The 57,671-nt window shown below is 39.9% G+C and carries 57 protein-coding genes and 1 pseudogene (1 of these 58 running past the window's edge); 56 read left to right on the top strand and 2 right to left on the bottom strand.

Annotated elements, in window-relative coordinates; all coding sequences use genetic code 11:
* The 14 genes from ileS to pyrE all read left to right on the top strand — a co-directional run.
* A protein-coding gene (ileS, locus tag BDR01S_RS09470) for an isoleucine--tRNA ligase (protein ID WP_066252623.1) crosses the window boundary here: on the top strand, window positions 1–234 show its end. The gene continues 2,532 nt to the left of window position 1, outside the view; the window shows 234 of its 2,766 coding nt (coding positions 2,533–2,766); its start codon lies off the left edge, out of view; its stop codon occupies window positions 232–234.
* Between the two features lie 141 nt (window positions 235–375).
* On the top strand, window positions 376–669 hold the full coding sequence (locus BDR01S_RS09465; protein ID WP_066252625.1) for a hypothetical protein: 294 nt from the start codon (window positions 376–378) through the stop codon (window positions 667–669).
* 107 nt (window positions 670–776) lie between these two features.
* Window positions 777–1,268 carry a signal peptidase II gene (lspA, locus tag BDR01S_RS09460; protein WP_066252627.1) on the top strand — a complete coding sequence of 164 codons (492 nt, stop codon included), beginning with the start codon at window positions 777–779 and terminating at the stop codon, window positions 1,266–1,268.
* Window positions 1,240–2,151: an RluA family pseudouridine synthase gene (locus tag BDR01S_RS09455; RefSeq protein ID WP_066252628.1), complete on the top strand. Its 912-nt coding sequence runs from the start codon at window positions 1,240–1,242 to the stop codon at window positions 2,149–2,151. Before lspA ends, BDR01S_RS09455 begins: the two co-directional genes overlap by 29 nt.
* 185 nt (window positions 2,152–2,336) lie before the next feature.
* Window positions 2,337–2,879 (top strand): bifunctional pyr operon transcriptional regulator/uracil phosphoribosyltransferase PyrR, encoded by a 543-nt coding sequence (gene pyrR / locus BDR01S_RS09450; RefSeq protein ID WP_066252629.1) that lies wholly within the window; start codon window positions 2,337–2,339, stop codon window positions 2,877–2,879.
* Between the two features lie 161 nt (window positions 2,880–3,040).
* Window positions 3,041–4,354, top strand: a complete 1,314-nt coding sequence (locus tag BDR01S_RS09445; RefSeq protein WP_066252631.1) for a solute carrier family 23 protein — start codon at window positions 3,041–3,043, stop codon at window positions 4,352–4,354.
* Between the two features lie 152 nt (window positions 4,355–4,506).
* Window positions 4,507–5,451, top strand: coding sequence for an aspartate carbamoyltransferase catalytic subunit (locus BDR01S_RS09440; protein WP_066252632.1), 945 nt, complete (start codon window positions 4,507–4,509; stop codon window positions 5,449–5,451).
* Window positions 5,411–6,697, top strand: a complete 1,287-nt coding sequence (gene pyrC / locus BDR01S_RS09435) for a dihydroorotase (RefSeq protein ID WP_066252634.1) — start codon at window positions 5,411–5,413, stop codon at window positions 6,695–6,697. The genes BDR01S_RS09440 and pyrC overlap by 41 nt, the downstream gene beginning before the upstream one ends.
* Window positions 6,694–7,785, top strand: coding sequence for a carbamoyl phosphate synthase small subunit (locus BDR01S_RS09430; RefSeq protein ID WP_066252636.1), 1,092 nt, complete (start codon window positions 6,694–6,696; stop codon window positions 7,783–7,785). The genes pyrC and BDR01S_RS09430 overlap by 4 nt, the downstream gene beginning before the upstream one ends.
* Window positions 7,778–10,984 carry a carbamoyl-phosphate synthase large subunit gene (gene carB, locus BDR01S_RS09425; RefSeq protein ID WP_066252637.1) on the top strand — a complete coding sequence of 1,069 codons (3,207 nt, stop codon included), beginning with the start codon at window positions 7,778–7,780 and terminating at the stop codon, window positions 10,982–10,984. Before BDR01S_RS09430 ends, carB begins: the two co-directional genes overlap by 8 nt.
* Window positions 10,981–11,754, top strand: a complete 774-nt coding sequence (locus BDR01S_RS09420; protein ID WP_066252638.1) for a dihydroorotate dehydrogenase electron transfer subunit — start codon at window positions 10,981–10,983, stop codon at window positions 11,752–11,754. The genes carB and BDR01S_RS09420 overlap by 4 nt, the downstream gene beginning before the upstream one ends.
* Complete coding sequence (locus BDR01S_RS09415) at window positions 11,751–12,692, top strand: dihydroorotate dehydrogenase (RefSeq protein WP_066252639.1); 942 nt, start codon at window positions 11,751–11,753, stop codon at window positions 12,690–12,692. Before BDR01S_RS09420 ends, BDR01S_RS09415 begins: the two co-directional genes overlap by 4 nt.
* Window positions 12,664–13,380, top strand: coding sequence for an orotidine-5'-phosphate decarboxylase (gene pyrF, locus BDR01S_RS09410; protein WP_066252641.1), 717 nt, complete (start codon window positions 12,664–12,666; stop codon window positions 13,378–13,380). Before BDR01S_RS09415 ends, pyrF begins: the two co-directional genes overlap by 29 nt.
* Window positions 13,377–14,021: an orotate phosphoribosyltransferase gene (gene pyrE, locus BDR01S_RS09405; protein ID WP_066252643.1), complete on the top strand. Its 645-nt coding sequence runs from the start codon at window positions 13,377–13,379 to the stop codon at window positions 14,019–14,021. The genes pyrF and pyrE overlap by 4 nt, the downstream gene beginning before the upstream one ends.
* A 233-nt stretch (window positions 14,022–14,254) precedes the next feature.
* On the opposite strand, the gene BDR01S_RS09400 is transcribed toward pyrE, so the two are convergent.
* Window positions 14,255–15,967, bottom strand: coding sequence for an Rqc2 family fibronectin-binding protein (locus BDR01S_RS09400; RefSeq protein WP_066252644.1), 1,713 nt, complete (start codon window positions 15,965–15,967; stop codon window positions 14,255–14,257).
* Window positions 15,968–16,147: 180 nt separating this feature from the next.
* Between BDR01S_RS09400 and BDR01S_RS09395 the strand changes: the two genes are divergently transcribed.
* From BDR01S_RS09395 to spoVM, 17 genes are all read left to right on the top strand, one after another.
* Window positions 16,148–18,826 (top strand): calcium-translocating P-type ATPase, SERCA-type, encoded by a 2,679-nt coding sequence (locus BDR01S_RS09395; RefSeq protein WP_066252645.1) that lies wholly within the window; start codon window positions 16,148–16,150, stop codon window positions 18,824–18,826.
* Window positions 18,827–18,932: 106 nt separating this feature from the next.
* Window positions 18,933–19,808, top strand: coding sequence for a YicC/YloC family endoribonuclease (locus tag BDR01S_RS09390; protein ID WP_066252647.1), 876 nt, complete (start codon window positions 18,933–18,935; stop codon window positions 19,806–19,808).
* Between the two features lie 59 nt (window positions 19,809–19,867).
* Window positions 19,868–20,131 (top strand): extracellular matrix/biofilm regulator RemA, encoded by a 264-nt coding sequence (remA, locus tag BDR01S_RS09385; RefSeq protein ID WP_026566410.1) that lies wholly within the window; start codon window positions 19,868–19,870, stop codon window positions 20,129–20,131.
* Window positions 20,132–20,142: 11 nt separating this feature from the next.
* Entirely contained in the window at window positions 20,143–20,760 is a 618-nt protein-coding gene (gene gmk, locus BDR01S_RS09380; protein WP_066252648.1) for a guanylate kinase, read from the top strand.
* On the top strand, window positions 20,760–20,978 hold the full coding sequence (rpoZ, locus tag BDR01S_RS09375) for a DNA-directed RNA polymerase subunit omega (protein ID WP_066252650.1): 219 nt from the start codon (window positions 20,760–20,762) through the stop codon (window positions 20,976–20,978). The genes gmk and rpoZ overlap by 1 nt, the downstream gene beginning before the upstream one ends.
* Before the next feature lie 203 nt (window positions 20,979–21,181).
* Entirely contained in the window at window positions 21,182–22,405 is a 1,224-nt protein-coding gene (gene coaBC, locus BDR01S_RS09370) for a bifunctional phosphopantothenoylcysteine decarboxylase/phosphopantothenate--cysteine ligase CoaBC (RefSeq protein ID WP_066252652.1), read from the top strand.
* The gene (priA, locus tag BDR01S_RS09365; protein ID WP_066252653.1) at window positions 22,392–24,803 is read left to right on the top strand and encodes a primosomal protein N'; all 2,412 of its coding nucleotides are present in this window, start codon (window positions 22,392–22,394) and stop codon (window positions 24,801–24,803) included. The genes coaBC and priA overlap by 14 nt, the downstream gene beginning before the upstream one ends.
* Window positions 24,804–24,928: 125 nt before the next feature.
* Complete coding sequence (gene def / locus BDR01S_RS09360; RefSeq protein WP_066252655.1) at window positions 24,929–25,414, top strand: peptide deformylase; 486 nt, start codon at window positions 24,929–24,931, stop codon at window positions 25,412–25,414.
* Window positions 25,411–26,349, top strand: coding sequence for a methionyl-tRNA formyltransferase (gene fmt / locus BDR01S_RS09355; RefSeq protein WP_066252656.1), 939 nt, complete (start codon window positions 25,411–25,413; stop codon window positions 26,347–26,349). Before def ends, fmt begins: the two co-directional genes overlap by 4 nt.
* A gap of 1 nt (window position 26,350) precedes the next feature.
* Window positions 26,351–27,700 carry a 16S rRNA (cytosine(967)-C(5))-methyltransferase RsmB gene (rsmB, locus tag BDR01S_RS09350; protein WP_066252658.1) on the top strand — a complete coding sequence of 450 codons (1,350 nt, stop codon included), beginning with the start codon at window positions 26,351–26,353 and terminating at the stop codon, window positions 27,698–27,700.
* 3 nt (window positions 27,701–27,703) lie between these two features.
* Window positions 27,704–28,795, top strand: coding sequence for a dual-specificity RNA methyltransferase RlmN (gene rlmN, locus BDR01S_RS09345; protein WP_066252659.1), 1,092 nt, complete (start codon window positions 27,704–27,706; stop codon window positions 28,793–28,795).
* A gap of 5 nt (window positions 28,796–28,800) precedes the next feature.
* Window positions 28,801–29,559 (top strand): Stp1/IreP family PP2C-type Ser/Thr phosphatase, encoded by a 759-nt coding sequence (locus BDR01S_RS09340; RefSeq protein ID WP_066259854.1) that lies wholly within the window; start codon window positions 28,801–28,803, stop codon window positions 29,557–29,559.
* A complete protein-coding gene (gene pknB, locus BDR01S_RS09335) occupies window positions 29,556–31,547 on the top strand; it encodes a Stk1 family PASTA domain-containing Ser/Thr kinase (protein ID WP_066252661.1) in 1,992 nt (663 codons plus the stop codon). The genes BDR01S_RS09340 and pknB overlap by 4 nt, the downstream gene beginning before the upstream one ends.
* 93 nt (window positions 31,548–31,640) lie before the next feature.
* Entirely contained in the window at window positions 31,641–32,522 is an 882-nt protein-coding gene (gene rsgA, locus BDR01S_RS09330) for a ribosome small subunit-dependent GTPase A (protein ID WP_066252662.1), read from the top strand.
* A gap of 2 nt (window positions 32,523–32,524) precedes the next feature.
* Window positions 32,525–33,169, top strand: coding sequence for a ribulose-phosphate 3-epimerase (gene rpe / locus BDR01S_RS09325; protein WP_066252664.1), 645 nt, complete (start codon window positions 32,525–32,527; stop codon window positions 33,167–33,169).
* A 55-nt stretch (window positions 33,170–33,224) separates the two neighbouring features.
* A complete protein-coding gene (locus BDR01S_RS09320; protein ID WP_066252665.1) occupies window positions 33,225–33,872 on the top strand; it encodes a thiamine diphosphokinase in 648 nt (215 codons plus the stop codon).
* A gap of 106 nt (window positions 33,873–33,978) precedes the next feature.
* Window positions 33,979–34,062 carry a stage V sporulation protein SpoVM gene (gene spoVM, locus BDR01S_RS09315; RefSeq protein WP_035445740.1) on the top strand — a complete coding sequence of 28 codons (84 nt, stop codon included), beginning with the start codon at window positions 33,979–33,981 and terminating at the stop codon, window positions 34,060–34,062.
* Between the two features lie 164 nt (window positions 34,063–34,226).
* Here the strand turns inward: spoVM and rpmB are convergent, their stop codons facing one another.
* The gene (rpmB, locus tag BDR01S_RS09310) at window positions 34,227–34,415 is read right to left on the bottom strand and encodes a 50S ribosomal protein L28 (protein ID WP_026566424.1); all 189 of its coding nucleotides are present in this window, start codon (window positions 34,413–34,415) and stop codon (window positions 34,227–34,229) included.
* A gap of 287 nt (window positions 34,416–34,702) precedes the next feature.
* On the opposite strand from rpmB, the gene BDR01S_RS09305 reads away from it, so the two are divergent.
* The 25 genes and pseudogenes from BDR01S_RS09305 to BDR01S_RS09185 all read left to right on the top strand — a co-directional run.
* Complete coding sequence (locus BDR01S_RS09305) at window positions 34,703–35,065, top strand: Asp23/Gls24 family envelope stress response protein (RefSeq protein ID WP_066252667.1); 363 nt, start codon at window positions 34,703–34,705, stop codon at window positions 35,063–35,065.
* A gap of 36 nt (window positions 35,066–35,101) precedes the next feature.
* On the top strand, window positions 35,102–36,784 hold the full coding sequence (locus BDR01S_RS09300) for a DAK2 domain-containing protein (protein ID WP_066252668.1): 1,683 nt from the start codon (window positions 35,102–35,104) through the stop codon (window positions 36,782–36,784).
* Window positions 36,785–36,877: 93 nt separating this feature from the next.
* Complete coding sequence (gene recG, locus BDR01S_RS09295; RefSeq protein ID WP_066252670.1) at window positions 36,878–38,926, top strand: ATP-dependent DNA helicase RecG; 2,049 nt, start codon at window positions 36,878–36,880, stop codon at window positions 38,924–38,926.
* A 143-nt stretch (window positions 38,927–39,069) separates the two neighbouring features.
* A complete protein-coding gene (gene fapR, locus BDR01S_RS09290; protein WP_066252671.1) occupies window positions 39,070–39,636 on the top strand; it encodes a transcription factor FapR in 567 nt (188 codons plus the stop codon).
* 12 nt (window positions 39,637–39,648) lie between these two features.
* The gene (plsX, locus tag BDR01S_RS09285) at window positions 39,649–40,653 is read left to right on the top strand and encodes a phosphate acyltransferase PlsX (protein WP_066252673.1); all 1,005 of its coding nucleotides are present in this window, start codon (window positions 39,649–39,651) and stop codon (window positions 40,651–40,653) included.
* A gap of 12 nt (window positions 40,654–40,665) precedes the next feature.
* Window positions 40,666–41,613, top strand: coding sequence for an ACP S-malonyltransferase (gene fabD / locus BDR01S_RS09280; protein ID WP_066252675.1), 948 nt, complete (start codon window positions 40,666–40,668; stop codon window positions 41,611–41,613).
* Window positions 41,610–42,353 (top strand): 3-oxoacyl-[acyl-carrier-protein] reductase, encoded by a 744-nt coding sequence (gene fabG / locus BDR01S_RS09275; RefSeq protein WP_066252676.1) that lies wholly within the window; start codon window positions 41,610–41,612, stop codon window positions 42,351–42,353. Before fabD ends, fabG begins: the two co-directional genes overlap by 4 nt.
* Window positions 42,354–42,423: 70 nt before the next feature.
* The gene (locus BDR01S_RS09270) at window positions 42,424–42,657 is read left to right on the top strand and encodes an acyl carrier protein (RefSeq protein ID WP_066252678.1); all 234 of its coding nucleotides are present in this window, start codon (window positions 42,424–42,426) and stop codon (window positions 42,655–42,657) included.
* 169 nt (window positions 42,658–42,826) lie between these two features.
* Window positions 42,827–43,567, top strand: coding sequence for a ribonuclease III (rnc, locus tag BDR01S_RS09265; RefSeq protein ID WP_066252680.1), 741 nt, complete (start codon window positions 42,827–42,829; stop codon window positions 43,565–43,567).
* Window positions 43,568–43,621: 54 nt separating this feature from the next.
* Window positions 43,622–47,188 carry a chromosome segregation protein SMC gene (gene smc / locus BDR01S_RS09260; protein WP_066252683.1) on the top strand — a complete coding sequence of 1,189 codons (3,567 nt, stop codon included), beginning with the start codon at window positions 43,622–43,624 and terminating at the stop codon, window positions 47,186–47,188.
* A 205-nt stretch (window positions 47,189–47,393) separates the two neighbouring features.
* Window positions 47,394–48,380 carry a signal recognition particle-docking protein FtsY gene (gene ftsY / locus BDR01S_RS09255; protein ID WP_066252685.1) on the top strand — a complete coding sequence of 329 codons (987 nt, stop codon included), beginning with the start codon at window positions 47,394–47,396 and terminating at the stop codon, window positions 48,378–48,380.
* A 95-nt stretch (window positions 48,381–48,475) separates the two neighbouring features.
* Window positions 48,476–48,808, top strand: coding sequence for a putative DNA-binding protein (locus BDR01S_RS09250; RefSeq protein WP_066252686.1), 333 nt, complete (start codon window positions 48,476–48,478; stop codon window positions 48,806–48,808).
* Window positions 48,809–48,820: 12 nt separating this feature from the next.
* Window positions 48,821–50,173: a signal recognition particle protein gene (ffh, locus tag BDR01S_RS09245; RefSeq protein ID WP_066252688.1), complete on the top strand. Its 1,353-nt coding sequence runs from the start codon at window positions 48,821–48,823 to the stop codon at window positions 50,171–50,173.
* Window positions 50,174–50,282: 109 nt separating this feature from the next.
* A complete protein-coding gene (rpsP, locus tag BDR01S_RS09240) occupies window positions 50,283–50,555 on the top strand; it encodes a 30S ribosomal protein S16 (protein ID WP_066252689.1) in 273 nt (90 codons plus the stop codon).
* A 9-nt stretch (window positions 50,556–50,564) separates the two neighbouring features.
* Window positions 50,565–50,795, top strand: a complete 231-nt coding sequence (locus BDR01S_RS09235; protein WP_066252690.1) for a KH domain-containing protein — start codon at window positions 50,565–50,567, stop codon at window positions 50,793–50,795.
* A gap of 79 nt (window positions 50,796–50,874) precedes the next feature.
* Window positions 50,875–51,261 carry a YlqD family protein gene (locus BDR01S_RS09230; protein ID WP_066252692.1) on the top strand — a complete coding sequence of 129 codons (387 nt, stop codon included), beginning with the start codon at window positions 50,875–50,877 and terminating at the stop codon, window positions 51,259–51,261.
* A gap of 12 nt (window positions 51,262–51,273) precedes the next feature.
* On the top strand, window positions 51,274–51,792 hold the full coding sequence (gene rimM, locus BDR01S_RS09225; protein WP_066252694.1) for a ribosome maturation factor RimM: 519 nt from the start codon (window positions 51,274–51,276) through the stop codon (window positions 51,790–51,792).
* Window positions 51,792–52,532, top strand: coding sequence for a tRNA (guanosine(37)-N1)-methyltransferase TrmD (trmD, locus tag BDR01S_RS09220; protein WP_174523440.1), 741 nt, complete (start codon window positions 51,792–51,794; stop codon window positions 52,530–52,532). The genes rimM and trmD overlap by 1 nt, the downstream gene beginning before the upstream one ends.
* Before the next feature lie 145 nt (window positions 52,533–52,677).
* Complete coding sequence (gene rplS, locus BDR01S_RS09215) at window positions 52,678–53,022, top strand: 50S ribosomal protein L19 (RefSeq protein ID WP_066252697.1); 345 nt, start codon at window positions 52,678–52,680, stop codon at window positions 53,020–53,022.
* A 219-nt stretch (window positions 53,023–53,241) separates the two neighbouring features.
* Window positions 53,242–53,799: a signal peptidase I gene (lepB, locus tag BDR01S_RS09210; protein ID WP_066252698.1), complete on the top strand. Its 558-nt coding sequence runs from the start codon at window positions 53,242–53,244 to the stop codon at window positions 53,797–53,799.
* Window positions 53,800–53,835: 36 nt separating this feature from the next.
* Complete coding sequence (gene ylqF, locus BDR01S_RS09205; RefSeq protein WP_066252701.1) at window positions 53,836–54,699, top strand: ribosome biogenesis GTPase YlqF; 864 nt, start codon at window positions 53,836–53,838, stop codon at window positions 54,697–54,699.
* 245 nt (window positions 54,700–54,944) lie between these two features.
* Complete coding sequence (locus BDR01S_RS09200) at window positions 54,945–55,628, top strand: helix-turn-helix transcriptional regulator (protein ID WP_235846530.1); 684 nt, start codon at window positions 54,945–54,947, stop codon at window positions 55,626–55,628.
* 162 nt (window positions 55,629–55,790) lie between these two features.
* On the top strand, window positions 55,791–56,453 hold the full coding sequence (gene sdaAB / locus BDR01S_RS09195) for an L-serine ammonia-lyase, iron-sulfur-dependent subunit beta (RefSeq protein WP_066252705.1): 663 nt from the start codon (window positions 55,791–55,793) through the stop codon (window positions 56,451–56,453).
* 32 nt (window positions 56,454–56,485) lie between these two features.
* A complete protein-coding gene (gene sdaAA / locus BDR01S_RS09190; RefSeq protein ID WP_066252707.1) occupies window positions 56,486–57,391 on the top strand; it encodes an L-serine ammonia-lyase, iron-sulfur-dependent, subunit alpha in 906 nt (301 codons plus the stop codon).
* Window positions 57,392–57,405: 14 nt separating this feature from the next.
* Window positions 57,406–57,671: pseudogene (locus tag BDR01S_RS09185) on the top strand (ribonuclease HII); the annotation flags it as partial.

The raw sequence follows: 57,671 nt of genomic DNA, 5'->3' as shown, positions 1-57,671 counted from the left end.
GAAAATATGAAGCAACTGTTTATCATCTCAGGTTTCGAAGTAGCAGGTACCTATGAGGAAGCACCTGAAAATGCGTTGAAATTAGAAACTGCAGCGATTGTTATTACAAAAGCTGAAGGTGAAACATGTGAGCGTTGCTGGATTGTTACACCAGATGTTGGTCAAGATTCAGAACATCCAACACTTTGCCCACGTTGTGCCGAAGTAGTGAAAGCTAACTACACCCATAATTAAAATCATAAGCCCTGTGCATTTTGCATAGGGCTTTTAATTTTTTCCTTCTCCGTTAATTGTTGTAGTAGTTGTTAAATGTTTTTCCGTGTTAAGTAATCGGTAACGGAAATAATAAGACAAATGATAACGGAGGTAGCAACTATGAATGCCACTCAGGAAAAGCTGTTCTTGGAACTCCGTCAAATGAAAGAAGAAATCGAAGATTCATTAAAAAATAAACAATCCCAAGAATGGTTAACAACCATTTTGGAGGAAGAATTGTCAGATATTATGACCGCCATTCAAAAATTAGAAAATGGAAATTATGGTCTATGTGAAATTTCCGGTGAATTTTTACCCAATGATTTATTAAAGATGATTCCAACATTAAAATCACAAAACGATTCAGAGTATTTGGAGAGCTACTTCAAAAAAACGATTTACCATTCTTTTTAATCAAGTACCATTTTCGTTTAGCGAAAAAGTATGCTAAAATGCTTAAGAAGTATGAAAAGTAAAAGCGCCTGGAATGGTAAATCTAGGTTATGTGGAGGTATTTCTTAGTGTTTTATTACTTAATCGCTCTTTTTGTTATTTTATTAGATCAAATTACGAAATGGTTAATTGTAAGTAACATGTATCTAGGAGAAAGTATTGCCGTCATTGATAACATTTTCTATATTACTTCACACCGAAATCGTGGAGCAGCATGGGGGATTTTGCAAGGTCAAATGTGGCTGTTTTATGTAATTACTGTGATCGTTATCATCGCAATTATGTATTATCTTTATAAAGCAGTAAAAGGTAAATGGATGCTAGGCGTATCGTTAGCTCTGATGCTTGGAGGTGCAGTTGGCAATTTTATTGATCGGGTGATCCGTAAGGAAGTTGTCGACTTCATTCATACGTATGTTTTTGGTTATAATTTCCCTGTCTTCAATATTGCTGATTCAGCCTTAGTGATCGGTGTTATCATGTTAATGATTCAAATGTTACTTGAAGAGAGAGAATCAAAGGAGAAATCATATGGAGAAAATGGAACACACCATTCTTGAGGAGCAAAAAGGAGATCGGATTGATAAGGTGATCTCTACTCTTGACCCCGAATGGTCCAGAACACAAGTACAGCAATGGATAAAAGAAGGTAATATCCTTGTGAATGGACAGCAGATTAAAACCAATTATAAATGTAGTACAAATGATCAAATTGTGATCACCATTCCAGACCCAGAAGAACTAGATGTCTTGCCGGAAGATCTAAATTTACAAATTTATTATGAAGATAAAGATGTCTTGGTTGTAAATAAGCCAAGGGGGATGGTCGTTCATCCTGCTCCCGGGCATATTTCAGGGACATTAGTTAATGGTTTAATGTACCACTGTAAGGATTTATCGGGTATTAATGGTGTATTAAGACCAGGAATTGTTCACCGGATTGATAAGGATACAACTGGACTTTTGATGGTGGCCAAAAATGATATGGCCCACGAAAGCCTTGTCAATCAATTAGTGGCTAAAACGGTCACCCGTAAATATAAAGCGATTGTTCATGGTGTCATTCCACATGACTTTGGTACAGTGGATGCCCCGCTTGGCCGGGATACAAAAGACCGCCAAAGCATGACAGTAGTTGACCATGGAAAGCATGCGGTAACGCATTTTCATGTGATTGAACGGTTTAAAGATTTTACGTTTGTAGAGTGTCAATTGGAAACCGGACGAACGCATCAAATTCGTGTTCATATGAAATATATTGGCTATCCGCTTGCCGGAGATCCAAAATATGGACCGAAAAAAACGCTGGAAATTGAAGGACAAGCATTACACGCAGGAGTGCTTGGCTTTAACCACCCGAGAACAAACGAATATTTAGAATTTGAAGCTCCACTTCCTGAAGATATTGAAATGCTACTTACACAGCTGCGAAATAATCGTTGACACAGTCGGATATTTAAAGTAAGATAATTTTAGCTTAATAAGCCTTTAAAACAGTCCCGTGAGGCTGAGAAGGAAACGGTTAAGATTATGGATTAATTATGTCCATATCTTTAAATTAACTCGTTAACCTCTCGCCAAAATTGGCTGAGAGGTTTTTTATTTTTACAAAAGAAAGAAGGTGTAATATGAACCAAAAAGCTGTTGTCCTAGATGAACAAGCAATCGGTCGAGCGCTGACTAGAATTGCCCACCAGATTATTGAAAAAAACAAAGGGATCGATGACTGCATACTGGTTGGGATTCGAACAAGAGGAATTTATCTTGCCAATCGACTTGCTGCAAAAATTGAAGAGATTGAGGGAAAGGCGATTGCAGTAGGTGAAATTGATATTACCCTTTATCGCGACGATTTAACTAAGAAGACGGAAAATCAAGAGCCCCTTGTTAAAGGCTCAGATATTCCGGTTGGCATAAATAATAAAAAGGTAATACTCGTTGATGATGTTTTATATACGGGCAGAACAGTCAGGGCAGGACTTGATGCTTTAATCGATATAGGACGCCCTGCAGTGATTCAGCTTGCAGTCTTAGTTGATAGGGGACACAGGGAGCTTCCAATCCGGGCAGATTATGTCGGGAAAAATATCCCGACCTCAAGTGACGAAAAAATTGTTGTCGAACTAACCGAAGTCGATAAGGTCGAGCAAGTAAGTATATTTGAAAAATAAATAGCAGACCCTTTTAAATGTAGTCCTGTGAGGCTGACAAAGGGGAGTATGCCGAAATGAATCTTTTTTTAGGCATATCCATACCCTCTTTGTACCTACTCGGGCATAGAGGGTTTTTTTATGAAAAAAATTAGACAGTATTAAAAATGGGGGAAATCATAATGAACAATAAACCTATCCTAGACGTAAAAGAGATTCCTAAACCCTTTCAATGGATTACCTTAAGCTTACAGCACTTATTCGCCATGTTTGGAGCAACCATTCTTGTCCCTTACCTTGTTGGGTTAAGCCCGTCGATTGCCCTTATCTCAAGCGGACTTGGCACATTGGCATTTCTCTTGATAACAAAATTCCAAGTACCAGCCTACTTGGGCTCATCCTTTGCCTTTATCGGCCCGGTTATTGCTGCAAAAGCAGCAGGAGGACCTGGAGGTGCCATGGTAGGTACCTTCCTTGCGGGACTTGTATATGGAATAGTTGCACTTGTAATCAGCAAGGCAGGTCATCGTTGGATCATGAACCTGCTTCCGCCAATTGTGGTAGGACCAGTAATCATTGTTATTGGATTAGCACTATCAGGAACTGCCGTTAATATGGCGATGAATAATCCTGCAACTGGAAAGTATAGCATGCTTCACTTCTCTATCGCTCTTGTCACCTTAATAGCAACAATAATCTTTTCAATCTACGCAAAAAAAATGTTAAGCATGATTCCAATCTTAGCAGGAATTATTGCTGGATATATCTACGCGTTAGCGGTTGGGGTCGTCGATTTTAAACCAGTTTTAGACGCTAAGTGGTTTGAAATGCCTGAATTTATCATTCCTTTTGTAAGCTATAAAGTAAAATTCTCGTGGGACTTGGCCTTGTTAATGATACCAGTGGCAATCGTAACTTTATCAGAACATATCGGACACCAACTGGTGCTTAGTAAAGTAGTTGGCCGTGATTATATTAAAGAACCAGGCTTGCATAGGTCGATACTAGGGGATGGAACAGCAACAATTATTTCCTCGTTACTTGGGGGTCCACCGAAAACGACGTATGGTGAAAACATCGGTGTCCTTGCCATAACTCGGGTATACAGTGTGTATGTCCTTGCCGGTGCAGCGGTCTTCGCGATTATCTTTGGTTTTATTGGGAAAATTACAGCCTTGATCGGGACAATTCCAACCCCAGTTATGGGCGGTGTTTCGATTCTGCTATTCGGAATAATAGCTTCTTCCGGTTTGCGAATGCTGGTTGATAGCAAAATTGATTTTGGAAACAAACGCAACCTTGTCATTTCTTCCGTCATCCTAGTGATTGGAATAGGCGGTGCTGTGATCAAGGTATCGGAATCTTTACAAATTCAAGGTATGGCTTTGGCAGCCATTTGCGGTGTTATCTTAAATATCATCCTTCCTGGCAAAGAACCAATCGATGAAAATATGCTTGAGGAGAATGAAATCTCTGAAAAGCGAAAAACTGCATAATAAAGTTTCAACTCTTTAAATAAATCCTGTGAGGTTTATAAGGGTGTAAGCTTAGCTCCATGATTTTGAGTCATGGGATAAGTTGTGATTTCTTACACTCTGAACCAATGTTCAGAGTGTTTTTTTATAAAAATTGAGAGGCGGGATGATGGATGGTAAATCACTTACTGACCACAAATGAATTGAAGGTGGAAGAGATTTATGAAATCTTAACAGATGCCAAGCGGTTTGCGGGCGGGATGAAATGGAAACCTGAAAGCCAAATGTTTACTGCTAACTTATTCTTCGAACCAAGCACAAGAACAAAAAGCAGCTTTGAAGTGGCGCAAAGAAGATTAGGTTTAGAGGTTATCCCGTTTGAAGTTCTAACATCAAGTGTCCAAAAAGGGGAGACACTTTACGATACAGTGAAAACATTAGAATCGATTGGCGTAAATAGTATCGTCATTCGTCATGAACAGGATCGCTATTTTGACGAAATAGTTGGCAAGGTAAATATTCCAATCATTAATGGCGGGGATGGCTGCGGACATCATCCCACGCAATCACTTCTGGATTTGATGACCATCCAGCAAGAGTATGGCCAATTTTCAGGTTTAAAAATTGCCATTATCGGCGACATTCGACATAGCCGTGTAGCCCGTTCAAATGCTGATGTTCTGACAAGGCTGGGTGCTGAGGTAATTTTTTCTGGCCCAAAAGAATGGTTTGATACTAGAAGTGTAGATATATCCAGGTATAGGCCTATTGATCAGGCAGTACAAGAGAGTGATGTTGTCATGCTGCTCCGCGTTCAACATGAACGGCACCAAACTAAAAGCAGTTTTACAGCAAATGAGTACCATCAACAATTTGGTCTTACATTAGAGAGAGAAAAAATGATGAAGCCAGAAAGCATCATTATGCATCCTGCTCCGGTTAATAGAAATGTAGAAATAGCTGATAGTCTTGTCGAGTGCAAGCGATCAAGAATTTTCAAGCAAATGGAAAACGGTGTATATGTCAGAATGGCAGCCATTAAAAGGTCAATTGAAAGTCTTGAAGGAGGAAAACAATATGAAACTACTTATACAGAACGCATGTTACATAGCATTTAATGGAGAAACGAACGAGGCTGATATTTTAATAGAAAACGGCATGATAACGAAAATCGAATCAAATATAGATGACATCGTTGATCGTAAAGTGGATGCAACTGGGAAGTTAGTTTCACCAGGATTTATTGATTTACATGTTCATCTTCGCGAACCGGGTGGCGAAAAAAAGGAAACCATCGCTACAGGGACACGTGCCGCAGCCAGGGGCGGGTTCACAACGATAGCAGCGATGCCAAATACCAGACCGGTGCCTGACACCAAGGAACAAATGGAATGGCTGCAACGGCGTATTCAAGATACGGCATCTGTTCGTGTATTGCCGTATGCGTCAATCACAACCAGACAGCTGGGGCAGGATTTAACAGACTTTGAGGCACTAAAAGAAGCTGGAGCGTTTGCTTTTACTGATGATGGTGTTGGTGTTCAGTCGGCAGAAAGGATGCTTGCGGCCATGCGTAAGGCTGCAGCTAACCAAATGGCAATCGTTGCTCACTGCGAAGAAAACACCTTAATAAATAAAGGCTGTGTCCATGAAGGATCATTTTCAGAGAAACATGGACTAAATGGAATTCCTTCCACCTGTGAATCAGTCCAAATTGCCAGAGATGTCCTCCTAGCTGAAGCAGCAGGCTGTCATTATCATGTCTGTCATATTAGTACAAAGGAATCGGTCCGGGTGGTAAGGGATGCAAAACGGGCAGGCATTCATGTCACTGCTGAAGTGACACCGCATCATTTATTATTAACTCAAGATGACATCCCAGGGCTTGATACAAATTTCAAGATGAATCCTCCGCTGCGTGGTGAGGATGACAGAACAGCCCTTATCGAAGGACTTCTTGATGGAACGATTGATTTTATTGCAACCGATCATGCCCCGCATACGGCAGAAGAAAAGAGTGAGGGAATGATTCTCGCCCCATTCGGGATTGTAGGACTAGAGACAGCCTTCCCACTGCTTTACACTCATTTTGTATTAAAAAATATCATCTCACTCGAGCAATTAATTGCATTTTTAACAATAAAGCCAGCAGAGGCGTTTGAGCTGGCCCTTGGAAGAATAGAAGTAGGAGCACCGGCAGATTTAGTAATCTTGAACCTTGATGTTGAAAGTGAAATTAAACCGGAAGAGTTCTTATCAAAAGGAACCAATACTCCATTTGGCGGCTGGAAGTGTAAAGGCTGGCCTGAGATGACCATAGCTGGAGGGCAAATAGCTTGGGAAAAAGGATGTGTACTAGCATGAAAAAACAGCTGATCTTAGAAGACGGTACAATTTTTATCGGTAAAGGATTTGGCAGTGATACTGAAACGATTGGTGAAGTCGTATTTAACACAGGTATGACGGGCTATCAAGAAATTCTATCTGATCCATCCTATTGCGGTCAAATTGTCACGCTTACCTATCCGCTAATTGGGAACTACGGGATAAACCGTGACGACTTTGAATCAATCACCCCGGCCGTAAAGGGCTTCGTGGTTAAAGAAGCAGCTGACTTCCCATCGAATTGGAGAAGTGAATATACGTTAGATGAATACTTTGAAATGAAAAAAATCCCGGGAATTGCCGGGATAGACACGCGGAAATTGACAAGAATCATCCGTCAATATGGAACCTTAAAAGGCGCCATTTGCAGTATCGAAAAAAATCCGACTGAAGTTTTAAATAAATTACGAAAATCGTCGCTCCCAGTCAATCAAGTAAAACAAGTATCAACCAAAAATGCTTATCCAAGTCCGGGGCGCGGGAAAAGAGTTGTCCTTGTTGATTTCGGGATGAAGCACGGTATCTTACGCGAACTAAACCGACGCGATTGTGATGTCATCGTGGTCCCATATCATACAACGGCTGATGAAATTCTTCAATTAAGTCCGGACGGGATTATGCTTTCCAACGGGCCAGGAGATCCAAAGGATGTTCCTGAAGCAATTGATATGTTAAAAGGGGTTTTAGGTCGTGTTCCATTGTTTGGCATTTGTTTAGGTCATCAATTATTTGCGCTTGCATGCGGGGCTAATACAGAGAAAATGAAGTTTGGCCATCGCGGTTCGAATCACCCTGTCAAAGACCTTTCAACAGGGAAAATTGCGATTACCTCACAAAATCATGGCTACACAGTGGAAGCAAATTCTATTAAAGATACAAGATTATCAATTACTCACATTGCTATAAACGATGATACAGTCGAGGGACTAAGTCATTTAGATTATCCGGCTTTTACCGTTCAATACCATCCAGAGGCCTCTCCGGGCCCAGAAGACGCGAACGGTTTATTTGATCAGTTTCTTGCAATGATGGAAGAGAACAAACAGGAGGTTACAGCAAATGCCTAAACGTACAGATATCAACTCCATATTAGTAATTGGTTCAGGACCAATCGTCATTGGGCAGGCAGCAGAATTCGATTATGCCGGAACTCAAGCTTGTATTGCCCTAAAAGAAGAAGGCTATCGGGTCATTCTAGTAAACTCTAATCCCGCAACAATCATGACAGATACAGAAATTGCTGATGCCGTATATATCGAACCATTAACCGTTGAGTTTGTTAGTAGAATTATTCGTAAAGAGCGTCCGGATGCCCTTGTAGCTACTCTTGGCGGGCAAACAGGTCTAAATCTTGCTGTTGACTTGTCTGAATCAGGCGTTTTGGCTGAGTGCGAGGTTGAAATTCTTGGTACGAAACTTTCAGCAATTAAACAAGCAGAGGACCGCGATTTATTCCGCAGCTTAATGAAGGAATTAAATGAACCGGTCCCTGATAGTGAAATTATCCATGAAATAGCTGAAGCGAAAGCTTTTGTAGAAAAGATCGGCTTCCCGGTAATTGTCCGTCCTGCATATACACTTGGTGGAACGGGCGGAGGTATCTGTCATAACCATGCGGAACTTGAGGAAATCGTCACAAGTGGACTAAAGCACAGTCCTGTGAAGCAATGCTTGCTTGAAAAAAGTATCGCCGGGTTCAAAGAGATTGAATATGAAGTGATGCGTGATGGAAACGACAATGCCATCGTTGTTTGTAATATGGAAAATATTGATCCGGTGGGGGTACATACAGGGGACTCCATCGTTGTCGCACCTAGTCAGACTTTAAGTGACCGAGAATATCAACTGCTCCGGAATGTATCACTTAAAATCATACGTGCCTTGGGAATTGAAGGAGGCTGTAACGTTCAGCTGGCTTTAGATCCATATAGCTACAATTACTATATTATCGAAGTAAATCCCCGTGTCAGCCGTTCATCGGCATTAGCCTCTAAAGCAACGGGCTATCCGATTGCAAAGCTTGCAGCAAAAATTGCCGTTGGCTTAACACTGGATGAAATGCTGAATCCTGTTACCGGGAAAACGTACGCAAGCTTTGAACCGGCTCTCGATTATATCGTAACAAAGATCCCGAGATGGCCGTTTGATAAATTTGAATCGGGAAATCGTTCATTAGGAACACAAATGAAAGCAACAGGAGAAATCATGGCAATTGGCCGTACGTTTGAAGAATCTCTCCTGAAAGCCATTCGTTCCCTTGAGGCGGGTGTCTTCCATTTTGAATTAAACGGTGCAGAGGACATCGATAATGAATTGCTTGAAAAGCGGATTCGAAAAGCTGGCGATGAGCGACTCTTCTACATCGCAGAAGCGTTAAAACGTGGATTTACCATTGAAACCTTGCATCACTGGAGTAAAATAGATTTATTTTTCCTGAAGAAAATGGAAGGAATCATCGAGCTGGAAGCTAAGATTGCTGCCAATCCTTTTGAAAAAGAAATCTTAATCGAAGCAAAGCAAAAAGGATTTACCGATAAAAAAATAGCTGAACTTTGGAAGGCTGCAGAAAAAGAGATTGTGAACCTGCGTAAGAGCCACGGCATTATCCCAGTATATAAAATGGTTGATACCTGTGCAGCAGAATTTGAATCAGAAACACCTTATTACTATGGCACGTATGAAGAGGAAAACGAGTCAGTGGTAACGGACAGAAAAAGTGTCATTGTCCTTGGATCGGGACCAATTCGGATTGGTCAAGGAATTGAGTTTGACTATGCAACAGTTCATTCTGTTAAAGCCATAAAGGAAGCAGGCTATGAAGCGATCATTATTAATAATAATCCTGAAACGGTATCCACCGATTTCAGTATTTCCGATAAACTCTACTTCGAACCGCTGACAATTGAGGATGTCATGAGTATCGTTGAGTTAGAAAATCCAATTGGAGTAGTGGTCCAATTTGGCGGGCAGACAGCGATTAACTTAGCCGCAGAGCTTGCTGAAAATGGGGTTAAAATCCTTGGAACAAGCCTTGAGGATTTAGATCGCGCCGAAAATCGAGATAAGTTTGAACATGCGCTTCAACAATTAAATATTCCACAACCGTTAGGGAAAACAGCTTTATCAGTTCAAGAAGCAGCCGTAATTGCCAATGATATCGGATATCCCGTCCTTGTCCGCCCATCTTATGTTCTTGGGGGAAGAGCCATGGAAATTGTCTACCATGAAGAGGAACTGCTGCATTACATGAAAAATGCTGTGAAAATTAATCCGGATCATCCCGTGCTGATTGACCGTTATTTAACAGGTAAAGAAATCGAAGTAGATGCCATCTGTGACGGGAAAAATGTATTAATCCCAGGAATCATGGAACATATCGAGCGTGCGGGGGTCCATTCTGGTGATTCCATCGCTGTCTATCCGCCGCAAACTCTTTCCGAGACCGTAAAACAAACACTAGTAGACTATACAGAGAAATTAGCCAAAGGCTTAAACATTATCGGATTACTAAATATCCAGTATGTTCTGGCAGGCAGCCAAATATATGTTTTAGAAGTCAATCCACGTTCAAGCCGTACCGTACCGTTTTTAAGTAAAATAACAAATATTCCGATGGCGAAAATAGCGACGAAGGCCATTTTAGGAGTATCAATTGTTGATCAGGGATACATTCCAGGTCTAGTCACGGAAAAAGAAGGGGTTTTCGTAAAGGTTCCCGTCTTCTCCTTTGCTAAGCTCAAAAGTGTCGATATAACACTCGGACCAGAAATGAAGTCGACTGGCGAGGTAATGGGTAAGGATGTTACGCTTGAAAAAGCTCTATATAAAGGATTAGTTGCCTCTGGAATGACCATCCAAAAGTTTGGCACAGTCTTGTTTACTGTCGCGGATAAAGATAAGCAGGAAGCCTTAAAACTGGCAAAGCGCTTTTCCGCTAACGGTTATCGTTTAATGGCAACAAGTGGTACAGCGGCAGTCTTAGAAGCAGCTGGACTCAGAGTCAAGGTGGTTGGGAAAATTGGTTCGGAAGGAAAGACACTTCTTGACGTCATTCATCATGGAGAGGCGCAATTCATTATCAATACACTGACCAAAGGGAAACAGCCAGAACGTGATGGCTTTAGAATTCGTCGAGAAGCCGTGGAAAATGGTGTTCCTTGTTTAACCTCATTAGATACAGCAGATGCTATTCTAAAAGTCATAGAATCGATGAACTTCTCGGCCGAAGCGATGGCATCAGTGAAAAAGGAGGCTGTTTTTGCTTGATTAGAAAAGAGTTATGCAAAATTATCAGCCAACAGGAAATAGCGGCAGATATATATGAGCTTACTGTACAAGGAGAATTAGTCGATCAAATTAGTGCTCCGGGTCAATTTGTGCATATACGAGTCTCAAATGGGTGGGATCCGCTTTTAAGAAGGCCCATTAGTATATCTTCCTTCGATAAAAAACAATTGAGCATGACAATGATTTATCGGAAGGAAGGTAAAGGGACATCTATACTTGCAGAATCAGGTCCAGGGGAGCTAATTGACATCCTTGGGCCGCTGGGAAATGGATTTCCTGTCAATGAGGTCAGCTCTGGTGAGACAGCCTTGCTAGTAGGCGGTGGAATCGGTGTTCCTCCCTTGTATGAACTTTCTAATCAATTAGTTGCTAAAGGTGTAAAGGTTATCCATGTCCTCGGCTTTCAAACGGAAGCGGCAGTTTTTTACGAAAAGGAATTTTTAAATAATGGTGAAACCTATGTTACTACTGTAGACGGTTCTTACGCGAGACAAGGGTTTGTCACGGATGTTATGAAAGATTTACAGTTTGATTGTATCTATACATGCGGACCAACCCCTATGTTAAAGGCAATTGAACAAAGCTATTCCAATAAAAAAGTATTCTTATCATTGGAAGAAAGAATGGGCTGCGGAATTGGTGCTTGCTTTGCTTGTGTTTGTAAAAGTGCAGATGATCCTACTGGGGTTTCCTATAAAAAAGTATGCAGTGATGGACCTGTTTTTCGTGCCGGGGAGGTACTAATATGAGCCGATTGAACATTGAATTACCAGGTTTAACACTAAGAAATCCAATTATGCCTGCCTCAGGATGTTTTGGGTTTGGACGGGAGTACAGCAAATTTTATGATTTGAGTGTTCTTGGCGCGATCATGATTAAAGCAACAACCTTAGAACCTAGGTTCGGAAACCCAACACCGCGGGTGGCAGAAACAACAGCAGGAATGCTAAACGCGATTGGATTGCAGAATCCGGGCCTTGAAAAAGTACTAGGTGAGGAGCTGCCCTGGCTTTCACAGTACGATGTCCCGATTATTGCCAATGTGGCTGGGTCTCTCGAAGAAGATTATGTGGAGGTAGCTCGCCGAATTTCCAAAGCTCCAAATGTGCATGCGTTGGAATTGAATATCTCTTGTCCCAATGTAAAAACAGGCGGGATTGCATTTGGTACGATACCAGAAGTAGCGAAGCAATTAACGCGGAAGGTTAAGGAAGTTTCCGAAGTGCCAGTGTACGTGAAGCTGTCACCCAATGTGACAAATATAGTGGAAATGGCGAAAGCGGTGGAAGCCGGAGGTGCGGATGGTCTGACGATGATTAATACACTTGTTGGAATGCGGCTTGATTTAAAAACGGGTAATCCGATTTTAGCCAATCGAACAGGTGGTTTGTCGGGTCCGGCCATTAAGCCTGTTGCAATAAGAATGATTTATGAAGTCAGTCAAGCGGTATCCATTCCGATTATTGGCATGGGTGGAATTGAGTCGGCAGCAGATGTGATTGAGTATTTCTATGCAGGCGCAAGTGCGGTAGCGGTTGGAACTGCGAATTTTGTGGACCCATTCGTTTGCCCGACAATCATTAAGGAACTGCCTGATTTACTAGAAAAATTAGGGTTCGAACACATCAATGAATGTACAGGAAGGAGCTGGAAGAAAGATGGACAACTCGCTTATCATCGCGCTTGACTTTGCCAATGGCAGCGAAGTGAATCGTTTTTTGCAGCCTTTTGCAGGAAAAGAGCTTTTTGTAAAGGTTGGGATGGAGTTATTTTATCAGGAAGGTCCTTCAATCATTCATCAAATAAAAGAAAAAGGTCATCATATTTTTCTAGATTTAAAGCTTCATGATATTCCAAATACGGTGAAAAGTGCGATGAAGGGACTTGCCCGGTTGGAATGCGATCTAGTGAACGTTCATGCTGCTGGGGGAAAAGAGATGATGGCTGCCGCGCTTGAAGGGCTGGAAGCGGGAACCTCATCTGGACGGAAGCGGCCGGCATGTATTGCCGTAACACAGTTGACAAGCACATCGGAAGAGCAAATGAAGAAAGAACAGCTCATTCCTGTTTCATTGGAAGAATCCGTTATGAATTATGCATTGCTTACAAAAGAAGCAGGCCTGGATGGAGTTGTATGTTCGGCTTGGGAAGCTGCTTTTATTAAGGAGAAAGCTGGGCAAGCATTTTTAACGGTGTGCCCAGGAATTCGCATGGAGTCTGATCAGGTTGGGGATCAAAAGCGAGTTGCTACACCGGAATTCGCGAGAAATTCAGGAGTAAGCTCGATTGTGGTCGGGCGTTCAATTACAAGGTCAGTAGACCCGGTAAAAAGCTATGAAAAATGGATGGATGCGTGGAAGGGGATACGACGATGAGACACGGAATTGCTGAAAGATTATTAGATATTAATGCGGTTGCTTTAAAGCCGCAGGAACCATTTACTTGGACATCAGGACTTCGGTCACCAATCTATTGTGATAATCGTCTAACGCTCTCATACCCTGCAGTTAGAAGAGAGATTGCAGCTGGATTGCAAAAACTTATTCAAGAGAATTTCTCAGATGCAGAAGTTATTGCTGGTACGGCGACAGCGGGAATCCCTCACGCAGCATGGGTGAGTGAACTAATGGGTTTACCAATGTGCTATGTTCGTTCCAAAGCAAAAGGACATGGCAAGGGAAATCAGATTGAAGGCAAGGTTGAATCGGGCCAAAAAGTGGTCGTTGTGGAAGATCTAATATCAACAGGCAGCAGTGTGATAACAGCTGTTCAGGCATTAAGGGAAGCAGGTTGTGAAGTACTTGGAGTTGTGTCAATTTTTACATATGGGCTTGAAAAGGGTAAGGAAGCATTCGAACAAGCTGAAATTAAGAGTCTATCACTGACAAACTTTCCTGCATTAGTTAGGGTAGCGATTGAAAAAGGCTATATAACGGAAAAGGATCAAGAGAGTTTGCTAGCCTGGTGTCAGGCACCAGCTGAATGGAGTAAGCAATTTGATGAGGTTTCACTTTAATTTAAAAAACAGTAGATCCATCAATTTAACGATTCGCCAATAGATAGGTACAATCCGCCAATAGACTGGTGGAATTCGCCAATAGATAGGTAAAATTCGCCAATAGAATGATGAAATCCGCCAATAGAACTATAAAAATAGTCAATAGACAGGTAAGTTTCACTAATTGTCGCGTGATTGGACTAGCAAAATACAGAAAGAGGATGTCCTAAAGCTTAGGGCATCCTCTTTTCTTAATTTTTCTTCAATTTAAGCACCAATTCATCATCCGGTGTGACATAAACGGTCTGTTGATTATCATAAATCACAAAACCTGGCTTAGCACCGCTTGGTTTTTTTACAAACCGGACCTTAGTGAAATCAACAGGAACTGAGCTTGAATTCCTCGCCTTACTATAATAAGAAGCCAAAACAGCAGCTTCACGAATCGTTTCTTCAGATGGTTCTTTGCTGCGAATCACCACGTGAGAGCCGGGAATATCCTTCGTATGCAACCAAATCTCATCCCTTGCGGCCAGCTTATTGGTTAAATAGTCATTTTGTTTATTATTTTTCCCGACGATGATATCTGTCCCATCACTAGATAGAAAGTGATCTAAAACTGGCTTAGCATTCTGGGGCTTTTTTAATTTCTTTTTCTGACGTTCACGGATATAACCGCCCTCAACTAGTTCTTCACGAATTTCTTGAATATCCTTTGGAGAAGCAGCTTGTACCTGCTGTAGTAAATTATCAAAATAAGCTACTTCAACTTGTGCTATTTCAATTTGCTCAACGACAATTTCAACAGAATTTTTTGCCTTTTGGTATTTAGAAAAATACTTTTGGGCATTTTCAGATGGAGTTTTTCTGGGATCGAGCGGAATTAATAGAGTGCCACCGGATTCATCATAATAATCGAGAACTTCAATCTCACGCATCCCTTTTTTAGCAGCATATAAATTGGCAGTTAACAACTCGCCGAAGCGTTGATATTGATCGGCACGCTCTGCTTCTTTTAGAGTAGCATTGAGCTTATCAATTTTCTTTTCATTCTTTTCAATTTCATTATGAATAAACCGTTCGATATCATTCCCCTGTTGTTTTACCCGGTCTCTTTCCGCTTTGCCAAAATAAAAACGGTCAAGCATTTCACTTAGCGAGGGATAGGTTTTTATTTCTCCTTTTAAATGTTCAAGTGGAAATAAGTAAAAAGCATCCTTACCGCCTGCTGAGACAATCGAAGGAGTAATATCACCCGACTCCACCTTTTTCACCATGCTAAGAAATGTTTCCGGAACAGTCGACCGATTTGCAAGGCCGCTTTGGTGGATCACTTCCTTAGCAAAAAGGGGTGAGACACCAGCGAATTGCTCAACTAATTGGCGGTCAAGTTTTCCTGCATTAAAATCGACTTTTCTTAATACATCCGTATCCGTAGCAGTAAACGGATTTTGCTTATGTTGTTCAGGTGGGGAAATATAAGGTTGACCAGGCAAAATGGCTCGATGACTGTTGACCGCAAAGGAGACATGTTTGATGCTGTCAAGAATGACATTTCGAGTTTTATCGACCAGAACAATATTGCTATGCCTGCCCATAATTTCAATAATTAATTTTTTATAGCTGATATCGCCAATCTCATTTCTGCCCTTAATTTCTAGGACAATCATCCGGTCTGTTTCTACCTGATATAAATCCTCTAAAATATATCCCTCAATATGTTTTCTAAGTAGCATACAAAACATTGGTGCTTCACTTGGATTATCATAGGCTTCATTGGAGAATTGGACACGTGCGTAGCTTGGGTGAGCTGATAAAAGCAGCTTTTGATTCACTCCATTCGCACGAATGGTGAGAATCACTTCATTTTTATAGGGTTGATGAACTTTATTGATACGCCCGCCCTTTAAGGAACGAACAAGTTCATCGACCATTGCTTTTGTAAATAAACCATCAAATGACATGGAAAACATCCTTTACTACATTCATATGAATTCATTATATCCTACTTAAAAAAATCCTGTCTTATTTTTAACTTTATTCTAATTTAACTTTCACCATATCATAGCATTTTTTTGGACGACCCTGAATAAGCTTTCCATAGAGCAAGTCTCTTACAATAAAGGGGGAAGTGAGATGGTCGGATGAAATTCCATGAAATGAAGATAGAACAAGTAGAAAAGGCCTTAGAAACCGACTTTTCTTCTGGATTATCACAGGAAGAAGTAAAAAAACGAATAAATCAGTACGGCCTAAATGAATTAGACGAAGGAGAAAAGCAATCTGCTTTACTCTTATTTTTTAGTCAATTTAAGGATTTTATGGTCTTGGTTCTCCTTGCAGCAACACTGATATCAGGATTGCTTGGTGAATATATTGATGCGATTGCGATTATTGCCATCGTCATAATCAACGGATTTCTTGGTTTTTTTCAAGAAAGGCGGGCAGAGAAATCGCTGGATGCTTTAAAGGAATTATCGGCACCACAGGTTTCAGTTCTTCGTGATGGTCAGTGGATTAAAATTCCTTCGAAAGAAATAGTATTAGGGGATATTTTGAAGTTTACTAGCGGAGATCGTATCGGAGCGGATGTTCGAGTAATTGAGTCAAAAAGCTTAGAAATTGAAGAATCCGCACTTACAGGAGAATCCGTCCCCGTTTCCAAGCATATTGAGTCCTTGACGAACCCAAACCCGGGAATTGGCGATATGGAGAACATTGCTTTTATGGGGACGATGATAACACGGGGAAGCGGGATAGGCGTCGTTATTGCAACGGGCATGAAAACAGCAATGGGGCAAATTGCTGATTTACTCCAAAATGCCGAGTCTCAGGATACTCCATTACAGCGCCGCTTAGAGCAGTTGGGTAAAATCCTAATAACTGTTGCCTTGTTGCTAACTGTTCTTGTGGTTGTAGTTGGTGTTTTACGTGGACATGACCTCTATGAAATGTTCTTAGCTGGTGTTTCTCTTGCGGTTGCAGCCATCCCGGAAGGACTGCCGGCGATTGTTACCGTGGCATTATCGCTCGGAGTTCAAAAAATGATCAAGAAAAATGCGATTGTCAGGAAGCTGCCTGCCGTTGAAACACTTGGCTGTGCATCAGTCATCTGTTCTGATAAAACAGGTACAATGACACAAAACAAAATGACGGTTACCCATTTGTGGAGCGGGGGCCAAACGTGGACGGTTGACGGGGTTGGCTATCAACCGAAAGGTAATTTCTATAGAAATGAAAGAAGTATTAATCCACGCGATGAAAAGGCATTGCAGCAAATGCTGATTTTTGGGATGTTATGTAACCATTCAGATTTAATCGTGAGGGATGATGAATATTTTCTTGACGGAGACCCAACAGAAGGGGCACTGTTGGTAAGCGCTATGAAAGCAGGTTTTGCTCGAACTAAATTATTAGATGAATTTACGATAATTAATGAATTCCCGTTTGATTCAGCCAGGAAAATGATGAGCGTACATGTGAAAGACAAGCAGGGCCGGCATTTTATTATTACTAAAGGGGCCCCGGACGTTATATTAGGGATTAGTGAGTCAGTTCTTTGGGACGAGCGGACACAATTTTTAAATAAGCAGACACAGGTAAACGTTCAAGAAGCGATAAACGGACTAGCCTCACAGGCGCTTCGAACGATTGCGATTGCGTTTAAACCTATTCAAGCGAACACGATCATTTTAAGTGAACATGAAGCAGAGAAAAATTTAACCCTTATTGGCATTCAGGGAATGATTGACCCGCCAAGACCTGAAGTGAAAAAGGCGGTAAAGGAATGTAAAGAAGCGGGTATTAAAACAGTGATGATTACGGGTGACCATGTGATTACGGCAAAAGCGATTGCCACACAGCTTGGGATCATAACCAATAAAAGCAAGGTCATTGATGGGAATGCTTTATCTAAAATGTCAGTCGATGAGCTCGAAGAAGTCGTAGAGGATGTGTCGGTTTTTGCGAGGGTTTCACCTGAACATAAACTGAAAATTGTTAAGGCCTTACAAAATCGCGGTCATATTGTCGCGATGACAGGTGATGGAGTGAATGATGCTCCCGCCATTAAGGCAGCTGATATTGGAGTGGCAATGGGGATTACTGGTACAGATGTCGCCAAAGAAGCATCGGCTCTAATCCTGTTGGATGATAACTTTGCCACAATTAAGGCTGCAATCGTTGAAGGCAGAAATATCTATGAAAATATTCGGAAATTTGTTCGTTACTTACTGGCTTCCAATGTTGGGGAGATTTTGGTCATGTTATTTGCGATGATCTTAGCACTGCCATTGCCGCTCATTCCGATCCAAATCCTTTGGGTGAATTTGGTGACAGATGGGTTGCCGGCTATGGCCTTAGGCCTCGATCGTCCTGAAGAAAATGTAATGAAACGCAAACCGCGCAGCCCCAATGAAGGTGTTTTCTCACGAGGCTTAGGCTGGAAAGTAGTGTCGCGGGGGTTTCTAATCGGGCTCGTCACATTGATTTCCTTTATGATTGTTTACGATAACAATCCATCTGAGTTGCAGTATGCACAAACCGTTGCGTTTGCTACACTTGTAATGGCTCAATTAATTCATGTCTTTGATTGTCGCAGTGAAAAATCAGTCCTTTCAAGAAATCCTTTCGGAAATCAGTATCTAGTTTGGGCAGTTATATCTTCGCTTGCATTGATGTTTGTCGTTATTTATTACCCGCCGCTACAGCCTATTTTCCATACACTGCCGATAGCAGCAAAGGATTGGCTGTTGATTGTTGGATTATCATCAATACCAACTTTTTTACTAGCAGGGTCATTTTTGTTAAGAAAAACAAAATAAAGTGTGTTATAATCCAAAAGGTAATAGATTCCACTCTATTACCTTTTGCCTATTAAAAAATTTTTAGCAAGCCGATCAATTTTTCAGGAGATTGGATGTGCACTAAATGGTTATAAGTATGACAGGCTTTGGAAGAGCTAAAACAGAATCAGATTGCTTCTCTGTTAATGTGGAAGTAAAAACAGTGAACCACCGTTTTTGTGAAATGAATATCCGCATGCCAAGGCAGCTTTTAAAAATAGAAGATCGTATGAAAAAGAAACTTAATCAGTATATCCGCCGGGGCAGGGTAGAAGTTTACGTTAGCCTGGAGGGTGAAGGCGTCGTAACCCGCAAAGTCCACGTTGACTGGAAATTACTTGATGAGTATTACCAAGTGATTAAACATGCTCATGAAAAATATGACATTGAAGGAACGGTAACGCTTCAGGACTTGCTTAATAGAAGTGAACTTTTACATATTGAAGAAAGTGAAGCTGGTAATGAAGAGCTTGAGAATCTAGTTCTAGCTGCAATAGAGGAAGCTGCCAGGCTTTTAAGAAAAATGCGAATGGCAGAAGGAGAAGAATTAAAAAAGGATTTGCTCGCTATTTTAGCTCAATTAGATACCCATGTTTTAGAACTCCAGAAATTTGCTCCACTCGTGGTTCAATCCTTTAAAGAGCGTTTAACCAAAAGAATGGAAGAGTTTGTTAGTGGCCAATTGGATGAGACGAGACTATTGACGGAAGTAGCTGTGTTTGCTGATAAAGCAGATATAAATGAAGAAGTCACTCGCTTAAAGAGCCATCTGCAGCAATTCTTGCAAACCCTCGATAGTATCGAACCAATCGGGAGAAAGTTAGATTTTATCGTTCAGGAAATGAATAGAGAGGCCAATACGATCGGTTCTAAAGCGAACGATTCCAACATTGCAAAAAAGGTTGTCGATATTAAAAGTTTACTTGAAAAGCTGAAAGAACAGGTGCAAAATATCGAGTAATCTTGTTTAGAAACTGTTTGGGACGGTCAAAATATATTATTAATGATTGGATGAATACCATGTCGATTAAATTAATTAATATTGGATTTGGAAATATCGTTTCTGCCAATCGAATTATTTCAATTGTCAGCCCTGAATCTGCTCCAATAAAAAGAATAATACAAGATGCCAGGGACCGGGGGGCATTAATTGACGCCACATACGGCCGGCGGACACGAGCAGTAATTGTTATGGATAGTGATCATGTTATTCTTTCAGCTGTACAACCTGAAACGGTAGCACACCGCTTAGCTGATCGTGACGAAATAATTGATGAAGGGTAGGATTTTTGAAAATGCAGGAAAAAGGATTGCTGATTGTACTTTCTGGGCCCTCAGGGGTTGGAAAAGGAACGGTTCGGAAAGAAATATTTTCCCACCCGGATACAGCTTTTGAATACTCTATTTCGATGACAACTCGCGCACCGCGAGAAGGGGAAATTGATGGAGTCGATTACTTTTTTAAGTCAAGGGAAGAGTTTGAACAATTAATAGAACAGGGGAAATTGTTAGAGTATGCCGAATTTGTCGGTAATTATTACGGGACCCCTGTGGACTATGTGCGTGAAACCTTAGATGCTGGTAAGGATGTTTTTTTAGAAATCGAAGTAAAAGGTGCCCGTCAGGTTCGAGAAAAGTTCCCTGAAGGTTTGTTTATTTTCCTTATGCCACCAAGTTTATCCGAATTAAAGAATCGGATTGTCACCAGAGGGACAGAAACAGATGACATCATCCAAAACCGCATGCTGTCTGCACGCGAGGAAATTGAAATGATGGAACTATATGATTATGTTGTTGAAAATGACCAAGTGGAGCGCGCATGTGAACGCGTAAAATCCATTGTTACCGCGGAGCATTGCCGTAGGGTACGTGTTGAACACCGTTATAAAAAATTGCTGGAGGTTGAATTATAATGTTATATCCTTCTATTGATTCACTACTTGAAAAAATTGATTCTAAATACTCGCTTGTGTCTGTTGCTGCGAAGCGCGCACGTGTTATGTCCCAAATAAACGATGAAAGATTGCCAAAGTATGTTTCCTATAAGCATGTTGGCAAGGCACTTGAGGAAATATATAGCGGTGAACTAACCTACCGGATTTCTAAAAGAGCTGAAGGATCTGCGGAATAGTTTTCACCAATGATAAATTGACAGTGAATTTCTGAGAGAAGGCCTGACAAATGGGGGTAATCCTTACGTGTCAGCCTTTTTTATTTTGGTTATCCTGATAATGTAGAATTTGTCGAATTACGAGTGGAAAAAGATGAAAAATTGTTTTCATTCTAGCATAATAAAGGAAGAGTGAAATGGACGAGAAGCGGGGGAATCCAATAATGGTACAGGATAAAAAAATATTATTATGTGTTACAGGCGGAATCGCCGTATATAAAGCTGCCGCACTAACAAGTAAGCTAGTACAGGCGGGAGCCCATGTAAAAGTCATTCTAAGTGAATCTGCACAAAAATTTGTTACCCCATTAACTTTTCAGGCGTTAGCACGTAATGAAGTATACGTTGATACCTTTGATGAAAAAAATCCGCATGTTATTGCTCACATTGATTTAGCCGATTGGGCCGACTTAATCCTTTTGGCCCCAGCTACTGCAAATACGATAGGGAAAATAGCTGGTGGAATCGCCGATAATATGATCACAACAATATTACTAGCAGCTACATCGCCAGTGTGGATTGCCCCTGCGATGAATGTGCATATGTACGATCATCCAGCTGTGAAAAAAAATCTCTCTATTTTAGCTGAGTTCGGATATCAATTTATTGAGCCAAGCGAAGGGTATCTTGCCTGTGGCTATGTAGGAAAGGGCCGATTAGAAGAGCCAGAAAAAATTGTCGAGCTTGTCCAACAATTTTTTACCAATCAAACCCCCAAAAATTTAATAGGTAAAACAGTAGTCGTAACAGCTGGGCCAACCCGGGAAAAGATTGATCCGGTCCGTTTCATTTCCAACCATTCTACAGGGAAAATGGGGTATGCACTGGCTGAGGAGGCAAAAAAACAAGGAGCCCATGTTGTATTAGTTTCGGGTCCAGTTGAGTTGCCAGCTCCAGCGGGATTGGACGTGGTGAAAGTCGAGAGCGCCGAAGAAATGTATAACGCAGTCTTGAAATACTATGACTCTGCAGATGTCGTAATTAAAACCGCTGCAGTTGCTGATTACCGTCCAAAAATCACATATGATCATAAGGTTAAGAAGCAGGCAGGTGATTCGAGTATTGAATTAGAAAGAACAAAAGATATCTTGTTAGAGTTGGGAAAACGGAAAAGGAACCAAGTATTGGTGGGCTTTGCAGCTGAAACGGAAAATGTTGAAGAGTATGCAAAGAAAAAATTAACGTCAAAAAATGCAGATATGATTGTTGCGAACAACGTGAAAGCGGAAGGAGCAGGGTTTGGGACAGATACAAATATTGTCACTCTTTTTAAACGGTCCGGCTCTGTTTTGGATTTACCGCTTATGTCAAAAAGTGAAGTTGCAAAAAGGATTATCGGAGAAATTACTTTCCTTTTGAAAGATATGGATGAGAATGGAAATAGCTAATGTAATTGTGGATGTCGCGGCAAAACAAACCGATAGGGCGTTCGATTATTTAATTCCAGCTGAGTGGAGCGGTACAATTCAGCCAGGAATGAGGGTAATCGTTCCATTTGGTCCTAGAAAAATTCAAGGATTTGTCACTTCACTTAAAACACAATCTGAATTTGAAAAATTAAGAGAAATTATCGAGCCAATGGATCTCGAGCCAGTCTTAAATAAGGAATTACTAGAACTAGGTGACTGGTTGACTGAGCATACGCTATGTTTTAAAATCTTTGCCTTTCAGGTAATGCTTCCTGCGGCGTTAAAGGCTAAATACGAAAAAAAAGTTAAACTTGCTCAGGGGGTGGAGGCTTCTGTTTTATCAGAACCTCTCCAAACGCTTTTTGAGGACAATCTTATGATTGACTGGGAAGATGCTTTGAAACAAGGAATGGTTCCTTTATTACTAAAGGAAGCAGCAAAAGGGACGCTTGAAGTCATTTACATTGTGAAGGAAAAGGTTAGAAAGAAACAGCGGAAGTTTGTTCGACCGCTTGTATCGCTGGAAGAATTAAAAGTGGAAGTAGAACGATTCCCGGCAAAAGCAGAAAAGCAAAAACAAGTATTGAGTTATTTTACCGAGCATTTCGAGCCAGTCGAATTAAGACAGCTTGTCGCTGAAGTAAAAACAACCTCCGCAACAGTAAAGGCGCTTGTTGAAAAAAAGCTGCTTATTGAGTATGACATGGAGGTTTATCGCGATCCTTTTGAACATAGGACCTTTAAACGAACCAAGCCATTACCACTAACAAATTCCCAACAAACAGCGATTGGACCGATCCTAAACGCAATTGAAACCAATCGACATGAAGTATTCTTGCTCTATGGTGTAACGGGGAGCGGCAAAACCGAAATTTATCTCCAATCTATTCAGGAAGTTATTGAAAGAGGACAGGAAGCCATTGTTCTTGTACCGGAAATTTCACTAACCCCCCAAATGGTGAATCGATTTAAAGGGAGATTCGGGGACTTAGTAGCAGTTCTGCACAGTGGTTTGTCTGCCGGGGAGAAATATGATGAGTGGCGTAAAATTCAACGGAAAGAAGTAAAAGTAGCTGTTGGAGCGAGATCAGCCATTTTTGCCCCATTTGAAAACCTTGGCATTCTCATCATTGATGAGGAACACGAAACCAGCTATAAGCAAGAGGAAATGCCCCGTTATCATGCCAGGGATGTGGCAATAGAAAGGGCGAAAACGTATAGCTGTCCGGTTGTACTCGGAAGTGCTACTCCGTCACTTGAATCGTTTGCCAGGGCTCAAAAGAAGGTGTATCATCTATTATCGCTCCCAAGCCGGATGAATAATCAAGCCTTGCCAGCAGTGGAAATCATTGATATGCGCGAGGAGCTTCGTGACGGAAATCGGTCCATGTTTTCTCGAAAGCTTTTTGACATGCTTAAGGACAGATTAGAAAAACAACAACAATCTGTCTTATTTTTAAATAAACGGGGACATTCCTCGTTTGTCATGTGCCGTGATTGCGGTTATGTAATGAATTGCCCAAACTGTGACATTTCGCTTACCTATCACCGGGTAAATGAACGAATGAAATGTCATTATTGTGGGTATGAAAGTCATGTTCCGCATCAATGCCCGGAGTGTTCCAGTGATTATATTCGTTATTTCGGGACTGGTACTCAAAAGGTCGAAGATGAACTTGGTAAGATTCTCCCTGAGGCAAGGGTTATTCGCATGGATGTCGATACTACTGGACGCAAGGGATCACACGAACGATTATTAACTGATTTCCAGAATGGCAAAGCAGATATTCTCCTCGGGACCCAAATGATTGCCAAAGGGTTGGATTTCCCAAATATCACCTTGGTTGGTGTGCTTTCAGCTGACACCATGCTGCATTTACCTGATTTCCGTGCATCTGAAAAAACGTTTCAATTATTAACTCAGGTAAGCGGTCGAGCGGGACGTCATCAGTTGCCGGGAGAGGTCATTATTCAGACCTATTCACCGGAACACTACAGTGTCGAACTTGCGGGAACACAAGACTATGATCTCTTTTATCAGCGTGAAATGATGATTCGAAAAATCCGTCATTATCCACCATTCTATTATCTATCCTTGATTACAATCAGCCATGAACAGTTGATGACAGTTGTAACAGCGACAGAGAAAATTGTTAATTATGTACGTTCGCAGGTATCAAAGGATGCTGTCGTTTTAGGACCTGCAGCCTCGCCAATACCTAGGATTAATAATAGATATCGCTATCAATGTCTGATAAAATACAAGCGGGAACCGAACATGACAAAAATGTTAAAAACGATCTTGGACCAATATCAAAAAGATACCAAAAGCGGCTTACTGGTTTCAATAGATGTTAACCCATTTATTTTAATGTAAGGCAAGCCTTAGATAATCATGCTATAAAAGGTTATTATTTCGCTTTTTTGGTGAAAATGTAAGCAATTAATAAATTTATAAATTTTTAACGCCTTGATAAGATTGGCATTAATGGGGGAAAGAATTTGCCTATACTCAAAGTAGTAAATTACCCTGCTGAGATACTTGAGCAGACTTGTAAACCAGTGATTAAGTTTGATAGAAAGCTTACAAGAATACTCGATGATATGTATGACACGATGATTGAATATGACGGGGTGGGACTAGCTGCTCCGCAAATTGGATTGGACGCACGCATCGCAATTGTTGATATTGATGATGAATTAGGGACAATTGAAATGATTAACCCAGTGATAGTAGAAACCTCGGGTGAACAATCTGGACCTGAAGGTTGTTTAAGTTTCCCTGGATTGTTTGGAGAAGTGACACGGCCCAATTTTGTTAAAATTAAAGCCTTTGACCGAAAAGGCAGAAAATACACGTTAGAGGCAGAGGAGTTCCTGGCAAGGGCGATTCAACATGAAATCGATCATCTTGATGGAATTTTATTTACAACCAAAGTAACGAGATATCTAGAGGAAGATGAGTTAAAAGGAGTAGAAACTGAATGACCAAAATAGTTTTTATGGGTACTCCGGATTTTTCTGTCCCGATTTTACAACAATTGATTAAGGATGGATATGAAGTCATTGGTGTAGTTACCCAACCAGATCGACCGGTGGGAAGAAAAAGGATTCTAACGCCTCCCCCTGTTAAGGTTGAGGCGTTGAAGCACGATATTCCCGTCTTTCAACCAGAAAAAATTCGTCAAGCAGAGGAACTTGATAAAATCCTTTCATTGAATCCGGAGATAATTGTTACGGCTGCGTTTGGCCAAATCTTACCTAAACAGCTGCTAGAAGCTCCTAAATACGGATGTATAAATGTTCATGCCTCCCTGCTTCCGGAACTACGCGGCGGTGCTCCTATCCATTACGCAATTATGCAAGGAAAACAGAAAACTGGTGTCACCATTATGTATATGGTGGAAAAATTAGATGCAGGTGATATTTTAACAAGAATTGAAGTCCCAATTGCTGAAGAGGACAATGTGGGAACACTGCATATCAAATTGAGCACAGCCGGAGCTAAATTGTTATCTGAAACCTTGCCGCTTCTATTGGATGGCCGTCTGACCCCCAAGCCTCAAAATAATGAAGAAGCCACGTTTGCAGCCAATATTAAGCGCGAACAAGAAAAAGTTATTTGGACTAAAACAGGTGAAGTAATCTATAATCATATCCGCGGCCTAAATCCATGGCCAGTTGCCTTTACCACCTTGAATGGTCAAGTTATAAAGATATGGCGGGCAGAAAAGGTAACAGGACAAAAGAGCGATGAACCTGGAACAATTCTTACGATAGAATCTGATGGGTTTTCAGTAAGTACCGGTAATGAAACGGCTATCAAAATCACTGAGCTTCAGCCTTCCGGAAAAACAAAAATGATGTGTGAACAATTTTTAAGGGGATCAAAAATTTCAATTGGCACCAAGCTGGGAGAATAAGATGACTTCAACAATAAATAATGTACGAGCAATCGCAATGGATATCTTAGTTGCGATTGAAAAAAACCAATCCTACAGTAATTTACTGCTTAATACTACCATTGAAAAACACGATTTGTCTGCTAAGGACGTCGGACTTCTTACTGAATTGACGTATGGAACTTTACAAAGAAGAATGGCGCTCGACTTTTATTTAGAGCCGTTTGTCAAAGATAATAAGAAGTTAGCCAATTGGGTTCATCATTTACTTAGACTTACGCTCTATCAAATGGTTTATCTCGATCGTATACCGGACAGAGCTGCTATCTATGAAGCCGTGGAAATTGCAAAAAGTCGTGGTCATAAAGGGATAGCAAGTTTAGTAAACGGAGTGTTGCGGAGCATTCAAAGGGAAGGACTTCCGTCCATGGAAGCTGTCACGGACCCAAACAAAAGACTATCACTTGAAACGAGTCACCCTGAGTGGCTGATTACTAGATGGGTGAACCAATTTGGTTATCAAAAAACGAAAGAAATGTGTGAGATCAACCTAACAGCGCCATTGCAAACAGCCAGAGTTAATCTCACGAAAGTTTCAAGAGATGAATGTGTTGCGATTTTAGAAGAGGATGGTTTTCAAATCGAAAAAAGTCCTATTATTCCTGAGGCGATAAGATCGATAAAGGGGAATCTAGCGTCAACAATCTCATTTAAGTATGGAATGTTTACAATTCAGGATGAGAGTTCAATGCTCGCAGCCTATGCATTAGGGGCAGAGCCAAACGAATATATCCTCGATGCTTGCGCGGCACCGGGTGGTAAAAGTACACATATTGCTGAGAAAATGAACAATACGGGTGAAGTTATCTCGGTCGATCTTCATCAGCACAAAGTAAGATTAATTAATGATAATGCAAAACGTTTAGGGTTAGAAAATATTAAAACAAGTGTATCTGATTCAAGAAAAATACAAGAAAAATTCCAAACAGAATCATTTGATCGGATCCTTCTTGATGCTCCTTGTTCTGGCCTCGGGGTCATGAGGAGAAAGCCAGATATGAAGTATACTAAAACCGAGATGGATATTCAGCGGTTAAGTACGATTCAGCAAGACTTATTAACGTCGGTAACCCCCTTATTGAAAAAGGGCGGCATTCTTGTCTATAGTACATGTACAGTAGATAAAGAAGAAAATGAATTTACGGTTAAGACATTCCTACAGAATAACCCGCAATTTGAAGGAGATGCATCCTTCAAAAGCAGGATGCCTGAAGCTATCCAGCCACTAATCACGGGCTTTGATTTACAAATATTCCCGCAAGATATTGGGTCAGATGGATTTTATATTGCAGTTTTAAGGAAGAAGGTGTAACGGTTGGAACAATTAAATACAACTGAGACAAATACAGCTAAGGAAATAAAGAAGAAATCAATTTATTCATTGCAGCTTAACGAATTAAGGAATTGGCTTTCAGAGAATGGGGAAAAGCCATTCCGTGCCGAACAAATCTTTGAATGGCTTTATAAAAAACGAATTACATCATTTGAGGATATGAGTAATGTCGGGAAAGCCTTACGTGATAAGCTTGCAAATCATTTTGACCTTACAACATTAAAAACGGCGATTCAACAAACATCATCTGATGGAACAATCAAATTTCTGTTTGAACTTCATGATGGGTACTCAATTGAAACTGTTCTAATGCGTCATGATTATGGAAATTCCGTTTGTGTAACGACACAGGTAGGCTGCCGAATTGGGTGTACTTTTTGTGCCTCTACATTAGGCGGATTAAAAAGACATTTAGAAGCAGGCGAGATCGTCGCTCAAGTTGTAAAAGTACAGCAAACACTTGATGAAACAGATGAGCGTGTAAATTCAGTCGTTATCATGGGCATCGGTGAACCATTTGATAACTACGATAACATGCTTTCATTTTTAAAAATAATTAATCATGAGAAGGCACTTAATATCGGAGCGCGTCATATAACCGTATCGACAAGCGGTATTGTTCCAAAAATATATCAATTTGCAGATGAAAATACACAAATTAATTTTGCTATTTCTTTGCACGCTCCCAATACGGAATTACGCTCAAGGCTAATGCCTATTAATAAGGCTTATAAACTTGATGACTTAATGGATGCAGTAAGGTATTATATCGATAAGACAGGGCGTCGAATAAGCTTTGAGTACGGTCTTTTTGGCGGTGTAAACGACTCAGTCGAGCATGCGGAAGAGTTAGCTGTATTATTAAAAGGTTTAAAATGCCATGTGAATTTAATTCCTGTAAACTATGTTCCTGAAAGAGATTATGTTCGGACACCAAGAGATAAAATTTTTGCTTTTGAAAAAACATTAAAAAACCTAGGAATTAACGTAACCATTCGCAGGGAGCAAGGGTCAGATATCGCTGCAGCATGCGGGCAACTTCGTGCAAAGGAGCGGAAAGAGGAGACGAGGTGACAAAAGTGAAGGCTGTATTTAAAACGGACCAGGGTAGAGTTCGGCAGAACAATGAGGATAGTGGTGGTACTTTTGTTAATCGGGACGGACACCGCCTTGCCATCGTAGCAGATGGTATGGGCGGACACCTTGCCGGTGATGTTGCAAGTAAAATGACAGTATCGCATCTCCAAGAAATGTGGGAGCAATCCGAAGGAATTCACACAGCTGACCAAGCAGAAGCATGGCTGAAAACCCATGTTCTTCAGGTTAATCAATTATTGTTTAACCATTCAAGAAGTCACGTGGAATGTGAAGGTATGGGGACTACTATTGAAGCTGTGATTGCTGCAGATAACTTTACAACGATTGCACATGTGGGGGATAGTCGTGTGTTTATCTTAAATGATTCAGGCTTCAAGCAGCTAACTGAGGACCATACACTTGTTAATGAATTAGTTCGAACCGGACAAATCAGCAAAGAAGATGCCGAACATCATCCGAGGAAAAATTGGATATTAAGAGCGTTAGGAACGGAACAAGATGTAAAAATTGATATTAAAACAATTATGTTCGAAGAAGGAGATTTTCTCCTGTTATGTTCTGATGGGTTGTCAAATAAAGTCAATGAAAAAGAAATAGTTAATATACTTCAAAATGAAGATTCGCTTGAACAAAAGGCTTCCACACTGATCGACATCGCAAATGAGAATGGCGGAGAAGACAATATTACCCTAATCATATTAGAGTATGCTAATGATATTGAATTGGGTGATGAGCAGTGATTATTGGAAAAAGAATAAGCGGCCGCTATAAAATTCTTGAAATGATTGGCGGAGGCGGAATGGCCAATGTCTATTTAGCACATGATATGATTTTAGACAGAGAAGTAGCCGTAAAAATGCTCCGACTTGATTTTGTCAATGATGAGGAGTTTATTCGACGCTTTCATAGAGAAGCACAATCAGCAACAAGTCTAACCCATCCCAATATCGTTAGTATTTTTGATGTCGGTGAAGAGGATTCGCTTTACTATATTGTTATGGAATACGTGAATGGGCAAACATTAAAACAATACATAAACCAGCATTCGTCACTACGTGTCGAAAAAGCATTAGATATAATGATGCAAATAACGTCTGCAATTTCCCATGCCCATCAAAATCATATTATTCACCGTGATATCAAGCCGCATAACATACTAATTGACCGGAATGGCAATGTGAAAATCACTGATTTTGGAATAGCCATGGCATTAAGCGCGACAAGCATTACCCAAACCAATTCTGTTTTAGGTTCTGTCCACTATTTATCACCGGAACAAGCCCGTGGCGGAATGGCTAATCGAAAATCAGATATTTATTCACTTGGAATTGTCATGTTCGAAATATTAACGGGCAGGCTTCCCTTCTCGGGGGAATCGGCAGTATCGATTGCATTAAAGCATCTCCAGTCTGAAACACCCTCTGTTAGAAGGTGGAATTCAAATATCCCGCAAAGTGTAGAAAATATTGTCCTTAAAGCAACGGCAAAGGACCCATTCCATCGTTACAACACTGTCGATGAGATGGAGGAGGATTTAAGGACGGCACAAAATCCTGAAAGAATGAATGAACCGAAGTTTATTATTCCAATTGATGATGAGGCAACCAAAGCCATTCCTATTATAACTGATGACCGTCCACATAAAAACCTGGATGAAACATTAGTACACAGTAATGAAAAAATATCTCCTGTTAAAAAGGATACACAAAAAAAGGAGCAAAGTAGTAAGAAAAAGCGAAAAAAATGGCCGATAGTGTTAATATCAACTTTCCTTATTCTTTCCATTCTTGGACTATTAGCTGTTACTTTTTTACCTGGTTTATTGTCTACTAAGGACGTCAAAATTCCTGATGTAAGTGGGATGGATGCTAATGATGCGATTTCTGAGCTTCAACTCAGCGGATTAGTGGTTGACAAACGGGTTGAACTTCCTGATGATTTGGTAGCTGAAGGAAAGGTTGTCAAGACCGACCCCGAAATCGGCAGTACAGTCAAGGAGAACGCAAAAGTTAATTTATATATTAGTACCGGAAAAGAAAAAATTGAGCTATCTAATTATGTAGGCCGGCTGTATGATGATATTTCCCATTTATTAGAAGATAGGAACTTTAAAGATATATTAAAAACTGAGAAATATGATGATAGTGAACCAGGGACTATTATTAGCCAAAACCCATCAGGTGGCGAAAAAATTATTCCAGAAGATACTGAATTAGAATTTGAAGTCAGTAAAGGACCTGAAATAATTGTCCTAAGAGACTTAACCGAGTACAATTTAAAAGGGGCCGAGGATTATGCCTCATTAGTAGGGTTGTCATTAAACGTCTCAGAAGAAAAATATGATGAAAAAATTCCTGCTGGCATGGTGATTTCCCAAACACCAGCGTCTGGAACAGAACTGAAAAAAGGCGATAAGGTTTCAGTTATTATTTCAAAAGGAAAAGAAGAAAAACCTCCCAAAACGGTAATTAAAGATATAACAATTGATTACGAACCAACTGTCCCTGTGCCAGTGCCTGGTGAACCTGTGGAAAAACAAGAAGTTCTTATCTACATCGAAGATATGAATCACAGTATGACGGAACCTGCTGAAACCTTTTTTATTACAGAAACAACAAAAAAACAAATTGAACTTACGATTCCTTTTGGTGGTAAAGCCGGTTACAAGATCATTCGCGACAAGAAAGTAATAGCAGAGGACGTAATTAACTACCCGGAATCAGAATAAACAATATTTCTTTGCTTTTTATAAAAATCAGCTTTCCTGCAAAATATGAATGATAAGTTGACGTTTTCTTATTGAAAGACAAGGAGTGTGACTATGCCTGAAGGGAAAATTGTTAAAGCATTAAGCGGTTTTTATTATGTACTAGATGACAATAAAATGATTCAATGCCGTGGGAGAGGGATATTTAGAAAGAATAAAATTACCCCCCTTGTCGGTGACGAGGTTGTTTTTCAAGCTGAAAATGACTTGGAAGGGTATATTATGGAAGTTAAGCCACGAAAGAACGAATTGATTCGTCCGCCAATCGCGAATGTAGATCAAGCAATCCTTGTGTTCTCGGCCGTTGAGCCGGAGTTCAGTACAGTTCTTTTAGATCGCTTCCTCGTTCTAGTTGAGTTTAATCGGATTGAACCGCTTATATGTATTACCAAAATGGATCTAACCAACGATGAGCAACAAAAGAAAATAAAGAGATATGCAGAGCAATATACTACTGCAGGTTATAAAGTAATCTTAACTTCTTCCGAAACAGAAGCAGGCGTCGAGCTTTTAAGTCCGCACGTCAATAATAAAATATCCGTTTTTGCCGGCCAATCGGGAGTGGGGAAATCTTCCTTGCTGAATGTCTTAAGACCCGATCTTGAATTAAAAACAAATGATATTTCCTCGCATCTAGGCAGAGGAAAGCATACAACAAGACATGTGGAGTTAATTCAGATTGGAAATGGTCTAATCGCAGATACACCTGGGTTTAGCTCATTGGAATTTACAAATATCGAAGCAGAAGATTTGACCTCTTGTTTCCCTGAAATACAAAAAGCTAGTGAGGATTGTAAATTCAGAGCCTGTTTGCACGGAACTGAACCAAAATGTGGTGTCAAAAAGGAAGTTGAATCTGGTCAAATCCCAGCGTATCGCTATGAACATTATTTGAATTTCCTCCAGGAAATAAAAGATAGAAAGCCGAGGTATTAAGCATGGTAAAAATAGCACCTTCGATTCTCTCTGCCGATTTTTCGAAATTGGGTGAAGAAATTATTGCTGTTGAAAAAGGTGGAGCAGACTATATTCATGTCGATGTCATGGATGGTCATTTTGTGCCAAATATTACGATTGGTTCACTCATTGTTGAGGCTATTCGACCAATCACGAAGCTGCCACTTGATGTACACTTAATGATTGAAAATCCGGATCAATATATTGAGGCATTCGCTAAAGCTGGAGCTGATTATATTACAGTTCATGTGGAAGCATGTCGTCATCTTCACCGCACAATCCAAAATATTAAATCCTTTGGTATCAAAGCGGGAGTGGTTTTAAATCCTGCTACTCCCGTCGAGAGTATTCAACACATCATTGGAGATATTGATATGGTATTATTAATGTCTGTCAATCCAGGCTTCGGCGGGCAGAAATTCATTCCAGAGGTCCTTCCGAAAATAAAGAAAGTTAAAGAAATGGCTGAGCAAAAAGGCTTAGACATTGAGATTGAAATTGATGGCGGTGTCAATTCAGAAACGGCAAAACTGTGTGTGGAAGCAGGCGCTAACGTGTTAGTCGCGGGTTCAGCTATATATAATCAAGAAGATTATGCGGAGGCAATTTCGCTGATAAGAAGTTAATGATAAAAGCCAGCTTTCGTGCTGGCTTTTTGCATATGGAAAAGGAGATTTTTTTATGATTATTAATATTCTAGCCGGAGGCCCTGAAAGCCTTTTGCCTGATTTAAGCGAGTACTTAGAGAAAGACGCGATTTGGGTTGGTGTGGACCGGGGTGTCTATCATTTGTTAAAAAGAAATATTACTCCAAAGATTGCTTTTGGGGATTTTGATTCTGTATCAGTGGAAGAATTAATGTTTATTGAAGAACGCGTAACCGAATTAAAGAAGTATAAGCCTGAAAAAGATGAAACAGATATGGAGTTAGCTCTTAATTGGGCACTTGATCAGGATCCAAGTATGATCCGGTTATTTGGTGCAACCGGGGGCAGGCTCGATCATTTATTTGCCAATGTCCACTTATTAGTAAATCCGCTTAAAACAAAAAAATCAGCGAATATCTGCTTAATTGACAAATTTAATCTCATTTTTATTAAAGGACCTGGTCGGTATACCATTGAAAAAATAAACACTAAAAAATATATTTCCTTCGTTCCTTTAACACTTAATGTACAGGAACTCACCCTTGAAGGCTTTAAATTCCCTTTGGAAAATCGTCATATTTCAATCGGTTCCACACTATGTATAAGTAATGAACTTAATAGTGATTATGGTACTTTTTCATTTTCTGAAGGCATATTAATAGTGATAAGAAGTCATGATTAATAGGCAATACAATTAGGTACTGATTTCGTTCGTTTGAATAAAATGGTAGGGCGTTCGAAAAAAGTTGAGTTGAAATAAGCTGGGGAGATTTATGAGGAGGGACAGTATGAAATTCTATACAATTAAATTGCCGAAATTTTTAGGCGGACTTGTCCGTGCGATGATTGGGGCGTTTAAAAAGAACGAATAGCATTGGTATTAGAGTTGAGAGCTTTTTCTTTAACGAATGGCACCCGATTAATGTGGGTGCTTTTTATTTTGAATAATTGGGAATAATAAAGGGTAGCGTTGTTATGTAAATTTTACTTTTTTGGACAAAAAGAAAAGACATCCGATTAGGATGCCCATTCCATATTAAACGCGTTCTACTTTACCTGATTTCAACGCTCTTGCAGAAACCCAAACACGTTTAGGCTTTCCATCAACAAGAATACGTACTTTTTGTAGGTTAGCACCCCATGTACGCTTGTTTGCGTTCATAGCGTGAGAACGTGCGTTACCAGTTGTTGTTTTCTTTCCAGTTACAACACATTGACGTGGCATAATGATTTCCCTCCTTAACTACCAAAAGCTTTATACAGCTATCTTTAAGATCCTCATCAGAAAAAAGAAAATTGGTTGAACAAATTTTCTAGTCTTAAGATAATACCTTAATAATTTATCATACAACGTATTTGATTGCAATAGTTACCTTTCAAGAAAAATACCTTGACATAACTATTTATAAAATGCTCTTATAGTAAACAGGCAGGAATAACTTTCAATATTGCATTGACTATAGTAAAATGACTATAGTCTAGGAGCAATTTTTTCAGGAGGGGGAACGATTCATGTCCATTGAATTAAAAACAAAGTTCGGACAAATTGATATTTCAAATGAAGTAATCGCAACCATCGCCGGAGGAGCAGCAATCGAGTGCTACGGTATCGTCGGTATGGCCTCAAAGAATCAAATTAAAGACGGAATTACGGAAATATTACGAAGAGAAAATTTTACTCGGGGCGTGATTGTCCGCCAAGAAAATGAGGAATTACATATTGATATGTACATTATTGTTAGCTATGGAACGAAAATTTCCGAAATTGCCCACAACGTGCAATCAAAGGTTAAATACACCCTCGATAAGACGGTTGGACTTGCCGTTGAATCGGTAAATATTTACGTTCAGGGAGTTCGAGTGACGAACCCTTAAGTTCGCGAGACGAACCTCAAGTGAGGAGGAAAGTTTGTGTCAATAACAGCTTTAGATGGAAAACGTTTTGCCGAGATGGTGATTCAAGGAGCAAATCATTTGGCTGCAAATGCAAAAATGGTGGATGCCCTAAACGTTTTTCCCGTGCCCGATGGTGATACTGGAACTAACATGAATTTATCAATGACTTCAGGTGCCAAAGAAGTAAAAAATAATGTTCAAGAACATATTGGTAAAGTTGGAGTAGCCCTATCTAAAGGCTTACTAATGGGAGCCCGTGGAAATTCAGGTGTCATCCTTTCCCAATTATTCCGCGGTTTTTCGAAGGCAGTAGAAACGAAAGCGCAAATTTCAGGAAATGATTTTGCACATGCCCTCGAGTCAGGGGTAGAGACTGCCTATAAAGCGGTCATGAAGCCTGTTGAAGGAACCATTTTAACCGTCGCTAAGGATTCAGCTAAGAAGGGTGTTCAAGCAGCCCAGAATTCAAACGATATTATTGTCATCATGGAAGAAGTATTAATAGAAGCAAGGGCATCATTAAAACGTACTCCTGACCTGCTTCCAGTCTTAAAAGAAGTTGGTGTGGTTGACAGCGGCGGACAAGGGCTTGTATTTGTTTACGAAGGATTTCTTGCAGTACTAAAAGGCGAAATGCTGCCTGATACGCCTTCTGCATCACTTTCTATGGATGAATTGGTAAATACAGAACATCACAAGAGTGTCCAAGGACATATAAACACTGCAGATATTGAATTTGGATACTGTACTGAGTTTATGGTTCGTTTTGAACAGGAAAAGACAGCCAAGCATCCTTTCAGTGAAGTCGTTTTCCGCAATGACCTCAGCCAATTAGGTGATTCTTTATTAGTCATTGCCGATGAAGATGTTGTGAAAGTCCATATCCATTCCGAGCAGCCTGGCGACGTACTAAGCTACGGGCAAAGGTACGGAAATTTAATTAATATGAAGATTGAAAACATGCGTCAACAGCATACCAATATTGTAGGCGAAACACATGTTGCGCCCGCTGCTGAAAAGCAGGGATCACCTAAAGAGCAGCAAGAATACGGAATTGTTGCGGTATCGATGGGATCAGGCATTGCAGATTTATTTAGAAGTATTGGGGCCCATGCCGTCATAGAAGGCGGGCAAACGATGAATCCGAGTACAGAGGATATCGTCAAGGCTGTTAAAGAAGTTAACGCTAAAAAGGTATTTATATTACCTAATAATAAAAACATTATTATGGCAGCCCAGCAGGCGGCCGATGTTTCAGAAGAAGATATTTATGTCATACCATCCAAAACTGTACCGCAAGGACTTTCAGCTCTGTTAGCATTTAATCCGTCAGCAGAGCTACAAGCCAATAAAGCCTCAATGAATGATGCCTTAGAACATGTTAAAACGGGCCAAATTACTTTTGCTGTACGAGATACCCAAATTGATGGATTAGACATCGAGAAAGATGATTTCATGGGTATTGCTGAAGGGAAAATTGTTGTTAAGAACAAGAACAAAGGAAAAGTAACTGAAGAGTTGCTTTTACAAATGCTCGATGATGATTCCGAAATTTTGACGATTATTTATGGGGAAGACGTAAGCGAAGAAGAAGTAAGTCAGTTAACCCAGTTTGTTGAAGAGAATTATCAAGATGTTGAGGTTGAAATCCATAATGGCGGCCAGCCGTTGTATTCATTTATCTTTTCAATTGAATAATGAACCGCTAAAATAGAAGGGGAGATCCCTTCTTTTTTATGTGAAAATGAAGTTAAAAGATATAACTGCGCTTAGTGGGGGAGTAGTGTAATAGTGAATCCACATCTAAAACAATCAATAACCGTTATTAGGGGTATTGGTGAAGAAACTGCTGAGATTTTTTCAGAAATGAAAATCTTTACGATAGAAGATTTATTGGAGTATTTTCCTTATCGTTATGAAGATTACCGCCTTCGTGATATAACAGAGGTGCAGCATGATGAGAAAGTAACAGTAGAAGGGAAGGTTCATAGTGAACCTTCTCTTAGCTATTTTGGAAGGAAGAAATCCAAACTAATGATCCGACTTTTCGTTGGCTCTCATTTAATTAAAGTAGTCTTTTTTAACCAGCCTTATTTAAAAAATAAAATTATTATCAATGAAACGATAACGATCACTGGAAAATGGGATGCCCATCGGCAAACAATCACGGCAACTGAAATGCAACAAGGCACAAACGCAAAGTCCAAGGATTTTGAGCCGGTGTATTCATTACGAGGGAAATTAACGACAAAGGGTATTCGCAAATTTATCAGCAATGCTTTCCAACAATATGGACAATTCATAGAAGAAACTCTTCCAGATGTTTTCTTAAAAAAATATCGCCTGCTTGATAAACAGGTAGCGATTAAGGCAATGCACTTTCCAAGTAGCCAAGAAGATGTCAAACAAGCACGAAGGCGCATTGTTTATGAAGAATTTCTTTTGTTTCAACTAAAAATGCAGGCATTAAGGAAGTTTGAACGTGAACATTCCCCGGGTATTTGCCAAAATTATAATGAGTTACAGGTAGAAGGATTTATCAAAAGTCTTCCTTTTCCGTTAACAAATGCTCAAACTAGGGTCGTCAATGAAGTGTTAGCGGAATTAAAATCACCACTCCGGATGAATCGATTGTTACAAGGGGATGTGGGTTCAGGGAAAACGGTTGTTGCGGCGATTGGTTTATATGCCAGTGTGACTGCGGGTTTTCAGGGAGCTTTAATGGTACCAACAGAAATTCTAGCGGAGCAGCATGCACAAAGCTTAAAAAGCATGCTAGATCCATTCGATATCAGGTGTGAACTTTTGACAAGTTCTATTAAGGGCAAACGCAGAAAAGAAATCCTTCAAGAACTAGCGAATGGTAATGTTGATATTTTAATTGGTACACACGCACTTATACAGGATGAGGTCACCTTCAAAAAATTGGGCTTTGTAATTACCGATGAACAGCATCGCTTTGGGGTAGAACAGCGAAGAGTGCTGAGGGAAAAAGGTGAGAATCCTGACGTTCTTTTTATGACTGCGACCCCGATTCCGCGAACACTTGCAATCACGGTGTTTGGTGAAATGGATGTTTCCATAATTGATGAGATGCCGGCAGGGCGAAAATCAATTGAAACTTACTGGGCAAAACCGGAAATGCTCGAGCGCGTCCTAGCTTTTGTAGAAAAGGAATTACAAAAAGGGCATCAGGCCTATGTTATTTGTCCACTGATTGAAGAATCAGAAAAACTCGATGTCCAAAACGCGATTGATGTGTTCACTACTCTAAGTCACTACTTTCAAAATCGCTATAAGGCGGGGCTTATGCACGGTCGCTTAAGCTCGGAAGAAAAAGATTCAGTAATGAAGGAGTTTAGTGCCAACGAAGTACAGGTGCTTGTCTCAACCACAGTAGTTGAGGTAGGGGTAAATGTTCCGAATGCGACGATGATGGTTATTTATGATGCAGAAAGATTCGGCCTTTCGCAGCTCCACCAGCTGCGCGGACGTGTTGGACGGGGCAGCGATCAATCCTACTGCATTTTACTTGCTAGTCCTAAATCAGAAGTGGGTCAAGAAAGAATGCGGATCATGACGGAAACAAATGATGGATTTGTTCTAAGTGAGAAGGATTTAGAACTTAGAGGACCAGGCGACTTTTTTGGCAGAAAGCAAAGCGGTGTTCCTGAATTTAAGGTCGCAGATATGGTCCATGACTATCGTGCGCTAGAAACAGCCAGAAATGATGCAATGATACTCATCCAGTCAAAAACCTTTTGGACATCCCCCGAGTATCTATTTTTAAGAGAAGCGCTTGGGGAATCAGGGGTTTTAGAAGGGGAAAAGCTAGATTAAATTAGTTCATTTACCTTTTTAAGAATTTCTACATAGAAAAAGTAGATGCTATGAATAGAAAACAAATTCTTGCAATCTGCTTTTTCTAATTTTATACTACTATTAGTACCTAGTCATAAGATCTCGGACGGTGTGAAAAATTTATGAGAAAAAGTAAAAAAGAACGGCAACAATTATTGACCACTACAATTCAAAATAATCCATTTATAACTGATGAGGATTTAGCAGAAAAATTTGAAGTGAGCGTACAAACAATTCGTCTAGACCGTTTAGAATTATCCATTCCAGAACTTCGGGAACGGATTAAGACCGTTGCAGAGAAACGATTTGAAGATGAAGTCCGCTCCTTACCGCTTGAAGAAGTCATCGGTGAAATTATTCATATAGAACTGGATCAGAATGCCATTTCGATTTTTGATGTGAAAAAAGAACATGTCTTTAAACGGAATAACATTGCTCGTGGCCATCATGTATTCGCCCAGGCTAATTCCCTTGCTGTAGCCGTCATTAACGACGAATTAGCGTTAACAGCAAAAGCGAATATTCAATTCAAACGTTTGGTGAAATTGAGCGAGCGTGTGATTGCCAAAGCAAAAGTAACAAAAATTGATGGGAACGTAGGCAGAACAAGTGTAGAAGTCACAAGTTTTGTGAATAATGAACTTGTTTTTACCGGAGAATTTGAAATGTACCGTTCGAAAAATCGGTAAAGGATGAGAAAAATGAAACTAGCAATTGATGCAATGGGCGGCGACAATGCTCCAAAAGAAATTGTTTTAGGGGCACTTAAAGCTGTACAAGCATTTTCAGATATACATATTACCCTTTTTGGGGATGAAAATAAAATTAAAGAAACATTAACAAATCATGAACGGATTTCAGTTATCCATACCACCGAAGTTATCCTTGGAACGGACGAACCTGTAAAAGCGGTGCGCCGTAAAAAAAATGCCTCCATGGTGTTGGCAGCACAGCAAGTAGCAGATGGATTGGCGGATGCTTGTATCTCTGCGGGAAATACAGGTGCCTTAGTAGCTGCGGGTCTATTTGTAGTTGGCAGAATAAATGGGATTCACCGTCCAGCCTTAGCGCCAACACTTCCGACCATTGGCGGTGAAGGCTTTCTGTTACTAGATGTTGGGGCAAATGCAGATGCCAAGCCGGAGCATCTGCTCCAATACGGATTGATGGGATCTATTTATAGTGAAAAAGTAAGAGGCATTACGAAGCCAAGAGTCGGTCTGTTAAACATTGGGACCGAGGAAAAGAAAGGGAATGAACTGACCAAGCATGCCTTTGAAATGTTAAAAAATGCCGATATTAACTTTGTAGGGAATGTTGAAGCAAGAGATTTGCTAGATGGTGTTGCTGATGTGGTTGTTACCGATGGATTTACAGGAAACATGGTCCTAAAAACAATTGAAGGAACGGCAATGTCTATGTTTAAAATGTTAAAAACGGCGTTAATGAGCAGTTTTACAAGTAAATTAGCGGCCGCTGTCTTAAAACCAAATCTAAAAACCTTAAAGAATACAATGGATTATTCCGAATATGGCGGTGCTGCACTGTTTGGTTTAAATGCACCTGTTATTAAGGCTCATGGCTCTTCAAATGCGCAGGCTATTTTTAGCGCAATCCGGCAAACAAGGGAAATGGTAAGTAATGATGTTGTTGGATTAATTAAAATTTCAACAGAAGAAGCAGATACCGCAAAAGATGAAAGGTAAAGGAGAATAGGAATGAAGAAAATAGCATTTGTGTTTCCTGGGCAAGGGTCACAAACAGTCGGTATGGGTAAAGAGTTAGCAGACAATCATCCGGAGGTAATGGATTATTTTAAAAGAGCGGATGAAACGCTTAATACTCAACTAAGTAAACTAATCTTTGAGGGTCCAAAAGAAGAATTAACAATTACTTATAATACACAGCCAGCCCTATTAACAACCAGTATTGCTATATTGGAATACTTCCAAAAATCTGGGATTAAAGCTGATTATGTTGCTGGCCATAGCTTAGGCGAATATACGGCTCTTGTTGCTGCCGGCACCTTTACTTTCGAAGAAGGAGTCTTTGCTGTTAGAAAACGGGGCGAGTTTATGGAAAGTGCCGTTCCAAATGGGGAAGGATCGATGGCAGCGGTATTAGGTCTTGATCGTGCACCCCTTTCAACCGTGACAACAGAAATTAGTGATGCTGGTAATCCTGTATCATTAGCAAATTTAAATTGTCCAGGTCAGATTGTTATCTCAGGCTCTAAACAAGGGGTAGAGCTTGCAGCAGTGAAAGCAAAAGAAGCAGGGGCAAAAAGAGTGCTTCCATTAGACGTGAGCGGTCCATTCCATTCCACATTAATGAAGCCAGCCGCGGTACAATTGCGAGAAGTATTAGACGAAATTGAGATGAAGGATGCTTCGATCCCAATCGTGGCCAATGTCACTGCAGAACCAATCAGTTCTGCTGCAGAGATCAAGGATAAGTTAATTGAACAACTTTATTCCCCTGTCTTATGGGAAGATTCTGTACGGAAGATGATTGATTTAGGTGTCGATACATTCATAGAAATTGGTTCTGGGAAAGTTCTCTCAGGCTTAATTAAAAAGATTGATAAAACAGTTACAACCTATTCAGTATCCGACGAGGAAAGTGCAAAAGCTGTTATGGATGCGTTAAAGGAGGAAAGACTATGAATCTTGAAGGGAAATCAGCTCTTGTAACAGGTGCATCGAGAGGGATTGGCAGAGAAATTGCTCTTGAACTTGCACGCCAAGGAGCAAATGTTGCAGTAAATTTTTCCGGAAGTGAAGCAAAGGCTAATGAGGTTGTTGATGAAATTAAAGCTCTGGGCAGAGAGGCATTCGCTGTAAAATGTGATGTATCAAACTCTGAGGAAGTTGCAGCAATGGTTAAGGGAACGATCGATACTTTTGGAAAACTTGATATTCTCGTTAATAACGCTGGAATTACAAAAGATAATTTATTGATGAGAATGAAAGAGGAAGAATGGGACGACGTCATTAATATCAACCTTAAAGGTGTCTTCCTGTGTACAAAAGCGGTTACAAGACAAATGATGAAGCAGCGAGTAGGCCGTATCATTAATATTGCATCCGTTGTTGGTGTTAGCGGGAATCCAGGGCAGGCAAACTATGTGGCAGCTAAGGCTGGAGTCATTGGTTTAACAAAAACAACTGCTAAAGAGCTTGCATCTCGCAATATTACCGTAAATGCGATTGCACCAGGCTTCATTACAACGGATATGACCGATAAATTACCGGAAGAAGTAAAAACAGAAATGTTAAAACAGATTCCCTTAGCCAGATTAGGAGAGCCTAAAGATATCGCAAAAATGACTGCATTCCTAGCATCAGATGATTCATCCTATATAACAGGACAGACGCTTCATATTAATGGCGGTATGGTAATGTAATTTTTATAAAAAACAAGGTGTATTATTTTGTTGAAATACTCTATAATAGCTTGAGGGGAGGTGAACAGGCATGGCAGAGGTATTAGAACGTGTAACAAAAATCATCGTTGACCGCTTAGGCGTGGATGAATCTCAAGTTAAACTTGAAGCATCATTCAAAGATGATCTTGGTGCTGATTCCCTTGACGTAGTTGAACTAGTTATGGAATTAGAAGATGAGTTCGATATGGAAATTTCTGACGATGACGCTGAAAAAATTAACACAGTTGGTGACGCTGTTAGTTACATACAAAGCATTAAGTAATCGTTAGATTTATTCACAAAAGCTCCGTTTTCAAACGGAGCTTTATTCTGTAAAATAGAACTTGGCTTCCCGATGTGATGCCAAGTTTCTTTGCGTTTTGCTAAATACTTTTTTTAAACTTATACTTGAGTGGTGTGTAAATTATTTGATGCAAGGTGGAGAAGTTTTTATGCGCAAGAACAATAAGGAAAAAGATTTGAATAACCGCGCAAAAGAAAATCTATTTAAAGGTTTTCAAAATACGATTGGTATTACGCTGGAAAACGAAAAATTATTAAAACAAGCTTTTACTCATTCATCTTATGTGAATGAGCATCGCAGAAAGCCTTTTGAAGATAATGAGAGGCTTGAGTTTTTAGGAGATGCCGTTCTTGAGTTAACTGTTTCACAATTCCTTTACAAAAAATATCCTACGATGACAGAGGGAGAATTGACGAAGCTTCGAGCTGCCATTGTATGCGAGCCATCTCTTGTTGCATTTGCCAATGAACTTGACTTTGGAAAATTAGTTTTGTTGGGTAAAGGGGAAGAGATGACAGGTGGACGGGCGCGTCCTGCTCTTCTAGCGGATGTTTTTGAAGCATTCATTGGAGCCCTTTATTTAGACCAGGGAATTGAAACAGTCATTAAATTTCTCGAGAAAGTAGTTTTTCCTAAGATTAATGCTGGTGCTTTTTCTCATGTGATGGATTATAAAAGCCAACTACAGGAACTTATTCAACGGGATGGGACAGGCGCGATTGAATATCGTGTTCTCCAAGAAATAGGGCCTGCCCATAATAAAGAATTTGTTTCGAAAGTTTCCTTGAACGGTAAGGAATTAGGTGTAGGAACAGGGAAATCAAAGAAGGAAGCCGAACAACATGCCGCCCAAATGGCTCTCGATATACTAAAGGAAAAAACAACTTAGAAATGACAAAATGTTTGCAAGTAGTCCAGCTTGCACGCATAGGGAGGATTAAGAATGTTTTTAAAACGGTTGGACATTATTGGCTTTAAGTCCTTCGCTGATCGTATTGGAGTTGATTTTGTACCGGGAGTAACTGCTGTAGTAGGTCCAAATGGCAGTGGAAAAAGCAATATTACCGATGCCATTCGTTGGGTACTGGGTGAACAGTCGGCTAAATCGCTTAGAGGCAGTAAAATGGAGGATATTATTTTTGGAGGAAGCGATTCCCGTAAACCCCTAAATTTTGCTGAAGTAACTTTGACTTTGGATAATCAGGAGAAGGGTCTGTCACTTGATTATAATGAAGTAAGTGTCACAAGAAGAGTATCCCGTTCAGGTGATAGTGATTTCTTAATTAATAAGCAGCAATGCCGCCTCAAAGATATTGTTGACTTATTCATGGATTCCGGGTTGGGAAGAGAAGCATTTTCAATTATTAGCCAAGGAAAAGTGGAAGAAATCTTAAATAGTAAAGCCGAAGAACGGAGAACTATTTTTGATGAAGCAGCAGGGGTGCTTAAATATAAACAGCGAAAGAAAAAAGCAGAGGTAAAACTGTTTGAAACTCAAGACAATTTAAACCGTGTAAATGATATTTTACATGAGCTCGAAAGCCAAGTAGAACCATTAAAAATCCAAGCATCGATGGCAAAAGATTTTCTAGCGAGGAAAGAGGAACTTGAAAAATTTGAAGTGGCCTTAACAGTGTATGAAATTGAGGATCTTCATCAAAAATGGGAAAGTCTTTCCAAACAATTAAACGAACATCAGGAGGAAGAGCTTCGGCTTTCTTCTGAACTGCAAGTAAAGGAAGCAAAAATAGTTGAAAAAAGAGATCAAATCACTGCGTTCGATGAGTCTATAACAGACCTTCAGAATGTCCTCCTCCATGCTACAGAGGAGTTAGAAAAACTGGAAGGCCGAAAAGAAGTCTTAAAAGAACGGAAGAAAAATGCCTCCCAAAATAAAGAGCAGCTTCAAACGAATATCTTAGAATTAACAGATAAAATTAACCAGTTAAAAAATAATCGGGACATACTTGCAGCTTCTGCTGAGGACCTTGGTAAGCAAGTAAGCGAATTGCAAACTCAATTAAAAGAAAAACAAGCAAAGCTGCAGTTATTTACCGAAAATATTGAAGACAAAATTGAAGAATTAAAAAGTGAATATATCGAGTTGCTAAACGATCAAGCTGCCGCAAAAAATGAAGTGAAATACATTGAACAGCAGCTTGAACAGCAGGAAAGAAAAAGTTCACGGCTTGATTCTGAGAATGACAAGTTTATCGAGGAACGGCAAATTGCTAACGTAAAAAAAGCGAATATCCAAACAGCCTTAGAGGATATACAAGAAAAGATAGCTGTGCAGGTAGATTCCTTTCGAGAAATGCAGCGAAAGCTGGAGACGACCAAGAATAATTATCAAAAACAAGAAAAGACACTGTATCAGGCTTACCAAATTCTCCAACAGGCAAAGTCAAGGAAAGAAATGCTTGAAGAACTGGAAGAAGATTACTCAGGCTTTTTTCAAGGTGTAAAAGAAATCCTTAAAGCTAGAGGGAAAAACCTAAAGGGAATCGAAGGAGCGGTTGCCGAGCTTGTGACGGTCCCGAAAGAGTATGAAACGGCATTAGAAACAGCCTTTGGCGGAGCTTTGCAGCATATCATTGTGGATAATGAGCAAAATGGACGGACAGCCATTCACTATTTGAAACAGAATTCTTTTGGCCGGGCTACTTTCTTGCCATTGAGTGTCATTAAGGGAAGACCCTTATCAGCAAATCAATTAGCTTTTATTCAAAAGCATACATCGTTTGTTGGTACAGCTGTAAGTCTTGTTAAATTTGATCCGAAATATGTGGAGGTAATGAGCAATCTATTGGGGAATGTAGTCATTACGAGTGACTTAAAAGGCGCCAATGAATTAGCTAAAATTCTACAATATCGCTGTAGAATGGTCACGTTAGATGGTGATATCGTCAATCCGGGCGGTTCCATGACCGGTGGTGCCATTAAACAAAAAAACTCTTCATTATTAACGCGCAAGGTTGAGCTTGAGGACTTAAAAGATAAACTTATTGTGATGGAAGAAAAAACAACCCAATTAGAAAAGCTTGTCAAGTCACTAAAAGAAGACGTTCAGCATTCAGAAAAACTACTTGAAGAAATGCGTAAAGATGGCGAAGAATTGAGATTAAATGAACTTTCTTTAAAGGGTGACCTTCGTCAAGCGGAACAAGAAGAAAAAAATATCAACGAACGTTTAGCTATTTATGATTTAGAAAAAGGGCAATTTACTGATGAGAAAACATCTTTATTAAAAAGAAAAAATGAATTAACCCAATCGATGGAGTCCTATAAAACTTTAATAGCTGAGCTGGAGTCTCAAATAGCGAAACTTACTGAACGTAAGTCGAGTGATTTAACCTCGAAAGAAGCGCTGACTATTGAAATAAATGATTTGAAAGTAGCATTTGCTTCTAAAAATGAACAGTATATGAGTACACAGGAACGTTTTACAAATCTAAAAGCAGATTTTGAAGAGAGTGAACAAAAGCTTTCACTGTTTACAGAAGACTTAAATTTGTTAACCTCGGAAATGACAAATAGTTCGTCTGGAGAGGTACAGCTAGAAACTGCTGCTATTCGAAAACAACAGGATAAAGAAGCCGCGGTACAGTTAATTACGGTTAGACGAGAAGAACGTCTATCATTAAAATTGGCATTAGAAGACTTAGAATTGGAAGTCAAGGAATTAAAAAGACTTCACCGTGGGATGACTGTCGTTTTAAAAGACGAGGAAGTGAAAATCAACCGCTTGGATGTCGATCTCGAAAACCGGTTTGCTCGTTTAAGAGAGGAATACTTATTATCGTTTGAAGGTGCAAAAGAACAATATCCATTAACGATATCCATTGAAGAAGCGCGGAAAAAGGTTAAGCTAATCAAGCTGGCCATTGAAGAGCTTGGGAATGTCAATATAGGTGCCATTGATGAGTATGAGCGTGTCTCCGAACGATACGAGTTCCTTAATGAACAAAAGAATGATCTCCAAGAAGCAAAAGAGACTCTATACAAGGTAATTGATGAAATGGATGAAGAAATGAAAAAACGCTTTGAACAGACCTTTAATGGGATTCGTGAACATTTTGAGCCGGTATTTAGAACCCTTTTTGGCGGTGGAAGAGCCGACTTGGTGCTTACCGCACCAGGTGATTTATTAAATACAGGTGTTGAAATTGTTGCACAGCCACCGGGGAAAAAACTGCAAAATTTAGGCTTATTATCAGGTGGAGAACGAGCATTAACAGCGATTGCCCTTCTTTTTTCCATATTAAAAGTCCGCCCGGTTCCCTTCTGCATCCTTGATGAGGTCGAAGCGGCCTTGGATGAAGCAAATGTCCAGCGCTTCAGCCAATATTTAAAACGATATAGCAAGGAGACGCAGTTTATTGTAATTACCCACCGCAAAGGAACCATGGAAGAAGCAGATGTCCTCTACGGAGTAACCATGCAAGAATCAGGTGTTTCAAAACTAGTATCCGTCCGCTTAGAAGACACAAAAGAGCTTGTTGAATCTTAAAAATATATTGTGTAAAAGGTCATTGTTGATTTTATTGCCCTGTTGATTGGAGCGGAAGGCGCGAGACTCCTGCGGGAGGACGGGACAGGGGAGACCCCGCAGGCGCTTTAGCGCCGAGGAGGCTCCCCGGACCGCCCGCGGAAAGCGAAGCGCCTGGAGCGGAAATCAACGCTAAGTATAATCCAAAAAAATAGGAAGTGATAATATGAGTTTTTTTAAAAAATTAAAAGAAAAAATCACCAAATCAACGGATGCAGTAACCGAGAAGTTTAAAGAAGGTCTTACGAAAACAAGGGATAATTTCTCAGGTAAAGTAAACGACCTTGTCGCAAGATACCGCAAAGTGGATGAAGACTTCTTCGAAGAATTAGAAGAAATCATGATTCAGGCCGATATCGGCTTTGATACAGTTATGAAACTTATCGATGAGTTGAAAATGGAAGTCAAACGTCGGAACATACAAGATCCGCAGGAAGTCCAAAGTGTCATTTCCGAGAAGTTGGTAGATATCTATAATGCTGGGGAAGAACAATCCTCAAAATTAAATATCCAAGAAAATGGTCTGACCGTCATTTTATTTGTTGGAGTTAACGGGGTTGGAAAAACAACAACCATTGGTAAGCTTAGTTACAAGTTTAAGAATGAAGGAAAGAAAGTACTTTTAGCAGCAGGTGATACCTTCCGTGCCGGAGCGATTGAACAACTGGAAGTCTGGGGCGAGAGAGTCGGCGTTGATGTTATTAAGCAGGCAGAAGGTTCTGACCCTGCCGCAGTTATGTACGATGCCATCCAAGCAGCAAAATCTCGAAAAGCAGATGTATTGCTATGTGATACCGCTGGTCGCTTACAAAACAAAGTGAACTTAATGAAGGAGCTTGAAAAGGTCAAGCGAGTCATTGAAAAAGAAATACCAGGGGCCCCACATGAAGTAATATTAGTCCTTGACGCAACAACTGGGCAAAACGCTCTTATCCAGGCAAAAACCTTTAAAGAAGTGACAAATGTCAGCGGAATTGTTCTTTCAAAATTAGATGGAACGGCAAAAGGCGGAATTGTTCTTGCAATCCGTAATGAGTTAAAAATCCCGGTAAAATTTGTTGGTTTAGGCGAAAAAATGGATGACCTTCAGGAATTTGACGCGGAAAGATATGTGTATGGATTATTTGCAGATCAAGTGGAAAAAACAGAGTAATTGATGTAAAGGTAGTATCTTGACAGATAATGTCTGACCCTGTAAACTACTTTTGTAAAGGCTTTTCACTTAACATGCGCATTGGAGGGGATTGCATGCTTGAAAAGACGACACGAATGAACTATCTTTATGATTTTTACCATTCGTTGTTAACCCCAAAGCAGCAAAGCTATATGTCTCTCTATTATCTCGATGATTACTCTTTAGGTGAAATAGCAGAAGAGTATGATGTAAGCCGCCAAGCCGTATATGATAATATTAAGCGGACGGAGACAATGCTCGAGGAGTACGAGGAAAAGCTGCTATTATTTCAGAAATTTCAAGAGCGCAGCAAACTTTTAAGAAATGTAAAAGAAATGCTCAATGAGGATCACCCTTCAAAGCAGGCAATGTTAGAAGCCGTTGCCGAGCTGGAGAATTTAGATTAGGAGGCGGCATGAATGGCATTTGAAGGATTAGCCGACCGACTGCAAAATACAATCCAAAAAATCCGTGGAAAAGGGAAAGTTTCAGAAGCGGATGTAAAAGAAATGATGCGTGAAGTTCGTCTGGCTTTGCTAGAAGCAGACGTAAATTTCAAGGTTGTTAAAGATTTTGTGAAAAAGGTCAGTGAACGTGCCATAGGGCAGGAAGTACTGAAAAGCTTAACACCCGGACAGCAGATTATAAAAATCGTTAATGAAGAATTGACGGAATTGATGGGCGGGGAACAAAGCAAAATCGCCGTGTCTAATCGCCCCCCAACCGTTATTATGATGGTTGGCTTACAGGGTGCCGGCAAAACGACAACCTCCGGAAAGCTTGCCAATTTGCTTCGCAAAAAGTATAACCGTAAGCCATTGCTTGTTGCTGCCGATATTTATCGGCCAGCTGCAATCAAACAGCTTGAAACACTTGGTAAACAATTAGACATGCCTGTGTTCTCACTTGGTGATCAAGTAAGCCCTGTTGAAATTGCTAAGCAGGCGATTGCCAAAGCAAAAGAAGAACATCATGACTATGTCCTTATTGATACTGCAGGGCGACTCCATGTGGATGAAGCATTAATGGGTGAGTTAAAGGACATTAAAGAATTAACAAAACCTGATGAAATCTTCTTAGTCGTCGATGCGATGACGGGTCAAGATGCGGTCAATGTGGCTCAAAGCTTTAACGAGCAGCTCGGTCTAACTGGGGTTGTATTAACCAAGCTCGACGGCGATACCAGGGGTGGTGCGGCACTTTCGATTCGCGCTGTAACGCAAACCCCGATTAAATTTGTCGGTTTAGGCGAGAAATTAGATGCGTTGGAACCTTTCCACCCTGAACGAATGGCATCTAGAATCCTTGGTATGGGTGACGTGCTGACGTTGATTGAGAAGGCCCAGGCAAATGTTGACGAAGAAAAGGCTAAGGAATTGGAACAAAAAATGCGAACAGCTTCGTTTACGCTTGAGGATTTTTTGGATCAGCTTGGCCAGGTTCGTAATTTAGGTCCGCTTGATGAACTATTGAAGATGATGCCTGGTGCAAACAAAATTAAAGGGTTAAATAATCTTCAAATCGATGAAAAGCAAATTGCTCATGTTGAGGCAATCATCCGTTCAATGACAATGGCAGAAAAGAATAATCCAGAAATCTTGAACGCCAAACGGAAAAATCGTATTGCCAAAGGCAGCGGTCGTTCTGTAACAGAAGTAAACCGCTTGTTAAAGCAGTTTGAAGATATGAAAAAAATGATGAAACAAATGACTGGCATGCAGCAAAAAGGCAAGAAAAAGGGCGGTTTTAAGTTTCCGTTTAAACCGTTTTAAATCGTTAATTATTGGTAATACTGTATGTAAAGAAAAAACACTTTACAAACTATAAAAGAATTGATATTATACTATCTTGTGTGAAACTATTCGGAGGTGCTTATTTAAAATGGCAGTAAAAATTCGTTTAAAGCGTATGGGAGCTAACAAAACTCCTTTCTATCGTATCGTAGTAGCAGATTCTCGTTCACCACGTGATGGACGTTACATTGAGGTTGTTGGGACTTATAACCCAGTTACACAACCGGCAAAAGTTGACATCAACGAAGAATTAGCTCTTAAATGGTTACAAGACGGTGCAAAACCATCTGATACAGTTCGTAACCTTTTCTCAAATCAAGGCATCATGGAAAAATTCCATAATGCAAAATTAAGTAAGTAAGAATCGACTATGAAGCAATTAGTCGAAACGATTGTTAAACCTCTTGTTGACTTTCCGGAAGACGTCCATGTGGACATTAAGGAAGACGACAGCCGTATCACTTATCAGCTATCTGTTAATAAAACAGATATGGGTAAAGTAATAGGCAAACAGGGGCGTGTTGCAAAGGCCATTAGAACTGTTGTATATGCAGCAGGATCATCACAACAAAAGAAAATATTTCTAGAAATTAGTGAATAGCTTATTGCATCTAGAGGGAAGGGAGGAATTTATTCCTCCCTTTTTTTCATACGATGTGAGGCATATGGGAGGCGTTTCTGTGCAAATTATTCAGACCGTTGTGGTAAAACAAATTCTAACGGAAAACAGTAAAAAAAAATTATTTAATCATTATGAAGCACAAAAACTCCAGCTGCAAAGAGAAAAAAACCAGCTTCAATTTGAATTGAAACGTATAGATAAAACCAAGAACTTTTCGCCAGGCGCATTGAAGAATCATTATGAAAAAGAAATCAATAAGCGGTCGGAAAAAGAAAAGCTGCTTGAGTTTCAAATCGAACAATTACATATGCTCCCATTAGGCAGTGAATTAAAGGAAAAGGAAGTCCAAGCCCTTGTAGAGATAAAGATAGGTGACATATGGAAGGAGCAGATTGGGCAACCTACAATTATTATTAAAGATGGAATAATAGAAGATATACGCTAGAGGTGTAAAGCGATGGAAAAATGGTTTAATGTCGGAAAAATTGTAAACACGCAGGGTATTAAAGGCGAAGTTCGAGTCATATCAAAGACAGATTTCCCTGAGAAACGTTATAAAACAGGAAATGTATTATATTTATTTATGCCGAATTCCAGTTCGCCGATTGAATTAACTGTCAAAAGCCACAGAACCCATAAGAATTTTGAATTACTTAGCTTTGAAGGTTATAACAATATCAATGAAGTAGAAAAGTTTAGAGATGGAATTCTAAAAGTTCCTGAGTCACAACTAGGGACATTAAAAGAGGATGAATTTTATTACCATGAGATTATTGGGTGCCTTGTTGCCACAACAAAAGGCGAAGAGCTTGGAAAGGTTTTTGAAATTCTATCCCCAGGTGCCAACGATGTATGGGTGGTTAAAGGTAAAAGCGGCAATGATTTACTAATCCCTTATATCCATGATGTGGTTAAGAAAGTAGATGTGAAAGAAAAAGTCATCCTAATCGATCCGATGGAAGGGTTACTTTCATGATGAAGATTGATATTCTCACATTATTTCCGGAGATGTTTTCCGGGGTACTTGGTCAATCAATTTTGCAAAAGGCTGCTGAGAAATCGGCGGTCTGCTATAACGTTGTTAACTTCCGCGAGTATGCAGATAACAAACATTCTACTGTTGATGATTATCCTTACGGCGGCGGGGCAGGAATGGTACTAAAACCACAGCCTATCTTTGATGCTGTATCAGCTCTTAAGGAAAAAGCAATAAGTAAGAAGCCTCGTGTGATTCTTCTTTGTCCGCAAGGTGAACGATATGAGCAACGGAAAGCAGAGGAGTTAGCACAAGAAGATCATTTAATTTTTATCTGTGGTCATTATGAAGGATATGACGAACGAATTCGTGAACATGTAGTAACAGATGAAATTTCGATTGGTGATTATGTCTTGACTGGCGGTGAACTTGGCGCGATGGTTGTGGTTGATAGCGTTGTCCGACTACTGCCGGAAGTGCTCGGGAATCAGGAATCACATATGAAAGACTCTTTCAGCACAGGACTACTTGAACATCCGCACTACACAAGACCAGCTGATTTCCGTGGTCTAAAGGTTCCCGATGTGCTAATATCAGGTAATCATAAATTAATAGAAGAATGGCGCAATAAGGAAGCATTACGGCGAACACTGTTAAGACGCCCTGATTTATTTGAGAAAATAGAATTAACAAAGGAACAGGAAAAATGGCTTAAAGAAGTAAAAAAAGAATACGAGTAGTATTGCGCGGTCCTAGCAATTATGTTATGATACTACTTGTGACTTGAACTGATACAAATCAGATTATGGTCTTATAACGATGTTCCGCTGCAATGTATTTAAGAGTTTGATGTGCATGAGCGTCTGTTGGAAGGAGTTGAAAACGATGCAAAAATTGATTGAAGATATCACAAGAGAACAACTTCGTACTGATCTTCCTTCATTCCGTCCCGGTGACACTGTACGTGTACACGTTAAGGTTGTTGAGGGTACTCGTGAGCGTATTCAGTTATTTGAAGGTGTTGTGATTAAGCGTCGTGGTGGTGGAATTAGCGAAACTTTTACAGTTCGTAAAATTTCTTACGGAGTAGGCGTTGAGCGTACTTTCCCAGTACACACACCAAAAATTGCGAAGCTAGAAGTACTTCGTCGCGGTAAAGTTCGCCGTGCTAAGCTTTACTACTTGCGTAACCTTCGTGGTAAAAAAGCAAGAATTAAAGAGATTCGATAATATGAAAAGAAAAAGGGCTTGCTCGGGAGCAGGCTCTTTTTTTATATATCGTTTTGCTGACCTTTAACCATAAATTATGGGTTTTTCAAATTATTGCTGATTTTTTAACAAATAATTAAAGTTTGATTAAAAAATAGAATCCCATCGTGTTAAATTTGTTGAAGTTATGTAAAATAAGTTTGATAAAACATTTTTTTGCAGAGATTGGCGGGGATTGTTATGACAAAAAAGAAAAATGAACTTTGGGAATGGACAAAGGCCCTTTTGATTGCCGTTATTTTAGCTGCGGTTATTCGATACTTTCTTTTTGCACCAATTGTTGTCGATGGATTATCGATGATGCCAACATTAAAGGATCAGGATCGAATGATTGTAAATAAGTTTAGTTATAATATTGGTGAACCTAAGCGATTTGATATCATTGTCTTCCACGCACCAGAACAAAAGGATTACATAAAGCGTGTAATTGGACTTCCCGGTGACACTATTGAGTATAAAGATGATACATTATTTGTTAATGGAAAAGCGTATCAAGAGCCGTATTTGGATAAATATAAAAAAGAAGTAGAAGATGGACCGTTAACAGATCCTTTTACCTTGGAAGAAAAAATTGGCCGTAAAACTGTTCCAAAAGGTGAATTATTTGTCATGGGTGACAATCGCCGCTTTAGTAAAGATAGTCGCCATATCGGAACCGTTTCGTTTGATAAAATTATCGGGAAAACAAGTTTCGTATACTGGCCGTTAAATGATGCACATATCGTAACAGTGAAATAGACAGGGCGCTTACGACCTTAAAGGAGGTGGCCAACGATGACGATCCAATGGTTTCCAGGCCATATGGCTAAGGCTCGCAGAGAGGTCACGGAAAAGTTAAAATTAGTAGATATCATATTTGAATTGGTAGATGCGAGGATTCCCTATTCTTCGAGAAATCCGATGATAGATGAAATTATTCAGCATAAGCCTAGACTTGTTTTATTAAATAAGGCTGATATGGCTGATATAGGAGCAACTAGGGAATGGATTGAGTTCTTTGCTAAAAAGGGAATAAAAGCACTCGCGATTAATTCCTTTGCAGGTGAAGGTATGAGAGACATTGCCAACGCTTCTAAGGAAATATTAAAGGAAAAGTTTGACCGTTTAAGAGCTAGAGGTGTAACTAATCCAAGGGCAATCAGAGCGATGATTGTCGGAATTCCTAACGCAGGTAAATCGACATTAATCAATCGATTGGCAAAGAAGAATATCGCTAAAACAGGAAATACACCCGGTGTAACCAAGGCCCAGCAATGGATTAAAGTGGGGAAGGAAATGGAACTGCTTGATACCCCTGGGATATTATGGCCAAAGTTTGAAGACCAAGAAGTTGGTAAAAAACTTGCAGTCACAGGCGCAATCAAAGATACGTTATTAAATCTTCAGGATCTATCGGTCTATACGCTAAGGTTTTTAGAACGAGAATATCCAGAGCGTTTAAAAGAACGTTACAATCTTGACAGCCTTCCTGAAGATGTGGTCGAAATGTTTGACAAAATTGGTGTACTGCGCGGTTGCCTAATGGCAGGTGGTATTGTAAATTATGATAAAGTTTCTGAGTTGGTCATCAAGGAAATAAGGTCAGAAAAATTTGGCCGGGTTACATTTGAACGACCTGCTGATTTTATTGTTGAATAAAGAATAATGACTTCATCAAGCTCTCCAATTGGAGAGCATATTTTTTTGTCATCCTTCCTTATTGATTTTTAAGTAATAATGAATTTTTTTTGTTATTACAATTTTTTTGTAACTATTACAATTTTATTTTAAAGTTACGGAATGTATGATACAATCTTGATTGTTGATGTAATTGAAAAATGACTTAACTAATTATATTTTTTATCTATAATTGTAATCGTTTTCAATAGCGGGAGGGGAAAATTTTGAGTGACAGGAATGAACCCGTATTTAATTTAGCATTTCGAACGGCTGATATGCTAGTGAAAATGTTTGGCAAGCGCTGTGAAGTTGCTGTTCATGATTTTAGTGATTTGAAAAAGTCATTAGTTTATTTAGCGGGTGACGTAACAGGAAGGAAAATTGGCTCGCCAATAACAGATTTAGTCCTAACAGAACTAGCTAAGCCCTATTCTGAAGTACATGATATTCCTAACTATAAAACACAATCAAGTAAAGGTAATATTATGAAATCTTCAACGGTTTTTTTACGTGATCATGAGCAAAAGGTGATAGGTGCCCTATGTATGAATTACGATATTTCCCTCTTGATTCAAGTTGGAGGGGAAATGGAAGAGTTCATTAGCTATGATTTGGAACATACCAAATCTGAAAATTTTTATTCAACTGTCCAAGATGTTATTCAGAATATGGTCGATCAAGTCATTCATGAATTTAAAAAAGCTCCAGGGTTATTAACCCTTGAAGAAAAGATAGAATGTGTTGCTCGATTAGAAGAAAAAGGGGCATTCCTGATAAAGGGGTCGACAGAGTACTTGGCAACCGTATTAGGTGTGTCAAAGTTTACAATCTACAATTATCTTCAAAAAATCCGAACACACAATGAATACCAAATTGACGAGACCTCAAAAATAAGGGAAAAACGGTAATACTTGGACTATTACCAAGATTTATCGCTAGTTACTTAGTAGCATTCCTAGTAAAATTGATTGAAAAGACCTTATTATTATGGAAATATAAATGTTGAAGAAAAAAACATCTAAATAGTAAACTTTACGATTTATCCAATAGAGGTAAAAGGAGTGTTTTACATGAAATATCGATCCGCTTTTGATATTATCGGTCCGGTTATGATTGGGCCGTCAAGTTCTCATACAGCAGGTGCAGCAAGAATTGGCAGGGTGGCAAGAACCTTGTTCGGAAGATTACCAAAGAAAGCCATAATCTCATTATACGGTTCATTTGCAAAAACCTATAAGGGTCACGGAACAGACTTTGCAATTGTCGCAGGTCTGTTAGATTTTGATACTAATGATGAACGATTGCCAAAAGCTTTGGAAATAGCAAATGAAATGGGATTAGCGATTGAATTTCGAACGGAAGATGCAGTAGTGGATCATCCCAATACTGTAAAAATCAACTTATATGATGAGGCAAACGACCTTGAAATGGTGGGGATTTCTATTGGCGGGGGAACCATTGAAATTACAGAATTAAATTCTTTCCCGTTAAAGCTATCGGGTGAACATCCCGCCATTTTAGTTGTTCATCAGGACCGCTTTGGTATCATTTCTGCGGTAACCAATGTTTTATCAGCCCATGAAATTAATATCGGCCATATGGAGGTTTCGAGGTTAGAAAAAGGTGAAATGGCTTTAATGGTTATTGAAGTTGACCAGAGAATTGAAGATAAAGTTATTGATGAATTAACAAATCTTTCAAATGTATCGCAAATCATTCGAATGGTTGTTTAGATAAATTGAGCACACATCAGGGGGGATTATTCATGTTTCGAAATGTAGCAGAACTTGTACAACTTGCAGAAAGCAATCAAGTAAAAATAGCTGAAATCATGATTCGTCAAGAAATAGAAGTTTCAGGTCTTAGTAGAGCAGAAGTAATTGGAAAAATGGATAAAAATTTAACTATCATGGAACAAGCAGTGGAAAGAGGTCTAAATGGTGTGCATTCCCATACAGGCCTAACCGGTGGAGACGCTGTTCTGCTCCAAAACTATATTAAAAGCGGCAAGGCACTAGGCGGGACTATCTTATTAGATGCGGTCAGTAAAGCGGTAGCAACCAACGAAGTAAATGCCGCAATGGGCGTAATCTGTGCAACGCCAACAGCTGGTTCAGCAGGTGTTGTACCTGGTACATTATTTGCAGTAAAAGAAAAGTTAAATCCAACCCGAGAAGAAATGATCGAATTTTTATTTACCTCAGCAGCGTTTGGTTTCGTTGTAGCTAATAATGCCTCCATTTCCGGTGCGGCAGGCGGGTGTCAAGCAGAGGTAGGCTCAGCAAGTGGAATGGCAGCCGCTGCAATTGTAGAACTAGCTGGCGGCTCACCAAAGCAGGCTGCAGAGGCGATGGCAATTACATTAAAGAATATGCTGGGATTGGTATGTGACCCTGTAGCAGGCCTTGTAGAAGTCCCTTGTGTGAAACGAAATGCAATGGGCGCATCCAATGCCATTACTGCAGCCGATATGGCACTAGCTGGTATTACAAGCAGAATCCCTTGTGATGAGGTCATTCATGCGATGTTCCTAATTGGCCAATCCATGCCATCATCCTTAAGGGAAACGGCAGAGGGTGGACTTGCAGCAACTCCGACGGGAAAAAGACTGGAACAAGAAATCTTTGGCGAAAGTAAAACCTTTAAACTAAAAGACTTAGTGTTATCGTAACAATAGGAGATAAAATGAGGCTATTAACCATTGCAGAGATAGAACGACAATTAGAAAACGTCGTACAAGAAAATGATCCGTTATTGTTGGACATCCTTCATGATGAGCGAAAGGGTGTCCAACAGCTTGTACATAAATGGAAAAAGAAATTGGCAGAAACTCAACGGTTAAAAGAAAAGTTTGTTGAAATGAGTTCGTATGAGCTTAAAGGGCGCAATAGAGGATATGAATTAATTGCTGGTGTCGATGAAGTGGGAAGAGGTCCGCTTGCAGGTCCAGT

This window comes from Neobacillus drentensis NBRC 102427 (assembly GCF_001591445.1).
GTDB classification, from domain to species: domain Bacteria; phylum Bacillota; class Bacilli; order Bacillales; family Cytobacillaceae; genus Neobacillus; species Neobacillus drentensis.
Note: the sequence above shows the minus strand (reverse complement) of the source record. Positions and strands in the feature narration are given on the sequence as shown.

Bases quoted from the DNA above. Each gene is read 5' to 3' on its own strand.
- BDR01S_RS09465 (WP_066252625.1), top strand. From the start codon at position 376: ATGAATGCCACTCAGGAAAAGCTGTTCTTGGAACTCCGTCAAATGAAA.
- BDR01S_RS09455 (WP_066252628.1), top strand. From the start codon at position 1,240: ATGGAGAAAATGGAACACACCATTCTTGAGGAGCAAAAAGGAGATCGG.
- pyrR (WP_066252629.1), top strand. From the start codon at position 2,337: ATGAACCAAAAAGCTGTTGTCCTAGATGAACAAGCAATCGGTCGAGCG.
- BDR01S_RS09445 (WP_066252631.1), top strand. From the start codon at position 3,041: ATGAACAATAAACCTATCCTAGACGTAAAAGAGATTCCTAAACCCTTT.
- BDR01S_RS09440 (WP_066252632.1), top strand. From the start codon at position 4,507: ATGGTAAATCACTTACTGACCACAAATGAATTGAAGGTGGAAGAGATT.
- pyrC (WP_066252634.1), top strand. From the start codon at position 5,411: ATGAAACTACTTATACAGAACGCATGTTACATAGCATTTAATGGAGAA.
- BDR01S_RS09430 (WP_066252636.1), top strand. From the start codon at position 6,694: ATGAAAAAACAGCTGATCTTAGAAGACGGTACAATTTTTATCGGTAAA.
- carB (WP_066252637.1), top strand. From the start codon at position 7,778: ATGCCTAAACGTACAGATATCAACTCCATATTAGTAATTGGTTCAGGA.
- BDR01S_RS09415 (WP_066252639.1), top strand. From the start codon at position 11,751: ATGAGCCGATTGAACATTGAATTACCAGGTTTAACACTAAGAAATCCA.
- pyrF (WP_066252641.1), top strand. From the start codon at position 12,664: ATGGACAACTCGCTTATCATCGCGCTTGACTTTGCCAATGGCAGCGAA.
- pyrE (WP_066252643.1), top strand. From the start codon at position 13,377: ATGAGACACGGAATTGCTGAAAGATTATTAGATATTAATGCGGTTGCT.
- BDR01S_RS09400 (WP_066252644.1), bottom strand. From the start codon at position 15,967: ATGTCATTTGATGGTTTATTTACAAAAGCAATGGTCGATGAACTTGTT.
- BDR01S_RS09395 (WP_066252645.1), top strand. From the start codon at position 16,148: ATGAAATTCCATGAAATGAAGATAGAACAAGTAGAAAAGGCCTTAGAA.
- BDR01S_RS09390 (WP_066252647.1), top strand. From the start codon at position 18,933: ATGGTTATAAGTATGACAGGCTTTGGAAGAGCTAAAACAGAATCAGAT.
- remA (WP_026566410.1), top strand. From the start codon at position 19,868: ATGTCGATTAAATTAATTAATATTGGATTTGGAAATATCGTTTCTGCC.
- gmk (WP_066252648.1), top strand. From the start codon at position 20,143: ATGCAGGAAAAAGGATTGCTGATTGTACTTTCTGGGCCCTCAGGGGTT.
- rpoZ (WP_066252650.1), top strand. From the start codon at position 20,760: ATGTTATATCCTTCTATTGATTCACTACTTGAAAAAATTGATTCTAAA.
- coaBC (WP_066252652.1), top strand. From the start codon at position 21,182: ATGGTACAGGATAAAAAAATATTATTATGTGTTACAGGCGGAATCGCC.
- priA (WP_066252653.1), top strand. From the start codon at position 22,392: ATGGAAATAGCTAATGTAATTGTGGATGTCGCGGCAAAACAAACCGAT.
- fmt (WP_066252656.1), top strand. From the start codon at position 25,411: ATGACCAAAATAGTTTTTATGGGTACTCCGGATTTTTCTGTCCCGATT.
- rsmB (WP_066252658.1), top strand. From the start codon at position 26,351: ATGACTTCAACAATAAATAATGTACGAGCAATCGCAATGGATATCTTA.
- rsgA (WP_066252662.1), top strand. From the start codon at position 31,641: ATGCCTGAAGGGAAAATTGTTAAAGCATTAAGCGGTTTTTATTATGTA.
- rpe (WP_066252664.1), top strand. From the start codon at position 32,525: ATGGTAAAAATAGCACCTTCGATTCTCTCTGCCGATTTTTCGAAATTG.
- BDR01S_RS09320 (WP_066252665.1), top strand. From the start codon at position 33,225: ATGATTATTAATATTCTAGCCGGAGGCCCTGAAAGCCTTTTGCCTGAT.
- spoVM (WP_035445740.1), top strand. From the start codon at position 33,979: ATGAAATTCTATACAATTAAATTGCCGAAATTTTTAGGCGGACTTGTC.
- rpmB (WP_026566424.1), bottom strand. From the start codon at position 34,415: ATGCCACGTCAATGTGTTGTAACTGGAAAGAAAACAACAACTGGTAAC.
- BDR01S_RS09305 (WP_066252667.1), top strand. From the start codon at position 34,703: ATGTCCATTGAATTAAAAACAAAGTTCGGACAAATTGATATTTCAAAT.
- fapR (WP_066252671.1), top strand. From the start codon at position 39,070: ATGAGAAAAAGTAAAAAAGAACGGCAACAATTATTGACCACTACAATT.
- plsX (WP_066252673.1), top strand. From the start codon at position 39,649: ATGAAACTAGCAATTGATGCAATGGGCGGCGACAATGCTCCAAAAGAA.
- fabD (WP_066252675.1), top strand. From the start codon at position 40,666: ATGAAGAAAATAGCATTTGTGTTTCCTGGGCAAGGGTCACAAACAGTC.
- fabG (WP_066252676.1), top strand. From the start codon at position 41,610: ATGAATCTTGAAGGGAAATCAGCTCTTGTAACAGGTGCATCGAGAGGG.
- BDR01S_RS09270 (WP_066252678.1), top strand. From the start codon at position 42,424: ATGGCAGAGGTATTAGAACGTGTAACAAAAATCATCGTTGACCGCTTA.
- rnc (WP_066252680.1), top strand. From the start codon at position 42,827: ATGCGCAAGAACAATAAGGAAAAAGATTTGAATAACCGCGCAAAAGAA.
- smc (WP_066252683.1), top strand. From the start codon at position 43,622: ATGTTTTTAAAACGGTTGGACATTATTGGCTTTAAGTCCTTCGCTGAT.
- ftsY (WP_066252685.1), top strand. From the start codon at position 47,394: ATGAGTTTTTTTAAAAAATTAAAAGAAAAAATCACCAAATCAACGGAT.
- BDR01S_RS09250 (WP_066252686.1), top strand. From the start codon at position 48,476: ATGCTTGAAAAGACGACACGAATGAACTATCTTTATGATTTTTACCAT.
- ffh (WP_066252688.1), top strand. From the start codon at position 48,821: ATGGCATTTGAAGGATTAGCCGACCGACTGCAAAATACAATCCAAAAA.
- rpsP (WP_066252689.1), top strand. From the start codon at position 50,283: ATGGCAGTAAAAATTCGTTTAAAGCGTATGGGAGCTAACAAAACTCCT.
- BDR01S_RS09235 (WP_066252690.1), top strand. From the start codon at position 50,565: ATGAAGCAATTAGTCGAAACGATTGTTAAACCTCTTGTTGACTTTCCG.
- rimM (WP_066252694.1), top strand. From the start codon at position 51,274: ATGGAAAAATGGTTTAATGTCGGAAAAATTGTAAACACGCAGGGTATT.
- trmD (WP_174523440.1), top strand. From the start codon at position 51,792: ATGAAGATTGATATTCTCACATTATTTCCGGAGATGTTTTCCGGGGTA.
- rplS (WP_066252697.1), top strand. From the start codon at position 52,678: ATGCAAAAATTGATTGAAGATATCACAAGAGAACAACTTCGTACTGAT.
- lepB (WP_066252698.1), top strand. From the start codon at position 53,242: ATGACAAAAAAGAAAAATGAACTTTGGGAATGGACAAAGGCCCTTTTG.
- ylqF (WP_066252701.1), top strand. From the start codon at position 53,836: ATGACGATCCAATGGTTTCCAGGCCATATGGCTAAGGCTCGCAGAGAG.
- sdaAB (WP_066252705.1), top strand. From the start codon at position 55,791: ATGAAATATCGATCCGCTTTTGATATTATCGGTCCGGTTATGATTGGG.
- sdaAA (WP_066252707.1), top strand. From the start codon at position 56,486: ATGTTTCGAAATGTAGCAGAACTTGTACAACTTGCAGAAAGCAATCAA.